We start from the raw sequence: 57,671 nt of genomic DNA, 5'->3' as shown, positions 1-57,671 counted from the left end.
AATTACGCACCGCAACGGTTTCCACCACCGGAATACCTAAACGTTCTGCCAATTTTTGTGTATTGATTTGCATGCCACGGCGACGTGCTTCATCCATCATGTTCAGTACAAGCAGAATCGGACGACCCAACGCGATCATTTCCAAAACCAAACCTAAATGCAGTTTCAGATTGGTGGCATCAACCACACACAAGAACGCATCTTGCTGCCCTTCTTCAGCAATTTTGCCTTGCACCACGTCGCGGGTAATCGCTTCATCCGGACTGGTCGCATCCAAGCTATAAGTTCCAGGTAAATCCAGAACACGAACCGGTTTACTCGACGGCAATGTGAACTGCCCGACCTTACGCTCAACTGTGACACCGGCATAGTTGGCGACTTTCTGACGTGTACCGGTCAGATGGTTAAATAATGATGTTTTACCGCAGTTTGGGTTACCTACCAGGGCAATACGCAGCGCATCACTCATGCAGGTGCTCCCTCAAGATTAATTTCAATTTTTTCAGCTTCAACTTTACGCAGTGCGAATCGGGTAAATCCAACTTGAATCAAAATCGGGTCTCCACCAAAAATACCTTTGGTAATGACCTGTACTTTTGTGCCGGGAACAAAACCTAGAGTCTCTAAACGGCTTGCGACCAAATCGTTTTGAGCAAGATTGCCATCTAAAGTTCTGTTGACTTTGCTGATGATGGCTGTTTGTTTCACTTTTAAATCAGATAAACGCACCGCATCTAATCCTAAAATATTTTCGACAGTATACAAACAAATGAGAATAATTACCAAGTAAGGTTTGATTCCAATTCTCATCTGCTCTCTCACATCGACATTCGCCAGGAATTGTTCTAAATTGATCCGAGCCAAGAAAAACTTGGATTTTTCATTCAATGTAGAACTGACATGCTTAATAAAAAACCTCGTATTCCCGCTCCTGTGAGCATTCCTGAACATTTAAGTTTTTTACAGGGTTTCCGAGATTATTTAATTGCACAAACCGTAAGTCCGCATACACGTAATGCCTATCTGTCTGATTTGGTTCAATGTAGTGAATGCAATTCCAAGTCCATGCCGGATTGGTCCAGCGACGATGTGGCCGATGTTCTGCTCGCATTAACCAAACAAGGTAAAAGCCCACGCTCGATTGCCCGCTCGCTTTCTGCACTGCGCTCTTTTTATAAATTTTTACGTGAACAAAAACTTCGCTCCGACAATCCTGTGGCGACCCATAAAACGCCTAAAATTGGGCGTTCACTCCCCAAAGATATTTCTGAACAAGAAGTTGAAGCCTTAATTCATGCACCCAATATTGAAACCGCTTTGGGTTTACGTGACCGTGCCATGCTTGAAGTGCTTTATGCTTGTGGATTACGGGTAACTGAATTACTTAATTTGCGCCTTGAACTGATTAATTTAAAACAGGGCTATTTACGTATTGTCGGCAAAGGCAATAAAGAACGCTTGGTGCCTTTAGGACAAGTGGCCTGTGAATGGATCGAAAAATATCTCAATCAAGCACGTCCCAGTTTATACAAATCTGCCACTGACTATGTGTTTTTAACCCAGCACGGCGGCATTATGAGCCGGCAAAATTTTTGGTATGCGATCAAACGCTATGCGCTACAAGCAGGCGTACAAGCCGAACTTTCTCCGCATACTTTACGGCATGCCTTTGCCACCCATTTACTCAATCATGGCGCAGACTTACGTGTCGTTCAGATGTTACTGGGTCATAGTGATTTATCCACCACCCAAATTTATACCCATGTTGCCCAAGTTAGAATGCAACAACTCCATGCTACCCATCACCCGCGTGCTTAGCCTGATCTTCATTCATCATCTAAGACCAAGAAGTGTTAACGAGCGTGGCTTTTTTTTTGTTATGCTAAGCCACCAATTTTTATCTATAGCTAAAAGAAAGGGTTATTTATGTCATTTACCCGCTCAAAATTTTTTATTGCATCCACCTTGGCAAGCAGCCTGATAATCACTGCTTGTTCCAACTCAAATAACGATGAAAAAAAGCAAGGCACGTTAACTGCTAGTGCACCCGCAACCGGACAGGCATCGAATATTTCCGAGCGCAATGCACAGCAGCGTTTGATTAACACCCTGCAACAGCACTTCAAAAAAGCCAATATCAACGCCAAAGTTCTCGATATTAAAGCCACTGAAGTACCGAATCTGTATTGGGTCAACCTTGAAGGCATGTCGTCTGTTTATGCAACCGCAGATGGTAAATACATTATTCAGGGCGACGTGCTTCGTTTAGGCGACAGTAAAATTCACAATGTCAGTGAAAACCTGCAATCCGCAGCCAACAAAAAGCTTCTGGCTGGCTTAAAAACTGAAGATCTTCTAGTTTATAAGGCGCAAGGCAAAACCAAACATATTGTGTATGTGTTTACCGATGCCAGCTGCCCGTATTGCCATAAACTACATGAACACATGAGCGAAATTAATGCCAAAGGCATTGAAGTGCGTTATATCGCATGGCCACGTGGCGAACAGTTTATGCCAGCCATGGAAAGCGTCTGGTGTAGTGAAGATCGTCAGGCTGCTTTCGATCAAGCCATTGCCGGTGCACCTCTTGCGCCAGCGACCTGTAAAAATCCTGTGAGAGATCAATACCAACTGGGTCTAAATATGGGCGTAAATGGTACGCCGGCAATTTACAATGAAGATGGAGTTTATTTAGGCGGATATCTTTCTCCTAGCGAATTGGTAGAACGTTTAAATAACTAATTTTTATTCGTTAAATTACTGTTTTTTATAGTTGAAGATAAAATTACTTCTTTCCTAGAGTCTCATGCTTTTTTTAGCTATGATCTAGGTTCGCTTAAAATTGATTAGATATTGGAGTGTGACGTGAAACCAGTTCGTCTGGCAATCCTCGGTCTTGGTACTGTAGGTGGTGGTGCCCTTAAACTTTTAAAAGAAAACGCTGCTGAGATTAGACGTCGCACCGGTCGAGAAATTGAAATTACCCATGTCGGTACACGTCGTCCGCGTCCTGATTTGGATCTTCCAGAATCTGTAAAACACAGTGCTGATCTGCTCGATATCGTTCGTCAGCCTGATGTCGATGTGGTGGTTGAAGTCATGGGCGGTATCCACCCTGCCTATGAAGTCATTATGGAAGCCATGAAACATGGCAAGCATATTGTGACTGCCAACAAAGCCTTATTGGCTGAACATGGCAATGAGTTATTTAAAGCGGCCGAAGACAATGCCGTGCAGATTGCCTATGAAGCAGCAGTTGCCGGCGGCATTCCAATTATCAAAGTGATTCGTGAAGGCTTGGCTGCCAATAAAATTGACTGGTTGGCAGGTATTATTAATGGCACAGGCAACTTCATTTTAAGTGAAATGCGTGAAAAAGGTCGTGCTTTTGAAGATGTGCTGACAGAAGCGCAAGAACTGGGTTATGCCGAAGCAGATCCTACCTTTGACGTAGAAGGGATTGATGCTGCACATAAACTGACGATTCTTGCTTCATGTGCATTTGGTATTCCGTTACAGTTTGATAAAGTGTTTACTGAAGGGATTGGCAAAGTCACTGCACAAGATGTGAAATATGCCGAAGACTTGGGTTTCCGCATCAAACACTTGGGTATTGCACGCCGTACCGATGCCGGAATTGAATTACGTGTGCATCCGACTTTAATTCCAGATGACCAGCTGATTGCCAATGTCAACGGTGTGAAAAATGCGGTCTTGGTACAGGCCAATGCTGTCGGCCCAACACTGTATTATGGTGCTGGCGCAGGTGCAGGTCCAACAGCTTCTGCTGTGGTGGCAGATGTAGTCGATATTGTCCGTGATATCATTTATACCGAAGATGGTGCCGGAACCATTCCGCAATTGGCCTTTGAAGCTTTAACGGATTTACCAATTTTAACGCGTGAACAAATGACCACGGGTTACTACATTCGTATTAATGCCGAAGATCAAATGGGCGTACTTGCCGATGTGACGACTATTTTAAGTCGTGCCGGAATCAGTATTGATGCCATCATGCAACAACCGCGCTTAAAAGACCTGATTCCGATCGTGATTTTAACCGATCCTATCGTTGAATCAAAAATGGATGAAGCGCTGCAACGAATTCAAGCATTGCCTTTCATTCATGGCGAAATTGTACGAATTCGTTTAGAATCGCTTGATAATTAATCGGGTTGAGGGGAGTATTATCCCTTGCCAAGCTCTACACACAATTGGAACATCATCATGTCGAATGCCAATCGTTATACTGGTTTAGTTGACCGTTATCGCGACCGTTTACCAGTATCTGCAACCACTCGTGCAATTTCTTTAGGTGAAGGTAATACACCACTGATTAAGCTTGAGAATATTCCACGCATTATTGGTAAAGACGTTGAAATCTATGTGAAGTACGAAGGCTTAAACCCGACTGGTTCATTTAAAGACCGTGGTATGACCATGGCAGTGACCAAAGCGGTTGAAGAAGGCTCTAAAGCCATTATTTGTGCCTCTACCGGCAACACCTCAGCTGCCGCTGCCGCTTATGCTGCACGCGCAGGCATCAAAGCATTCGTTTTAATCCCGGAAGGCAAAATTGCCATGGGTAAAATGGCACAGGCAATGATGTACGGTGCAATCACCATGCAAATTCGCGGAAACTTCGATGACGGCATGCGTCTGGTTAAAGAAGTAGCTGATCAAGCCCCAGTTACTATTGTTAACTCAATCAACCCTTACCGTTTGCAAGGTCAAAAAACCATTGCTTACGAGATCGTTGAAGCTTTAGGTCGTGCACCTGATTACCACTGCTTGCCAGTAGGTAACGCGGGTAACATCACTGCACACTGGATGGGTTATACCGAAGCGGTCGCTAACCAGCCTGCCGATCAATTTGAGCAAGTCATTTACGACGCTGAAACAGATGCTTTCACTGGTCCTAAACCTGCTGGTCTTCCAATCATGGCGGGTTATCAAGCGGCTGGCGCCGCACCGTTCTTGCGTGGCGGTCCTGTGGTTAGTCCTGAAACTGTAGCAACAGCGATTCGTATTGGTAACCCACAAAGCTGGAATCATGCTAAAGCAGTGGTACGTGATTCAAATGGCTGGTTTGATGAACTGACTGATACCGAGATTCTTGAAGCACAGCGTCTACTTTCAATGTACGAAGGCGTGTTCGTAGAACCTGCTTCTGCAGCATCTGTCGGTGGTGCCATCCGTGACATTAAAGCGGGTAAAATTAAAGAAGGTTCAGTGATTGTTTGTACAGTTACAGGTAATGGCTTAAAAGACCCGGATACTGCCATCAAACAATGTTCTGATGCTGTGATGTTATCTATTGATGCAACAATGAACGAAGTAAAAGATTCAATTCTTTCAAATATGTAATTCGTTCTTGTCATTAAAAAAGCCCTGCAAATGCAGGGCTTTTTTAATTGAAGATATTCAAAATAAAGTTTGAATATCTTTGACTTGTAAATTAAATACGTTTCGGAAGTTGACTGACCCAACTCATTAAGCGTGTCGCATCATTGGTTCGTGCAGCAGAAGTATCTGCACCTAAGAGTACCACCACCGCTGGACGATTGTTTAAGGTGGTATGCATGACTACACAACGTCCTGCTTCATTGATATAACCGGTTTTTGAAATATTGATATTCCAGCCCCCGTTACGTACCAAAGCATTGGTGTTGTTTGATTTCAACACTCGGTAACCCAAATTAAAGTCATAGCTTGGTGTGGTTGAGAATTGACGAATTAAACCGTATTGGGATGCTGTATTGACCAAAATCCCTAAATCACGCGCAGAAGCCACATTTCCTGGATGCAAACCGGTTGACTCTAAATAATGGGTTGAATTCATACCTAAGGCTTTGGCTTTTGCATTCATTGCAGAGATAAAGGCTGCGCGTCCACCTGGGAAAGTGCGTGCCAATGCAGAAGCTGCAGGATTCTCAGACTTCATCAACGCAAATAAAAGTGCTTCCGCACGATTCATACTATCGCCAGCGCGTAAAGTTGAACTTGAACTTTTACAGCCTGAACACGAAAAATCCGCTTGAGTTAAGGTAATTTTTTCCGACATATTTAAACGTGCATCGGCAATCACCACTGCAGTCATCAGCTTGGTAATCGATGCAATCGGAAAAGCAGTATTACTATTCTTACTATACAAAACCTCACCAGTCTGACCGTCCATGACTAAAGCAGCACGGGCATTAACTGAAGGTTGATTGCTATAACCTGAACTATCTAAAATTTGTACAGTTTTAGGCGCAGAATAACTTACTACACCATTAGAACTACGCACCGAAGTGGTAATTTTAGTTGAACCTTGTGGCGTTGGTTCCTCGCTCAATGCCGAACCATCGCCATTGAGTAATTGTTTGGCATCTTCAGAAGACCAATTTAAAGCAGCTTGACCTGTGCCTCCAGAAGCATTCATGACCAGTTCTGCAAAACTGGTTGAACTCATGCTAAGTAAGATAGAAATACCTAGCACATGCATTAAAGACTTGTTCGAATTTTTCACGATGGTTTACTCAACTCATGGAGGCAAGATACATTTGTGTATTACCTCAAATATGCCTTACATTTAGACACAAAGGTGAACATTTTTTTAGCTCACGACATTGTGTATAACATTTCACTTAAAGATTGATAATAGGATTGCTAATTTTGTCATTTCATTGCAAGCTTATTTTGCTTTATGTAACAAAAAACATGCTTTTTTTATATGAGGGGAGAAATAGGTGATCACAGTTTTAGTAGTAGATGATCATGAGTTAGTACGTACCGGGATTTGCCGAATGCTCGAAGACCATGCGGATGTGCAAGTGATTGGTCAGGCTGAATCTGGGGAAGAAGCGATTACCTTAGTCCGTCACCATCATCCGAATGTGGTTTTACTCGATGTCAATATGCCGGGCATTGGTGGGGTAGAAACGACTCGCCGTCTGTTGCAAACCGCACCTGAAACCAAAGTCGTTGCTGTTAGTGGTCTGGCTGAAGAACCTTATCCATCCTTGTTGCTCAAAGCAGGCGCGAAAGGTTATATCACCAAGGGCGCCCCTGTGACCGAAATGGTTCGTGCCATCAATAAAGTCATGCAAGGGGGTAAATATTTCAGTGCAGACATTGCCGAGCAACTGGCCAGTTCATATCTTTCAGATACCCAACAATCGCCATTTGATGCACTTTCTGAACGTGAAATGCAGGTCGCGATGATGGTGGTGAATTGTATTAGTGCGCAAGAAATTGCCGATAAACTTTTTGTCAGTGTAAAAACCGTGAATACCTATCGTTATCGTATCTTTGAAAAATTAAATTTAGATAGTGATGTGAAACTGACCCATTTAGCCATTCGTTATGGGCTGATTAAACCTTAATGCTTTTAATTTAGCTTCTAGAAGACATGCATGACGCAACACACCCCAAATTTTGAGTTTAATCAGTATCATTTAGGCATCTGGTATGGCGCTTACAGACTGATTATTGCGACTTGTCTTCTGCTCATTTTTTTACTCACATATCAACACTTAAATACAGAGTATCGCTATCCACAGCTCTATCTTTACGTGCTCATTTGCTTTGTAGCGATAGGCTGCATGCAACTGCTGAGTCTTAAGAAAATACGGACCAATATTCCCCAACAACTCACGCTGTTATTTGCTGTTGATGTGATTGCTTTGAGCTTGCTCACTTTAGCGCTGGATGGTCCGAATCTACATTTAAGTCTGCTATTCGTGATTACTATCTTTGCCGCTTCTTTATTATTAGATGCAAAAAAAGCCTTAATCACGACTCTTATTGCTGTCATTAGCGTTATTTATCAAACTTTTTTAGGCAGTATTTTTGATTTTTCTTCCTTAAATAATATTGGTAATAGCGCCTTATTGGCCTTTCTGTTTTTTGTGGTCTATGGCAGTGCTCAAATTGCTGTACGGCGTTTCCAATTACTGGAAAATTTAAATTTTTCTCAATCTTTGGAACTGAACCGGCTGCAAAATCTTAACCGTTATATTCTGGAACAGATTGAACTCGGTTATCTGGTTCTGGATGAAAACTGCCATATCGTGCTGAGTAATCCTGCGGCTTGTCTGATTTTGGGTATTCCCCCACTCTATGCCTATGACAAATATCCTTTATACAAAATACAACCTGATTTATTTGAATTAATTAAATTTGACCAGCTTCAAGATGGTGAAAGATTTCAATTCGAGTCACAGCTGAGCCGTTATCATATGCATATTGAAGTGCAGAAATTAATGGTTCCCCATCAGACCCTTACCCTATTGGTACTGCAAGATGCCGGTAAAATTAATCAAAGGGTACAACAATTAAAACTGGCAGCTTTAGGACAATTGTCTGCCAGTATTGCCCATGAAATTCGCAACCCTTTAGCTGCTATTGTTCAAGCCAACGAACTGTTGCTAGATAGTGATCCAAACCAACAAAATCTATTAAGTCAGATGATTGCAAAACAAGCACAGCGCATTGACCGTATTGTGCAAGACACCTTGAATATGGTGCGAAATAGAGAAACGCATCCTGTACAGATTCAACTGAATCAATTTATTCCACAAATGATCCAGGAAGATTTATCTGATATCATCAACCAGATTCGATACACCATACAAAATAAAATTTCGATTAATTTTGATGAAGCACAATTTCGCCAAGTTCTGATTAACCTGATACGTAATGCAATTCGGCACAATTCACCTGAGCATTCACATATTGAATTAAACATTTACTCACATGGATCCAATGTCCGAATTGAAGTCCGAGATTTTGGCTCAGGTGTGGCACCCAAAGATTTGACCTACCTATTTCAACCTTTTTTTAGTACCGAAATCACGGGAACTGGTTTAGGATTGTACTTATCACATAGTTTTTGTGAGGCGAATCAAGCAAAACTGGACTATGTAGAACAAAAACAAGGGGCATGCTTTCGAATAGAATGCCTAGATGTTGCTTTAAATTAATAGCGTTGGGGTGTAATTGTGGAACGACAACCACTTGTTTTATTGGTAGATGATGAGGAAGATTTGTGTACATTAATGCAAATGTCTTTGTCACGCATGGGGATTAAAACTCATATCGCACATCGTCTTGAACAGGCAAAAAAATGCTTATCTGAAAATAGTTATGATGCTTGTTTAACGGATTTAAATTTACCGGATGGCAATGGACTCCAATTGGTAGAATGGATTAGCCAGCATCTTCCAGCACTTCCTGTAGCTGTTCTCACTGCCTATGGCAATATGGAAATTGCAATTGCTGCATTAAAAGCCGGCGCTTTTGATTTTGTCAGCAAACCGATTAATCAGAAACACCTGGAACAACTCTTACAAAAAGCTTTGAACAAACCGGTCGAAAATTTTCAAAGTAAAGAAGATACGCTGGAACAAAAATTATTAATTGGCCAATCCCTGCCGATTCAGCAATTACGCATTACCTTAAATAAAATTGCACGTTCTCAAGCGCCTGTATTTATTACCGGTGAATCTGGAACTGGAAAAGAAGTTATTGCCAATCTGGTGCATCGACTTAGTAATCGCAATGAAGGCCCTTTTATTGCGATTAACTGTGGCGCTATTCCAACTGAACTGATGGAAAGTGAACTGTTTGGGCATAAAAAAGGCAGCTTTACAGGTGCAACTCAAGACAAACAAGGCCTAATTCAATCTGCACACGGTGGCAGTCTGTTTTTAGATGAAATTGCTGAATTGCCTTTAACCATGCAGGTCAAACTACTGCGTGCGGTACAGGAAAAACGGATTCGTCCCGTCGGTTCAGATGCTGAAATTGATGTGGATTTTCGTGTGATTAGTGCCAGCCATCAGGACTTGGAAGCATTGGTGCAACAAGGCAGATTTCGACAAGATTTATTCTTCCGTATTCATGTGATGGATCTGGTGCTTCCGCCACTGCGTGAACGGGGTGATGATATTATTTTATTGGCGCATCATTTTATTCAAAAAATTAGCCAAGAATGGGGTATTGCTCCAAAACAACTGACTGAACGCGCGAAAAACTTTTTGCTAAGCCAGTATTATCCGGGCAATGTCCGTGAGCTGCGTAATATTATGGAACGCGCCATCACACTAAGTGATGAGGATAAAATTGACTTGCAGCACTTACAAAGTGCCCCGTTGCGTTATCCAGCTGTTGCTCCCTTAGACAGTCAGGAAGAATCTAGCCCTGCTTTTCGTAGTGAGATTTTAGTCTCTGCCAAAAAGCTACCCGATGAAGGTTTAGAGCTTTATCTGGAAAATATTGAAAAAGATATTTTACTCAATGCGCTAAACCTAACCCATTGGAACAGAACGCTGGCAGCCAAAAAACTGGGCATGTCTTTTCGCTCTTTACGTTACCGTTTAAAGAAATTTGGTTTAGATACAGACGATGAATAAATCCTTATTTACGGTTTAGAATGATTTCTGCAACATGTTCAAGATAGTTTTCTTCTTTCATCTCATGTTGCAGCAGGTATTGTTGATTCGGCTGAATCCCGACGCCTTCAATCATCTGTCCTTTCGGGGTGTAATAATGCGATACCGTCATCTGTAAAGCGGCACCGTTGGAAAGCGGAAAAAGTTTTTGTACCACACCTTTTCCATAGCTCTTCTCACCGACGACCCAAGCACGGCCATGGTCTTTCATTGCCGCAGTAAAGACTTCAGCGGCTGAGGCAGAACGGTTATTGATTAAAATGCCCAGCTTTAAATTTTGAAATTCAAAACTCGGTAAGGCCTGAAACTGTTGATCACCTTCAGAACGGCTTTTGGTAGAAACAATCACCCCTTGATTCAAAAATAAGTCAGCAGATTCAACCGCAGCAGACAATAATCCGCCCGGATTATTTCTTAAATCAAGCAACACCGCTTTAAGACGCGAGGAAGAGTGCTCTTCAATTAAGCGTTTAATTTCATTGGCAGTATCTTGTTGAAAAACTTTGACTTTGATCACTAAGACCTGATTATGCAAAATGTTGGCTTGGATATCGGTTTCTATTTTCTTACTACGCACCAAACTCATTGGAGCGCTATTCGGTGCCAGTTGCAAAGTTAAGGTCGAACCAATCGAACCATTGAGCAGGTTATTGACCTGATCATGATTGAGTTTTTTGAGTTCTTGATCATCAATCTTAAATACCGTTACGCCATTGCGTAAACCTTGCTTGGTAGAATCGGCATTTTCCTTTAAACCCTGAATGACCCATTGATGTAACTGCTGATCATAAATCAGTTCAAAATCGACAGAGGCAATATCGCCTTCGGTATATTGTAAGAGTTGCTTATAATCTTCAGGACTTAAGTAGCGGGAATAACGGTCCAGGCCACTGACCAAGCCTTTAATCGCTTGCTGAAATAATGCATCATCATTTTTGGCATCAACATAATTTTCTTTGACAATGCTATAGATCTGAACAAATTGCTGAATCGATTCCACCGGAATTTCAGCATAATTTTGTTCGACTTCATCATCAAAATCTAAAACAGGCTGATCTTTCACAGCAGCAAGTGCAGAATGGCTCACACAGATGAATAATGTTGTTAAAGCGACAACCATCTTGCAGCGTTGTAAAGCCATCCTTTCACCTGTTTATCGGGTTAATTTTATGATTTTAAAGTAATCAAATTACGACCTTTCATTTCTTCAGGTACAGGAATTTGCATGAGGCTCAACAATGTCGGCGCAACATCTGCCAGCACACCGCCTTCAGCAATGGTCGCTGAAGTTGGTCCCACATAAATGAAGGGAACCAGTTCTGTCGTATGTTGAGTATGTACCTGACCACTTTTGTAGTCCTGCATTTGCTCGACATTACCATGGTCAGCAGTAATCAGCATATGGCCTTTTTGTGCCATCACTGCTTCATATACACGACCTAAACAGGTATCGACTGCTTCAACGGCTTTCACTGCAGCATCAAATACACCAGTATGGCCCACCATATCTCCATTGGCAAAGTTCACCACCAACAAGTCATATTCACCCGAGTTAATCGCAGCCACCAATTCGTCCGTGACTTCATAAGCACTCATTTCAGGCTTAAGATCATAAGTCGCCACATTTGGCGATGGAATCAGGATACGTTTTTCACCCGGATATTCATCTTCACGGCCCCCACTGAAGAAGAAAGTCACGTGCGCATATTTTTCTGTTTCAGCAATACGCAGTTGGGTTTTACCCAAATTCGACAAGTATTCGCCAATCGAGTTTTTCAACGCTTCCGGCATATAGGCCACAGGTGCATCAATGGTCGCTTGATAACGGGTGAGCATCACAAATTTAGACAGGTTTGGAACCACTTTACGTTCGAAACCAGCAAATTCTTTTTCGACAAATGCTTTGGTAATTTCACGCGCACGATCGGCACGGAAATTCATAAATACAACGCTGTCGCCATCCTGGATTTTAGCCAGCTCGCCAATACGCGTAGCTTTCACAAATTCATCCGACTCATTTGCCGCATAAGCCTGTTCCAGACCTTCAACTGCTGTTGCTACGGTACGTGCGGCCTCCCCTTCAGTCAATAGACGATACGCTTGTTCAACACGATCCCAACGATTGTCACGATCCATGGCAAAATAACGTCCAATCATGCTCGCAATACGACCTTGACCCGGATATTGTGCAAAGACTGCATCCAATTTTTCTAAAGACGGTTGCGCGCTTTTCGGTGGCGTATCACGACCATCCAGAAAGGCATGCAGATACACTTTCGCCCCACGTTTCAATGCCAATTCACACATGGCAACAATATGGTCTTCATGCGCATGCACGCCCCCTTGTGACAACAAGCCCAAGATATGTACTGCGCCATTTGAAGCTTTGGCTTTCTCTACCGCATCAATCAACACTTCATGCTCAAAAAAAGCACCAGTACGAATGTCCTTGGTAATGCGGGTGAAATCCTGATATAGCACACGACCTGCACCCAGGTTCATGTGACCCACTTCAGAGTTGCCCATTTGACCATCAGGCAGACCGACATCTTCGCCCGAACCTGAAATCAAACCATGTGGATGCTTTTGTTGCATAGCAGTTAAATTAGGTCGTTTTGCTGCCAGAAAAGCATTGTCTTCGACCGCTTCGCGATGACCCACACCATCCATAATTACCAATACGTGAGGGATTTTGCCAGCAGTTGCATCCGTCATAATGAACACTCTTTTGTTTACAATTTCATCAGTATATCTTACCGAATTTTCGGTTAAGACTCTATGTGCAGATCATGACCAAGGCTGATCATGCACATTGTTTTTATTACTCTCTATTCAACAGCTAACGTGCACGGCGCAGTAAATAACCGCCCACCAGCATCATCAGCACAATCGGTACAAATACGAACCAGGCCGGTGAAGGTGAATACACCAAACTTGCATAGCCCAAGAAGTCTTGCAGATAGAAGAATCCTAAGCCAATAAATAAGGCGATGACCAAACGGAAACCCATCGACTGTTGACGTAAAGGACCAAAAATAAAGGAACATGCAATCAGTACCAAGGCAATTAAAGCAAATGGCGAACCGACTTTTTGCCAAAATGCCAGCTTATAGGTTTTCGGCACTTGGCTGTATTCATGCATATAGCTCATAAAACTTATTAATTGGCTTGGTGATAAATCTTCAGGGTCAATGGTGACCATATGCACATATTTTGGCTGTAGGGCTAAAGCCAAGGGAAGCTGGTCGGTTTTGACCAAGGTTGAATTACCTTGCGGCAAAATATCCATTTGTGAAGCAGTCTTTAGATTCCAGGCACCATCTTTAACGAATTGACCTTGTTCGGCATTTAAAACCCCTTTCAGATGATAACTGTCATCAAAGTCTACCACTTGAACATGTTTCAATTGCCCTTGCGCATTGGCATAATCAATATAAATAAAACGCTGACCTTCACGGGTCCAGTAACCGCTGACTTCACCCAGCGAACTTACACTACGGTGATCTTTCACGCTTTTGGCTTGCTCATTGGTATAAGGAATCACCCACTCACTCAGTACAAAGGATAAAATCACCAGAATCAGAGCCGAACGAATCACCCAGCCAACAATACGCCATAGGCTCACCCCCACCGAACGCATTACCACCAGTTCACTATTAGACGCTAAAGTCCCTAAACCGAGTACAGCACCAATTAAGGCAGAAATAGGTAAAATTTCATATAGATAGCGGGGTGCGCTCCATAATACATAGAGGAATGCTTGCCAGGCACCATAGTTTTCGTTCAGTGAACCCAATTCACCCAAATAGGTAAACAGCACCTGTAAAACAGAGAGCACTGCTGTTGCCCCCAGCATGGCCAATGCCGTGGTTTTGGTCACATGTTTGGCAATTATTCGACGTGCTAACATTTTTAAGACCTCGCCTGCTGAATTCGTTTCTTGATTTTAGGGGCGAGTTTTTGTTTTCGGGAGAATAATGCTCCCGCAATGCAATACACAACCAATACCAAAGGATATGCCCAAATTCCTAATTCATCTTTACTGACCCGTGTTTTCACTGCCATCAGTGCCACAATCAAACTGGCGAAAATCAGCAAAGCGGGAAATAGTTTTAAATAACGTCCTTGACGAGGACTCACTTCTGAAAGTGCAATCGCCAGAATTAAAGCCGCAACCACTGAAAATGGCACGAAAATCCGCCAGCCCAACTCACTCGCCACGACAGGATCAGTACGGTTGTTCCAGAGCTTGCCAATCGGCAATGCTTCAACTTCTGCGCTTTCAAATTTGGCTTCAGCATCACTTTCTAAACGTAAACGATAGGATTGAAACTCTGCTTGGGTATATTTTGGCTTTCCCGGAAAAATTTCGTAACGGCGGCCTTCAGATAAATCGACAATACTGGCCGTTTCATTGGCCACTTCTACACGAGTGGCTTCTTTTGCCAAAATCATCACATCCGGTTTACCCGGTTTTTGGGCACGTTGATAGAAAAACACATCTTTGAGATTACGACGGTCTTCTGACAAGTCTCCGGCATAAATGGTATAGGGACCGGAGGAAATAAATTCTTTGGGACGCACCAAATCGAAACCGGTTCTGACCGCCTGATTGGTGGTCAACTCTTCAAACTGACGCAACCCCCAAGGAGACATCCATACCATCAGAACAGTTTGAACAGCCAGAAAAACCACAGTAAGCGGGATCAGCAAGCGACCCAACTGATGACGACTGACGCCACTGCCGTTCATGACTGCCATTTCATGGTCGACATACAAACGGCCAAACACTAGCATCAAACCAATAAAAAAGCCCAGTGGAAGAATCAGGGTTAAAAATTCCGGTAGCCGATAACCAATAATACTAAACAAAATACTGACATCTAAACGACCTTGTGCCGCAACGCCAAAATACTTGATCAGTCGACCACCCATCATGATCAAGGTAAGCAAGGCAATCACAACCAAGGATGTAGACACCACTTGCTTGACCAGATAACGCCGAATAATCAAATTAATTCTTCCAAAAAAGAGGCTAATAAAAACTAGCGCTAGTTTACCCGAATGTTGAAAATATAAAACCTATACTGTTGTTGCGCATTGAAACTCTATTCATAGAAATGTTTCAATGGTTTAATGATTTGCAAACTTTCAAAGGCATGAATACAGAACATGAAACTGACAATTAATACGTCATTCCAAGAGAATGCATCTAGCCCATATTTGTTAATATTAGTCGATTCTGAACAGCTTCAAAAGGCAGCGACTGCTTATGAAATCAATGATTTAAATGCTTTAGTAGAGGCTGCACAATTTAAAGCCAGCTTGGCTGAATCTTTACCCCTGATTGGGAAAGTGGCGGCATGTACCAATAGTGCCCTGATTGGTATTGATAAGGCTGTTGAGATTCAGCCGGCTAAATTAGCAAAAATCGCACAAACTATTATCAAAGCGTCACAAAAAAAATTCAAACAGATCAGCATTGATATTTCTGCTTTAGCACCAGAACAGCATTATTTATTTGCTTTGGCTTTAACTCAAGCCAGCTATGCTTTCGATGAATATAAATCCAAAAAAAATGAATTCATCCTTGAAGATATTCATCTTATCGCAAACAACAGTAGTTTAAATGCACAACAACTCAGCCTGATTCATGCGGTGCAATCAGGTCAAAACCTGGCACGTGATTTAGGCAATCGTCCAGGTAATATCTGTTTCCCTGAATATCTGGCGGAACAGGCGCAAGCCTTGGCGGCAGAATATCCGGATCTATTAAAAGTAACCGTTCTTGATGAACAGCAAATGGCTGATCTCGGCATGGGCGCTTTCCTGGCAGTCAGCAAAGGATCAGATCGTCCGGGACGCATCATTACGATGGAATACCAGGCCAATACCGAACAAGCACCGATCGTGCTCGTGGGTAAAGGTGTAACTTTTGATACCGGCGGTATTTCACTCAAACCTGGTGCGGGTATGGATGAAATGAAATTTGACATGTGTGGTGCTGCTTCTGTTTTGGGTACCATGCGCGCGCTGTGTGAATCAAAACTGCCAATTCATGTAGTGGGTACAATTGCGGCTGCTGAAAACATGCCGTCGGGTCATGCGACACGTCCGGGTGACATCGTGACCACCATGAGCGGTCAAACAGTCGAAATTTTAAATACCGATGCGGAAGGCCGTTTGGTGTTATGCGATACGCTGACCTATATCAAACGTTTTAATCCTGCGCTGGTGATTGATATTGCAACCTTGACCGGTGCATGTGTAGTGGCTTTAGGTTCAGTGCTGACCGGTATGTTCACGCCGGATGATGAACTGGCGGCTGAAATTACCGCTGCAGGTCAAATGACTTTTGACCGTGTATGGCGCATGCCGGTGATTGAAGACTATCAGGAACAACTGGATTCTCCATTTGCCGACATTGCCAACATTGGTGGGCCTAAAGCCGGCTCTGTAACTGCCGCATGTTTCTTGCAACGCTTCACCCGCGAATATCGCTGGGCACATTTAGATATTGCCGGAACGGCATGGAACTCAGGTACAGCCAAAGGTGCAACTGGTCGCCCTGTTCCGCTTTTAGTTCAATTCTTGGCGAACCGTGCGCAGTCGAATGGCTAAAGTTAGCTTTTACTTATTTGAAAAAAGTCCCGAGCGGCAAGTGGAAAGCACTTGCCGTTTGTGCCGCAAGATTCTGAAGCAACCGGAACGTATCTGGTTGTATTGTGCAGATCCAGATTTACAACAGCAGCTCGATGAACGATTGTGGAGTTTTGATCCCAGCAGCTTTATTCCGCATGGGATTGATCAGGAACACGCTACTATTTGTATTTCATCTCGACTGCCGGAACAATCTGACTGGATTGTGTTTAATTTTAACAATCAAGCGCTTGAACAGATTGATAAATTTAGTCACATTATAGAAATCATAGAAAATAATGAATCGGCAAAACAACGGGGTCGTGAGAAATTTAAACAATATCGACGTTTAGGTATTGAACCGCGAACCTTCAAGCTTTAGCCGGTCAATTGAAATAAGGAGATACGGGGTGGCATTAAATGTCGGTCAAGATTTTAAACAGCGCTGGTTAGATGTGCCTGAAGCTGTTCGTCAGGCATTTATTGATGACCTACACCGTGTCTGCAATGTGCTGAAACCTGAAACCAATATCCAAAAGTGGTTAGAAAAGGATAAAGAAGCACAACAACACTCTTTTGAGAGAATTGAGCGTGCATATGTAGAACGTAAGGCACAACTGATTGAAGAAGCACGCATTCGCAAGCAGCTTGCGCTAGAAAAGTCTTTGGAAAATAAACGTGCTGAACAAGCTGCCTATGCTCACGCCTTGCAGCTAGATGAAGCTCGACAGTTTGCCGAACAAACCCAAACCTTAGCCTTTATTCGTCAAACTTTAGAGCATGAAACCCATGTTTATACAGCACGTTATCATAAAAATCCTGAAGGCTCAGCACTGAATTTTTCTAAAGGTATGCGGTCGATTCCTGACACTGCAATGCTATCCGAACTGGAAAGCGTGCGTTTACGTCTCGAATTAGAAGCTGAGACCCTGATTGAACAGGCGGTTACGGTATTTCGTGCCAAGTTACATCAAGCCAGCCAAGACGAAATTGACTATATTTTAAAGCGCTCCAATCTGTCAGATGAGCCTCCTAAATCCTGATTTCTAATCATAATTAATCCAGACTATTTTTCTACTGTCATATAAATGACATGTTTATGTCACAAAATAGTCATGTTTTTAAATAGATTTAAAAACATGACTATTTAAATGCTTAAACATCATCTTATTCAGGAAGAAAAATGGATATCTTGAACCAAATTTCCACTCAAATTGCTGCACTGGATTCGGGTGAAAAATGGAGTGTATCTGCTCAAGATTTATGGATAAGCCATGCCGACTTCCATTCAGTTTCGATTTATATTGCCCGTGAAGCGGAAAAAGGCCAATTTTCTGTTTCTATTCCTGCTGCATTAAGCTCTTCAGTAGGAAGTACTGCTGTCACGATTACCAAACACTGAAACAGACCCTTCAAAACAGTCCACTCCGGTGGGCTATTGTTATTTTAATACATACATTAAATTTTTTTATTCAATTTCAACAAGTTCAAATACGATCTATACGCTTAAAACCTAAAATAAATCTACAGCAAGCCCCAGCATATTGCCGGCGCCATAGCCGATCCCCAATAGCAGACTAATCCAGATCAATCCGCCTACTACGTTATAAAGCATAAAACTGAAAATATTCATGTGCCCCGCCCCTGCAGCAAAAGGTGCAAATGAACGGACAAACGGGACAAAACGTGCAACCAGAATGGTTTTTCCACCATGTTTGGTAAAATAATGATTGGTTTTGACAATATATTCAGGCTTCAAAAAGCGTGAATGTTCATGAAAAAATTTAAATCCTAAAACCTGACCGGTATAATAATTGACGGTATAACCCAATACCGAAGCACTAAAAAGCAATAATCCCATGTAGTTTAAATGGATCACACCTGTAGTTGAACATAGTGCGCCAATCGCAATCAGCAAACTGTCCCCAGGCAAAAAGAACATGAACACAGAACCGGTTTCTGCAAAAATAATCAGAAATAAAATGGCATAAATCCACAGACCATAATTGTCCAGCAATGTAGGCAACCATTGTTCAATATGCATTAAATACTCAAGCATTTTCACAAATCCACTTTAGCCACATTATTCCCATAACCCACTAAAAAAACTAAATAAAAATAAAAAAAACAGTCTAATTCCTCAACCAGACTGTTTTCTATTCTATGGATTTTTACTTCAAGAAGCCATTTTCTGCAAGAAATGCCATACTTAATTTTGATGGTTCCGTGGTTTCAGCCGCTTTATCACCCAACATTAAACGCTCGATATAACGTGCTAACACATCGACTTCCAAGTTGACTTTGGCACCAGTTTTCCACGTTCCAATGTTAGTTCGTTCAGCCGTATGCGGAATCAAATTCAGGCTAATCACATTGCCACGTAAATGGTTGATGGTCAGACTAATACCATCCACAGTCACTGAACCTTTTTCAGCTAAATATTTTGCAATTTCAGCAGGTGCGCTAACTTCATAATAGATTGAACGGGCATCTTCACGAACAACAGTAATTTCACCCACAGCATCGACATGACCACTGACAATATGGCCGCCAAAACGTGTGGTTGGAAGCATGGCTTTTTCCACATTCACACGCTGACCGACTTTCCAGGTGCCTAATGTCGTGCGGTTTAAACTTTCACGCGATACATCGGCGGCGTACCAGTTTTCGCCCCATTCAATTACGGTGAGGCAAATCCCGTTGGTGGCAATGGAATCGCCCAAATGCACATCTGACATATCGAGACTGGTACCAATACGCAAACGGACATCACCGCCTACGCTTTGTAAACTTTCCACTTTGCCTAGACTTTCAATAATGCCTGTAAACATAATTTGTTCTCTAATTCTGTATTTGTTTTACCACAATGCCAGTTGCGTACTCACGCCTGTTGTATCGACTCCACCCAGTTCAGCAAAATGATACAGCTGACCCAAGAGTTGGCGCAGCGGCGGACCCGATTTGGCATGGGTATCGGTAATTACAATAAATTCTAATACACGTGCACGCTCTGACTGACGTTGCTTACTGACTCGATAACGCGGAACGTCTTGAGTAAGCAAGGTTACACGACCACGTTTCAGATTCGCCTGCAGCAAATCACCCGCTTCAATATTACCATCGGTCGAATAGCTGGTTAGAATATAACGCGCATTAATCGTTGCCAACAATTTCTCATACGCTTCTTTGGCATACTTGGAAGAGTTGTACTGACTTGGACGTTCTTTACGCCATGCACGGTCAATCCCGCTCTTATAGCCTTTGGTATCCGGACTTGGCAAATCAGCCTGATCCCACAAAGTTAAAGCATTCAGTACGTGATAATTACTACTATAAGCATGCTGATTATAGGGAGGATCCAGATATGCCACATCGACTTCAAAACCGCTCATTTGATTGGCAAGATGCTGCGCGTCGACACACCACATTTCTGCTGCCGGTTTTTTCGGTTCACCAATTGCGCAGAAACGGCTTGGCGTCAGCCAGAGTAATGATTCAATCCGTTCCAAAGCGGTTTGGGTTTTTCCACCCCAACCATGATGGAAACTTTTAAATACACCTGAAGTATTGCTGACAAAACTGGCCGAATAAAGCAGAGGTGCCAATAAAGCACTCATCTCGACATCGTCAATCGCCCCTTGTGCCTGCCAAGCGGCAATTTGCTGACGAATCGCATCAATACGCATACCGTTACGGCGTTTAAAGAACAAGCGATCACGAGCCGGATCATAAATTTCGTCATTACGCGGACACAGGTTATGCGTGACCCAACCTTTGACTTCCGGCAAACGGTTGAGGTAATCGATGGCTTTTTGATAGCCTCCTAGCTCTTTAAATGCCGGTGCTTCTGTACAGGATAGAATCGCACTATTTAAGGCATGACTGTAAGGTTCCCAGTCATTGGCAATCACACGATAACCATTTTGACGGGCCAAACGTGAAACTACGCCTGAGCCTGCAAAAAAGTCAGCAAAAATCGGGGCACGACCATTTTTGCTATTTAAGGTTCCCGTACTCTCAAGTGCTTCCAAAATCAGATGAAGTAAACGCCGTTTATTGCCTAAATACGGAACAAGCTGATTGAAAAGATATTCGTCTGTGGTACGTGCTGAATGACGACGTTTATGATAAACCGAAGACTCTGAATTCATACTGTCTCTTGAGAAGGGATTAACCTTAAGCGCACATCATTCCCCAATTGGGTAACGTCCATGAGCTTAAATCGAAGTTGCTCTGCCATACGGCTAAATTCCGCATTAAACATTGCACGTGCTGTTTGACCTAAAAATGTTGGTGCAACATAGCTGATCATTTCATCGACTAACTGTTGTTGTAAAAAGGCAGTCGATACTGTTGCCCCTGCTTCCACCAGCACATCATAAATTTGATGTTGTGCAGATAAGGCCTGTAGCAAGTCTTTTAAAGGCTGTACAGCAAATTGTAGCACGCCTAAATCAGCAAGTTCCTGACGCAGCGGTCCCATAACCATGACTGTATCGGGTTGCTGCAGTATTTTTGCGTTGAGGGGTAAACGTCCCTGACGATCGAGTACCAGACGTTTCGGCTGAACTATATTATTAATATCTTCTACGTCATTGAGCTGACGCACATTAAGCTGACAATCATCGACAAGTACCGTTTCAATACCGGTAATGACCACACCGGAAATCGCGCGCCAATGCTGTACATCCTGACGGGCTTCAGGGCCAGTAATCCATTTCGATTCACCCGATGCCATGGCCGTTCGACCATCAAGGCTGGAAGCCACTTTTAAACGCACATAGGGCATGCCTGTTGCCATGGCTTTAAGAAAGCCAAGATTAAGTTTTCCTGCTTCTGGTTCACAAATGCCCACTTCAACTTCAATGCCGGCATCTTTTAAAATTTGTACACCCTTGCCTGCCACCAAGGGATTCGGATCAGGACAAGCCACAATCACTTTAGCAATACCTGCTTCTACCAAACCCTTGGCACAAGGAGGTGTACGACCATAATGCGCACACGGTTCTAAAGTTACATAAGCGGTTGCGCCTTTGGCTTGATCTGCCGCCTGACGCATGGCAAAGACTTCCGCATGCGGTTGTCCCGCTTTGGGATGAAAGCCTTCTCCAACCAATTGACCATCTTTAACGATGACACAGCCAACATTGGGATTGGGTTTAGTGGAGTATTGTCCAAGTCGCGCTAATTCAATCGCACGTTGCATCCATACTTGATCTTGTTGAATGGAGTTTTGATTTAACTCGGACATTAAATTGCTCTTGGAAAATAAATCTTAGTGTTCACGCTGTTGCATTTGTTCAATTTGACGTCGAAAAGCTTCTACATCCTGAAAGTCTTGATACACCGAGGCAAAACGCACATAAGCCACATGATCGAGGGCAAATAAGGATTGCATGACAATTTCACCAATCATGCGTGATTTCACATCACGCTCGCCTAAGCGACGAATTTGTAGTTGGATATCGCTGAGGACTGTTTCAATCTGTTCTTGTGTGACTGGTCTTTTTTGTAAAGCATGCATCAATGAACGACGCATTTTCGCTTCATCAAAAGGTTCACTCTTGCCATCAGATTTAATTACCCGAGGCATCACCACTTCATAGGTTTCAAAAGTGGTAAATCGTTCTCCGCAACTGATACATTCACGACGTCGACGAATTTGACAGCCTTCAGCAGCCAAACGCGAATCGATAACTTTACTATCTGCGGCGTTGCAAAATGGACAATGCATAGCGGTTTAATTGAACAAATCAAATCGGATTTAGAGTGTAGCAAAAATTCTGCGTTTTGTAGAGGCTTACGCAAGATATGGAAAAAAAACAGCCCTTATGGGCTGTTTTACACAATATATTGATTATTGGCTTTTTTATTATTCGACACGTTCGCCATGTTGACTTAAGTCTAGGCCCATCCGTTCATCATCTGCTTCAACACGAATACCAATCACCAGATCAATCAATTTAAGAATGATGAAAGTCAGTACGGCAGAGTAAGCAATCGTTGCAAGCACACCTTCAATTTGCACCCATAATTGATGCATCATATCTGTAGGGACTTTATCACCCATGATGAATTCACTCGCAAATACTGCAGTCAGGATTGCACCGACAATACCGCCTACACCATGCAAACCGAAAGCATCTAAAGAGTCATCGGCTTTCAGTGCACGTTTAAGTGCAGTAATACCCCAGAAACACACGACACCGCCAATTAGGCCCATTGCCATGGCACCGCCTACAGTCACGAAACCAGCTGCAGGTGTAATCACCACCAGACCAGCAACCGCACCAGATGCACCACCCAATACAGAGGCTTTACCACGAACCACTTTTTCAGTAATTAACCATGCAATTGCTGCGGCTGCGGCTGCAACTTGAGTGACCACAAGCGCATAACCTGCTGAACCATTTGCACCCAACGCAGAACCGCCATTAAAGCCAAACCAGCCTACCCAAACCAGGCTGGCACCGATTACAGTTAAAGTCAGGTTATGTGGTGCCATTGATTCACGGCCCAAGCCCATACGTTTACCCAGCATGTATGCAGCAACCAGACCTGCAACACCGGAGTTAATGTGGACTACAGTACCACCGGCAAAGTCGAGTGCACCATCGTTAGCTAACCAGCCACCACCCCATACCCAGTGGGTAATTGGCGCATAAACCACAACACTCCAAATGGTAATAAATGCAACGAAAGCGCTGAATTTCATACGTTCTGCAATTGAACCGGTAATGATGGCTACGGTAATGATGGCAAAGGTCATTTGGAAAATAACAAACAGGATTTCTGGAATGGTTCCAGTTAAGGCATTTGTGGTAATGCCGGATAACATGATTTTATCCAGGCCACCAATAAACGCATTACCTTCTCCAAAAGCGAGTGTATAACCAATCACCACCCAAGTAATACTGACAACTGCTGCTGCAACAAAGCTGTGTGCCATTGTGCCGAGGACATTTTTCTTACGAACCATACCACCGTAGAATAATGCTAAACCTGGAATGGTCATCAATAAAACCAGTGCGGTAGACACTAAAATCCATGCGGTATCACCTGTATCTAATTTTACTTCTTCTGCAGGTGCGGCTGTTTGTTCAGCTGGAGCAGGTGTCGCAGCTAATTCAGAATTTGTTAACGATGTGTCAGCAGCTTCAACCACTGTGACACCTTGAGAAGCAGCGGGTGCTGTTACAGCTTCTTCAGCCCATGCAACAGAACCACCTAAGAGTGCGCCAGACAAACTCAGCGCAATGAGCATTTTTTTCATTCGTATCCCCCAACCTAGTATTTTTTGAGTTATTAGGTACTCAGCAAACATCGTGCCAAATTAGACAGCGTCTGCACCTGTTTCACCGGTACGAATACGGATGACTTGTTCTAAATTAGTTACGAAAATTTTACCGTCACCAATTTTTCCTGTGCTTGCAACACGCGTAATCGATTCAATCACTGAATCAACCATATCATCGCTAATTGCAATTTCAATTTTTACTTTAGGCAAGAAATCAACGACATATTCAGCGCCACGATAAAGTTCAGTATGACCTTTTTGACGACCAAAGCCTTTGACTTCAGTTACGGTGATCCCTTGAACACCAATGTCAGAGAGTGCTTCACGCACGTCATCTAATTTAAAGGGTTTTACAATTGCAGTTACGAGCTTCATGTTTGTTTTCCTTCGGCTTCTTTCACCAGTAAGGTTTTATGTTCAAATTTCGTGCCAAAATTTCTAAGGTTGGGGGAAAATAGAGAGTTTCGACACGAGTTTTCTTTATAACCTATTTTATACTTTTAAACGTAGTCTGATCTTTAAAAAACAGACATTTTTTCTATAAAATTTACGATTTTACTCATCGAACAAAACTATATCTGATCGATGGGGGCTATGGTCTAGGTTTGAGCAATGCTACACTGCTGGTACTTCTGCACTCTTAGGGAATCAACAATGATCGAAACATTATTACAAGCCATACTAGAACAAATAGATCAACCCAAAAAAGATATTGAACACAATTTGCGTGCCTTACTCAATGAAGCTGTTTCCAAGATGGATCTGGTTTCAAAAGATGAAATTGAACGTCAACGTACTGCGCTCAATAATGCCAACTTACGCTTAAATGAACTGCTTAAACAAGTTGAAGCATTAGAAATTAAAATCAATAACAAGAAATAAGCACTTTTTTGGTGCACTAAAAGACACAAAACGATTAAAAATAACGCACTATAACGGAACAATAATAATGTCTTTTGCTAAAATTTATACTCGAGGTCTGCTTGGACTTCATGCACCTTTAATTGAGGTCGAAGTTCATGTCAGTCAGGGTTTGCCTTCTTTAACCATTGTCGGGCTGCCTGAAGCGGCAGTTCGTGAAAGTAAAGACCGTGTGCGCTCTGCCATTATCAATAGTGGTTTTCAATTTCCGACTAAGCGCTTAACCATCAATTTAGCCCCAGCGGACTTGCCTAAAGATGGCTCACGTCTCGATTTACCCATCGCTTTAGGAATTCTTATCGCGTCTGGGCAAATCTCTGAAAACGTTACAGATAATCTAGAGTTTATAGGCGAACTGGCTTTGGATGGGCAACTTCGCCCCATCACTGGTATTTTAAGTATTGCAATTGCTTGCCAGCAGTCAGGACATCAACTGATTCTGCCAGAACAAAATGCTCAACAGGCCTCACAACTGCCTAATTTTGAAGTATTTGCTGCCAAGCATTTAAAGAATGTCTGTGAACATTTATCCAATCAACAGCCCATCCAGCAATATCAAGCCAGCCCCTCTGCTGCACCAGATCATTACAAATTTGATTTAGCCGATGTCAAAGGTCAACTCCGTCCACGACGTGCTTTGGAAATTGCCGCAGCAGGTGGGCATTCTTTATTGTTCAAAGGTCCGCCGGGTACAGGTAAAACCCTGTTAGCATCACGGCTTGCCAGTATTTTACCGCCTTTAGATAGCCAGGAAAATCTGGAAGTTGCCAGCATCTATTCGGTTTCCAATACCTCGCACCCCTTTGGACAGCGCCCTTTTCGGGCACCGCATCATACTGCTTCAGCGATCGCACTAGTGGGTGGCGGTTCACATCCCAAACCCGGTGAAATCACTTTGGCGCATTTAGGGGTTTTATTTTTAGATGAGTTGCCTGAATTTGATCGCAAGGTATTGGAAGTCTTAAGACAACCGATTGAAGCTAAAGAAATCGTGATTTCTCGTGCTTCACGACAAATCACCTTCCCGGCCAATTTTCAGCTGATTGCCGCAATGAATCCCTGCCCATGTGGCTATGCTTTTAATCAGGATATTCGTTGCCAATGTTCAGCAGATGCAATTAAGCGTTATCAGAGCCGTATTTCTGGTCCACTCCTCGATCGTATTGATCTGCATCTGGATGTTCCGCCATTACAAGCGCATGAATTGCAAAATACAGCGCCGGTCGAAAACTCACAGACTGTGCGTGAGCGCGTGATTCAAGCTTATAATTTGCAAATACAACGACAGCAATGTCTGAATCACGCTTTAAGCCCTAAACAGTTAGAGCAATTTGCCCCCCTGAATACGCAAGCACAAAAAATCATGGAAATGGCACAGCAGCGCTTAAATCTGTCTGCTCGTGCTTACCATCGGGTATTACGTGTCGCGCGAAGTATTGCGGATTTATCCCAGCATTCCGAGATTCAAAGTCAGCATTTAACCGAAGCGTTGTCTTATCGGGCACAACAGGGCTAATCTTAGATGCATAACTTACTCATTCGTAGTGAAAATCCTGCTGATCATGCGGTAATTAGCCAGGTGATTGAACAGGCATTTCAAAAGCAGCCATACTCCAGTCATAACGAACAATTCATGGTCACTGCCCTGCGCAAGGCCAATGCACTGACCATTTCTTTGGTCGCTGTTTTAAATCAGCACATTGTCGGACATATCGCTATTTCACCGGTACAAATTTCTTCCGGTGTGCAAGGCTGGTATGGCTTGGGGCCTGTCGCTGTTTTGCCAGAATGGCAACTGCAAGGTATCGGTTCAGCACTCATCCAGTCGGCTTTGGTTGAATTAAGAACTCATGCAGCCAAAGGCTGTGTGGTTTTAGGTGATCCAGATTTCTATGCGCAATTTGGTTTTAAAGCCGTTCCCGAATTAATCTTAGAGCATGTTCCGGCCCAATATTTTCAGGCTTTGTCTTTTGACGGGGATATGCCTCAAGGTCAGGTGAGTTATCATGCTGCATTTTCTGCCCTGTGAGCAGAAATAAAGCATTTATTTTTAGCGCAAAGGAAGGAAATGTCTGAAGCCCCTGAATCAATTCCATAACAAACCTCCAAAGCCAAACTTTGAAGGTTTTTTAATCATTTGAAATTAGAATGTTTTGGTTAAGGTAAATACCGCCCCAGTTTCTACTCCACGGCTCGCAACATGTGTCATACCATCAGTATCAATATCTGTACCTACCGCAGCCAATTCAGCAGTTAGACCATCAACAGAAGCAAATGAGTAAGTTACACCCGCTTTCCAATCGAAATAACTGTCATCACCACCAAAATAATCTTCATCTGCCAGCGTATAACCCAGTGCAGCGACACCGCCAAAACCAGTTGCAGCAAAAGGTACAGAATAAGTTGCATTTAGGTACCATGCATCAGTGTCTAAGCCCAAGAAATCATTAGTATAGTTAACCGCTGTCAACAGACTTGCACCTTGTACCAAAACATCATTAAATGTCAATTTACCGTATAATTCCAACCAGTTTAAGTCACTTTCACTTGGATAAGCGTAGTACCATAAACCTACATCTAATAACGGTTTATTTGCAAAGTTATCCAGAGTAGTGGCAAAACCGATGTAAGGATCAAGCTCAATGTGAGCTGTACCACCAAAATCAACATTTGAGCCCCATACACCCGCATATGCACCTGACTCATGTGACAATACAAAACCTGCTTGTACAGCGGGATCATTGAATGTTTGCGTCATACCACGGAAACGGTAATCTGAGGTTACTGCTGCAGTTCCACTCACGGATAAGCCTAATGGTGATGCAGGTGTTTCATCTGCAAAAGTGAACGTAGATGCCGTTGCAACTATGGCTAAAGATAATGCTTTAAGAGTAAATTTCATTATTGGATTCCCCCACATCGTAGTACGACGGTTTTTTGGTTATTTCGGTAAACTCAATGAGGTAATAGCAATTGCTATGCCAAAAGCAAAATGAGATCGCTACAAGTCGTATAGAATAAACAATATAAATCTCTATCATTTTGTTTTTATTTAATTTTACTTCATTACAATCAATTTAACTGAAATATAGCTTATTCGATACTATAGCCAATTTGTTCAGTATTAAAATTCACTTCAGCTTTAAAGCAAGATTTATATTTACTTACATCATGCCTCTTTTTGAGGCTATTTTTTAATCAAACTGTTTTATTATGCCTAAAAAAAGTGCATAAATTTAAAGCAATTTATGCACTTTAAAAATTCTTACAATTTTTAAGCTTAAAAATTAAAATTCAAACCGAATACAACTTGATCATCAAAATCTGTATCGAAGCGATCCTTACCACCGACTACATAATCAAAAGATGCTGTCGCACCCATATTTGCAATTTCTTTACTCATACCCATACGCGCTTCATTAAAAGCAACTTCATTTTTAGTTTCAATCATGCTGTCATCACGGCTACTGTTATAAATAGATGCACCAATTAATGTATTCAACATAAAGTTTTGCGGCAAAGCATAACTGTACGCTGCACTTAAATACACATCTCCCGCGTTAGCGAAAGAAGCATCAGTAAGCATTAGGGATGCACTTAAAGTTAAGTTTTTATAAGCCAATTTACCTAATACATCGAATGCTGTAGTTTTACGTTCATCGCCATCTTCAGCATAAACTGTACCGCCATCTTGATAGTAATAAGCAGTTCCTTGAACTTTATAACTCCAGTCTGGGTTAATGTCTTGCGCATACGCCACATAAAAATCATGTTCAAAACCATGATCTTTATCTTCACTGTCATCAGATGGATCATAACCGAGTGTTGAACCCCAATATCCTACGCTAACACCACTTTGATGTGCATACTCAACGCCAGCTTGTAGAGCAACATCATCATTTTCCACACCACCGCGGAAAATATATTTATTGACCACCGCAAAACTGCCTGTTAATGCTCCTACCGCTGGTAAAGTTGACTGTTCTTCAGCAAATGCAGGCATTGTGCTCATGGCAAGCAATAAAGATAACGCAATTTTGTGTGAATTTTGCAGCATTTTTACCCCGTGTAGAATCAGTTAAAGATTCTGTTCAACGATGAATTTGGCTGCGAATTTTAAAACTTTTTTATACTTCTTGGTCAATTATTTAGATCAATCTGGCTTACTTTCATTCAACTAATAATCAATAAGTCAGCTTAATATTGAATTAAATTAAATTTTTACATTAAAAATTTAAATGAAATTTGCAGAGAGATACAATTTTTTTAAAATTTCTGATTATTCACTCGCCTCTTTATGAACATTCCTAAATCAGCGCTTTTAATGCATACTAGACTAAAGTCTAAAAAAGCAAAATTTTATAAAATTTAGATTTAGTGATGAATTTCAGCTCTATATAAGTGTTCAAAACTACTTATCAAGTCACTTATAACTTAAATATATTATTGTTTTGTAAAATAATTTTAACAAATAGCAAAATTTGAATATTTTTGTTACCTCAAAGGTCCAAGATTATATTCAAAAAATGCATAACTTTAATGAAATAAAATGAATAAAAAAAGATTTTTTTGCTCTACATTACGTATACAATTCCTCCAATTTCTTCGTCCTATTTTGTATAAGGCCTTCTCCCAATGCAAAAAACACAAAAACTTACTTTAGCGATTTTAATTCAAGCTGCATTAATCTCAACGGCATATGCGAGCGAGCAAAGCGAAGCTAAAGGCTTTATAGAAGATGCTGAAGGCTCGGTTCTATTCCGTACTGGTTATTTATCTCGTGATAAGAAAGACGGTCTGACTAACGATACCAGTTCTGCCGCGCAAACCGCAATTGTAAAACTGGATTCAGGATTCACTCAGGGTGTGGTCGGCTTTGGTGCTGGGATTATCGGTGATGCCTCTTTTAAGCTGGGTGAAAATGCCCACTCTGGCAACCAGATGATTCCAACCCATAACGACGGTTCTGCCTATGACCACTGGCTACGTGGTGGTGCTTATGTAAAAGCACGGGTATCCAATACCACTGCGACCTACGGCACCCAGGTGCTCGATATTCCTGTCATGGCCACGAACACCGCACGTCTGGTCCCTGAATACTATACCGGTGTACTTGTTGAAAGTAATGAAATTGACAACTTAAGTCTGATTGCAGGTAAATTCACAAAAAACCAGTGGTCGGATGATATTAAATCTGATGGCCAGAAATTAGACCGTGCCGTCATCTGGGGTGCAAAATACAAGTTTAATGAGCAATTCAAATCATCCTATTACGGGCTGGAAATAAAAGACAAGTTAGACCGTCACTATGCCAATCTGAACTATACCCATCCTTTAAAAAATGATGCAGCGCTGACTTTGGATTTTTCGGGCTATCATACAGACTGGGAAACAGATGCACAGACCGTCTCACATACTACCAATGATCTTGACAATCGCCAGAACTCGATCTGGGGCATTTCTGCAAACTATAATAAAGACGTGCATAATATCATGCTCGCCTATCAGGACAATGCGGGTAATACTGGTTATGACTTTGCCTATAATGCTGATGGATTACAGAGTATTTATGTACCGAATTCCTATTTAGGTGATTATATCGGGAATGATGAAAAGTCAGTCGGTCTGCAATACAACTATAACTTTAAAAATCAGGGTTTCCCAGGTCTGAACTGGACCTCTGCTTTTGTTTATGGCTGGGATATTGATATTGCCGATGCACAGAACCGTACTAACGTCGTTGACCAGGCTGAAGAACATGAATTCTTTAACCAGGTGAAGTACACGGTTCAATCAGGTCCGATGAAAGATGCCAGCCTGCGCCTGCGTCATTCTTATCTGCGTAGCAGCGATACCTATAATAATGTCAGTGGAAACTACACCAGTAATGGGTATGGCTCTACCAACGAATGGCGAATCTGGCTCGACATTCCTGTAAAATTGTTCTAATTCACAGTAAGTTCAAGAAATAAAAAAACCTGCACATTGTGCAGGTTTTTTTTGTTTTTAGATTCTAAAAAATAAATCTAAAAACCAAAAATCAATTATGCATTTTTGTAAGCTTCAATTGAGCTAAGCACTTCTTGTTTCGCAACATCTGCACCTTCCCAACCACTTAACTTAACCCATTTTCCTGGTTCTAAGTCTTTGTAGTGTTGGAAGAAATGTTCGATTTGACTGATCAATAACGGAGGAAGATCAGTGTACTCCTGAACATCTTTGTAGATCGGTGTCAATTTTTCGTGCGGTACAGCAACCAGTTTCGCATCAATACCACCGTCATCTTCCATGTTCAATTTACCGACAGGGCGGCAACGAATCACTGAACCTGGTTCAACTGGATATGGTGTTACAACCAATACGTCTAATGGGTCGCCATCTAGAGACAAGGTATTTGGTACATAACCGTAGTTTGCTGGGTAGAACATTGCTGTACCCATGAAACGGTCTACGAATAAAGCATCTGAATCTTTGTCAATTTCGTATTTGATTGGTGCTGCATTTGCAGGAATTTCAATAATGACATAGATGTCGTTTGGTGCATCTTTACCCGCTGGGATATTGCTGTAGCTCATAGCATCACTCTTTAACAAGTTAAATCTTATTTAAACCGGCACGATTATAACGGTTTTTGAGAATTAAATAACTTTGTGATTATACATCCGCCACGCCAAAATATGTATTTCTGCCGACTGATAGGATCTTAAGTTAATTTAATCACCAGAAGTAATAAGCAAATTGGACAAAGTAAAGATAAGGTCCAAACAATGCTACGCAAAGTTGCCCAATTGGCTAAATAGCAAATGCCGTAAATAATACGTAGCACGATATACGCAATGCCAAAGGTCATGATCACGGTTTGGGGAACCACCATATATTCCGCCATTAAAATAGCAGCAATAAATAATGGTAAACTTTCAAAACTATTTTGCTGTGCTGCATTGGCACGTGCGGCCAAGCCGGTGGTTTTGGCTAAAAAATCGCGCGGATTTTGGTTATCTCGTCCTTTAAAGCCAGAGGTTTTTTTTGCAATCACTGTAAAGACGTAAGGCAATAAACATGCAATTAAGATGAGATAGATTATTCCGCTGATGTTTTGCATCTCATTTTTCTCATTAAGATTTTCTGCCAAGTATCATAGCATGGTGTTTCAGTAATAATTTTTGTTAAATTATAATGTTTTTATTAACGAGGAATAAGGATTCAGTATGGTCAACCCTGATCAACAACAAATGTTTGATGTCCTTGAAAAACAGCGCCTGCATCGACTCAAAGTGGATCGAGTACTCAAAATTGTACTGCCGATTGTGGGATTTTTACTTTCAGTCATGTGTGCCAATTTCAATAGGCTTTCTCTTATTTTCACCATTGTTATATCCATCGTCGCACTTTGGATGGTGGGGATTAAACGTCAAGCCCTTTGGATATGGACTACAGTCGTTGCACTCTACTGTTTGCTTGATAATTTATATAGCTTTGGTTCATTTGATTTAAAGCGATATATTTATCAGTTCGGTAGCATCACGACCTTTATATGGATTATGGGTATAGGGCGTCCTTATATTGATCGCTGGTTGATGAAAGATTAAAAGTTAAAATATAAAAAAGCGCCGAGAACGGCGCTTTTTTTATTGCATGGTTTATGCTGTTTTACGTAAATCTTTACGTAAGATTTTACCTACGTTTGATTTTGGCAATTCATCCATAAACTCAACATAACGCGGGCGTTTATAACCGGTTAAGTTTTCTTTAGCGAAAGCAAGTACTTCTTCAGTAGTTAAAGACTGATCCTTTTTCACCACGAACAACTTAGGTACTTCACCTGATTTTTCATCAGGCACGCCAATTGCTGCAACTTCCAATACTTTTGGATGTTTAGAAACCACGTCTTCAATTTCAGATGGATAAACATTAAAACCAGAAACCAAGATCATGTCTTTTTTACGGTCTACAATTTTAATATAACCGCGAGCATCCATAATACCGATGTCACCGGTACGGAAGAAACCATTGGTCATGACTTTTTCAGTTTCATCTGGACGGTTCCAATAGCCTTTCATGACTTGTGGACCACGAATCGAGATTTCACCCTGCTCGCCTAATGCAACTTCATTGCCATCATCATCAAGAATCGTAACTTCAGTCAGCGGCAACGGAATACCAATTGTGCCGCTAAATTCCATTGATGAAGGCGGGTTTGCTGTCGCAACAGGTGAAGTTTCTGATAATCCATAACCTTCAATGATGTTGGTACCAGTAATTTTTTTCCATGCTTCAGCTGTAGAAGCCAGAACAGCCATACCCCCACCCATCGCCATTTTAAGGTTGCTATGGTCAAGTTGCTTAAACTCTTCATTGTTCACCAATGCATTAAACAAGGTGTTTACTGCCGGGAAGAATGATGGACGGTATTTGCGCAATTCTTTCATTACCGCTGGCAAGTCACGCGGGTTTGGAATCAGAATGTTGGCTTGACCTTTATACATGCCGTACATGGCACACACCATGAATGCAAAAATGTGATAAAGCGGTAATGCACAGAAAATACGGTCATCTTTCGCACCGTCTTGTGCACCAAATTTACTTTGGAAAATACCGTCACACTGCAACATGTTCGCAACAAGATTGCGATGTGTCAGCTCTGCACCTTTAGAAACACCAGTCGTACCACCAGTGTATTGCAGTACAGCAGTATCACTTAAAGTCAAACTTGGACGCTTATAGTTGCTTGCGCTGACTTTAGACATTGCAGTATTAAATTTGATATGCCCTGGAATGTCCCAAGCTGGAATTTGCTTGCGTACTGAACGCAATACAAAATTCACTAATGTGCCTTTTAATGCACCTAACATATCGCCAACAGAAGCCACGACCACATGCTTCACAGGTGTTTTACCAATAATTGCTTGATAAACAGTCGCAAAGTTTTCAATGATCACCAATGCTTCCGCACCCGAATCATTCAGTTGGTGTTCAAGTTCACGCGAAGTATATAGTGGATTCACATTCACGAGTACCAAACCTGCACGGAATACACCTAGTGCAACCACTGGATATTGCAGCACGTTTGGCATCATCACTGCGACGCGAGAACCTTTTGCCAAACCTAAGCTTTGTAAATAGGTTGCAAATTTACGGCTTGCTTCTTCTAGTTCATTAAATGTTAAGACTTTATCCATAAAGATAAAGGCATCACGCGAACCAAATTTTTGAAAATTACGTTCAAAAACATCATTAAGTGAGGTATTTTCTGGTGGTAATTCTACTGTTTCCGGAATCCCTGTTTTGTGGTATTCAGCGAACCAAATCTTTTCCATAACGCCCTTCTCTCCAATCTGTAATCCTTAGTTTTCAACTGTTTTTCAATGTTATGCTGATTATTTAACTTGTTTATGCATAACATGACATCCATTTACACGAATACGCATCATATATAACGTATTTTGATCAATGGATGCTAGTTTTATCTTTGAATGAACAGTTTATTTGCTTTTTGATATCCCCGTGGCAACAGTTGACCTTTAGTCGCTCTTTTACCAATATACTTCTGAAGATCATCACCCTTTAATTTTAATTGTTGCTGTCCTGCAACCACTTGAATTATTTCATTTAAACCAAGCAATGTCATGGACAAAATTTGTTCTTTCGCTTCAAGTTGTATCAACTTGTTTCCTTTGCCTTTATTTAGCACTGGTAATTCTAACAAATCAATCACCAATAACCGACCAGCGGTACTCAGGATGGCTAAATGCGTATGGGCATCCACCGTTTGCAATGGCAATGCTTTGGCATCATCAGATACAGTTAAGAAGGCTTTACCCGCTTTCGCATTGGTATCGAGCTGTTTTGCATTGGATTTAAAGCCGTAGCCTTTAGAACTTACTGCAATAATTTCCTGTTCATCTTCCGCAATCAGCACTTGAATAAAGCCAACTCCATTTGCAGGAGCAAGTTTGGAGCTTAACGGCTCACCTAAACCACGTGCCGATGGCAAACTGTTAATCGCTAACGCATAACTGCGCCCGGTTTCATCCAGGACGTAAGTGCGCTGATTCGACTTACCGGTTGCATGACTTAAGTACTGATCACCTGCCCGGAAATTCAGATTTTCTGCATCGACTTCATGACCTTTGGCACAGCGAACCCAACCCGCTTCTGACAATACCACAGTCACTGGGTCAGCGGGCATCAGGTCTTGTTCGCTAATTGCCGCAGCTTCTGCCCGCTGTACGATTGGCGAACGTCGGTCATCACCAAATTTCTTGGCATCTTCTTTCAGTTCAGTAATGATGAGATTTTTCAATAATTCCGGGTTGGCTAATTGTTCACGAATAATGGCAGCGCGTGCTTCCAATTCTTCCTGTTCACGGCGAATTTCCATTTCTTCAAGTTTTGCCAAATGACGTAACTTAAGTTCCAAGATGGCTTCGGCCTGAATTTCATCAATCCCGAAATGTGCAATCAGTTCGGCTTTGGGATGATCTTCTTCGCGAATAATACGAATGACTGTATCCAGATCTAGATACGCAATCAAAAGACCGGCCAAAATATGCAGGCGTTTTTCAATTTTATTTAAATGATATTGCAAACGACGGGTGACCGTATTCTTACGGATTTCAATCCATTCCAGCAAAATACGGCGAATCGATTTCACTTGCGGACGCCCGTCAGCACCAATCATGTTCATATTGACACGATAGCTTGACTCTAGATCGGTCGTTGCAAACAAGTGACTCATCACTGCTTCGGCATCAATACGGTTGGAACGTAGCACAATCACCAAACGGGTCGGATTTTTATGATCCGATTCATCTCGAACATCGCTCACCAAAGGCAGTTTCTTCGCCTGCATTTGATCGGCAATTTGGGTGATAAGTTTTGAACCTGAAACCTGATAGGGTAGCTCTGTAATCACGATTTCATTTTTTTCAACGGTATACACCGCACGCATGCGATAACTGCCACGACCGGTGGTCTGAATTTTTAACAAATCCTCAGCCGAGGTAATGATTTCCGCTTTGGTCGGCAAATCCGGTGCCGGAATATATTCCGCAACTTTTTCATCAGTTAAGTTAGGATTACGAATCAGGGCGATAGTGCCTTTAATCACTTCACGCAAGTTATGTGGCGGAATATCGGTTGCCATACCCACCGCAATCCCGGTGGTACCATTCAACAAAATATTCGGAACACGTGCAGGTAAATTCACCGGTTCTTTCATCGAGCCATCAAAGTTGTCCTGCCAATCACACGTGCCTTGACCCAATTCAGACAACAGCACTTCACTGTAGAGCGAGAGTTTGGCTTCGGTATAACGCATCGCCGCGAAGGATTTCGGATCATCGGGTGAACCCCAGTTGCCCTGACCTTCAATAAATGGATAGCGATAACTAAAGGGCTGTGCCATCAACACCATTGCTTCATAACAGGCAGAGTCACCATGCGGATGGTACTTACCGAGTACATCACCGACTGTACGGGCAGATTTTTTCGGCTTGCCACTATGCTTTAAACCCAGCTCACTCATCGCATAAACAATACGGCGCTGTACGGGTTTTAAGCCATCACTGATATGCGGCAATGCACGATCCATAATCACGTACATGGCATAGTTAAGGTAAGCTTGTTCAGTAAATTCTGCTACGGAACGATTTTCTGTCGCATGATGCACAAGGCTGGTCATAAAAGCGTGAAATCCTAAATAATTCGTTTTTGTATCTACGTGGCTATGCTAAGTCGCGGGTGTCGACTACACAAGAGCAGTCAATGACACTGCGCGACAAATTGTGTCTTATGACGTAAAAATATTCATTTTATGATTACAAAGCAACTAAAAACCATCAACCGCATAAAAGTACAAATTCTATTAAACTTTAAGTATAAATATGATTTTAATTGGCTATAATAGATAATATTGCGATATGAATCACATTAATATGCATTTTGATTTAACCATGAAACATTCTTTGGAAGCGTATGACTCATCCTATGCAAATGTATATTCCCTATCAGCTTCGGGTAAAATTAAAACAGATTGATCCTATCTTAGATCACCAGTGGCAACAGCGTCTTAGTCTCCTGTTGGCTTCCACACCTGAACATCTGCATTCCAAGATAGAAGATGAATATTTAAAGCCCAAGAATATTCATTGGAATTATTTATCGCAAATTTTTGAGTTTAAAGGTCATATTGGTCTCCATGAACTTCATAGTTATATCCAGCATTTAGGTCTGTTACAGCTTGCGCAAAAAATTCGTGCTACCTTTCAGTATTTAGAAAAATATCAAACTGATGTCCAAATTGCTGATTATTTAGAAACCATTACTTATGAAATTAACAGTCTAGAGCTACAAGATCACAAAGATATTCAGGCCCAACAGCTATTAAAAAACGCATTTTTATATGATGCTGCGCAGAGTATTAAGCAGATAAATTTTTCAGTCACCCAAAATTATCGTGGCTTAACATCCGATCAAGTGCGCTGTTTTATCTTTGAAGTTTTCATGAAAAGTGAAATTTTGGGAAGCTGGTTTGCCCATATTTTACCCAGTGAATATGGGCAGCAGGAACTGCCTATTTTTCAAGATTATTTTAGTCATGAACAGCGTGTGCGTGACTTTGAAATTATTCAAACCTTGGATTATTACTTTATCATTGGCAGTTCTTGCGACAGCCGAATATCCTCTTATTCTATTCGACGCTTTTTAACCGAAGAAAATTTTGGCGTGGCAAATAAATTTTATATGAGTGGCTTGGTTCTTGATCCTAAACAGATTGATATTGCAGACTACCTTGAAAACTTTAAACAACAGATGGGACAAATGATTGGCTTACAACGCCAAATGAACCCACATATTGTCGAGCTGATGGAGTCATTACACCATTACAATCAACATCAACTTCGGCAAAAAATCATGCAAATGCTGGAGATTAAGGGTTTTTCAGTTGATCATCTGATCAATGAGCATTTAAATGAAATTGAAAAAGACTTATGTGTATACATTCTCGAACCCTTTCAAAACGGTCTCAGAAATAGTATTCAGCAACCCGACGAGCTAGAATTTTGCTTCTTAAATATTCGACGCTTAATGACCGAATTGTTGCACAGTTTTGAAATGTTCTCTCAGGAACCTGCTATTCAATTTAATCCGCATGCACGTCAATTCAAGTACCGGTTGATTGCTTATCTAAATTTATTAAAGCAGCGTCGTGCTTATATTTTTGTTCAGTTTGAAGACCAAGATCACTATCAACACCATCTCGATTTAGTGACGACTCCTCTGGAACAACTGCGAGATCAGGTAAATGGTGCTATTGAACAAAGCCGTCTCCTGCAACAGCAGCTGCGTCAATTGGAACGCGATGCCAAACAATCGGCAAATACCAATTTTATCAAACGTCTAATGAGTAAATCACAAAATAATTCTAATAAAATAAATGAATTAAAAACATCACTTATTGAAGTTTATCATCGCTGTTATTTAGAGATCATTCGTATTCAAAAACAATTCTCTCAGCACAGTCTTTATTTAGAGTCGAAAAACTTAATCTCTGCGGATGATCCCAAAGTACGCCATTATGCCTTTGCAGATGGTGAAAATGGCATAACACGATTACCCCTTTTACTGCAATTACCTGAGAACCGAGACAGCTTTAACTTGCAAAGCATAGCCTTGATTTTAAATCAAGATGTGGTGCATTCTGCCAAACATTGGGTAATCGACTAGTTCCCCATGTTTGACGTTCAGCACTTTGATTGGAGTTATAGAGTTATAGCCCCATCGATTCTAAAGTCTTGCCTTTGGTTTCTTCGCCCAGGACTAGAATCACCAAAGCCACGGCCAACAATACTACGGTAAACATGATGAAAACATGACTGAAACCATTGTTCATCACCATCATATGCGTGACCACCATGGGCGCCACAATCCCGCCCATACGTCCCACCGCAGAGGCCCAACCTGAACCAAAAGCACGAATATTGGTCGGATACTGTTCCGGCGTATAGGTATACAGCACGCCCCATGCACCCAAGTTAAAGAACGACATCAGGCAGCCCCAGAACATAATCATGTTCACGGTATCGGCCTGACCAAAGAAATAAGCCGAAACGGCGCACATGCCAATAAAGCCGGCCAGTGTCGCTTTACGCCCCAGTTTTTCCACCAGCCAGGCCGCCGCGACATAACCCGGAAGCTGTGCCAAAATCATGATCAGCACATATTCAAACGACTGCACAATGGTATAACCCTGTTTGACCAGCAAACTTGGCAACCAGGTAAAAATACCATAATAAGAATAGACAATACCGAACCAAATCAGCCACAGCATCAAGGTACGACGGGCAAACGGTCCTGTCCAAAGCTGTTTAAAAGAAATATTCTGTTTTTCAGCGACGGGCTTCACTTCAATGTGTTGAATCACCTCCACGCCACATTGACGTTCCAGTTTCTGAACCAAAGCATGTGCTTCTTCAATCCGTCCCCGGTTAATCAAGTAAGGAACCGATTCCGGCACTTTTTTAAGAATCATAAACACATAAATGGCAGGCAAACCGCCAATTAAAAATGCGATATGCCAGCCATAATTCGGAATCACGAAATAAGATACCAAAGCGGCAACCAGCCAGCCCAAGCCCCAAAAACTTTCCAGTAAAACAATAAAACGTCCGCGTACATGAGCAGGAATATATTCGCTGACCAAAGTCACAGCTACCGGAAGTTGTCCACCTAGTCCCAAACCGACAATGAAACGAAACACCAATAACCAAGTTAAATTGGGCGCAAAGGCACATAAAGCGGTGGCAATACTATAGGTCACCAAAGTAATGGCAAATACGCTACGACGCCCAATCCGGTCGGCCAATCCCCCGGAGAAAACTGCGCCAATCGCCATACCGACAAAGCCAATCGACACCACCCAGCCTTTTTCAGTCGGAGTCATGTTCCATTCTTCGGCCATAGTGGTCAAGATAAAAGCAATCAGACCAGTATCCATTGCATCGAACATCCAGCCGAGTCCGATTACCCATAGCAAAGTATAGTGAAACTTACCGATGGGTAAGCGTTGTACACGCGAGACTAAATCCATAACAAGAGCTCTGATTTGGTGACAGGATGCATACTGCTTTCCCAACAGGATTTATAATTGTGCTAATTTTTATACGCTAATTTGAAGATGATGACCGCTCATTCATCGGTCATTTCTCGTTTTTTGTGCACATTCTTATGAAGCATCTTTGGAGGATGCCGATTGATCATCATCATCTTTATAAATGAATTTTGGCATTTCCAGACCGAAGTAAATGGCGATACAACGTAAAGAGAAACCGAAAATCAGGGTCGAAATCACGGTGACTTCTAACGAGAAACCGATCTCCTGGCAAACCCAGTAACAGATGACTGAAACAAAGGAAATACTGGCATACAGCTCACGGCGGAACACCAGAGGTACATCGTTACAGAGGATATCACGCAGAATACCACCTGACACACCGGTCAAAACCCCAGCGACAGCCGAAACGACAAAACCATGCCCCATTTCAAGCGCAATCTGACAACCAATTACGGTGAAGCCAATCAACCCCATGGCATCTAGGATCAAGAAAATCGAGCGTAAATGGCGCATCCATTTGGCAATCAGAATCGTGACAAAAGCGGCAGCGCAAGTCAGCACGAGATATTCAGGATGTTTGACCCAAGTCAGTGGATAGTGTCCGAGCAGTACATCTCGAACTGAACCACCACCAAGTGCAGTCACACAAGCAATCAGCGTTACCCCAAACCAATCCATACTACGCCGACCAGCCGATAAAGCCCCGGTCATGGCTTCGGCCGTAATCGCAATAATATAAATCACTAATAGCAACATTGCCCTTCTTCCACTGAGGGTAATCGATGCGCGTTATTCTAAGGCAAATTCAGATGAAATTTATAGATATTGGGCACAACATTGTTTAAATTTTTTCCCTGATCCACAAATACAGGCTTGCTTCATGCTGGTTTGCATCTCTGTGGTCGGATCAAGAAAATACCAGGCGCCCTCATGTAGCACAAAATGTGAAATTTCATGGTGTACCTGTGCCTGTTTACCATCGTGATAATGTGCCTTAAATTCTACCTGTGCATGGTTTTTATCTATTTTTTCTTTGGCTTGTACTACTTCAAGCGTGAGCCATTGATTAGATTTACTCCAGTCAGCAATGGCAGCAACATCCAAGGCCTGTCGCTGTCCAATCGCTGTGGTTTTGACAATATAATCAATTTCATACTTGGCAAATGCGCTATAACGCGAACGCATCAACTGTTCTGCAGTTTGTGCTTTCGCTTGCCCCAAATGCAGCGGTTGGCAACAGCTCAGATACTCACCTACGCCACAGGGACATTTTGTTTCTGACATACATCTTTTCCATAAAAATAGCCCGACAATACAGGCTATTTTAATCAATTATCTTGGTTTAAAGATCATCTGCCGTAATTTAGTTAATCATCGGTATTATTTTCAATTTGCGGAATGATATGGACTTTATCAATCTTATGACCGTCCATCGTCACCACCTCAAAGATATAACCATCGGCTTCAAGTTTGGCCCCACTTTCCGGTAAATGACCCAAATGATGCAAAATATATCCCGACAAGGTGGAATACTGTTCAGAATCGTCAACCAAATCACGACCTAAAAGTAGCGACACATGACGAATATCGGTGGAACCTTCAAGCATCAAAGTGCCGTCTTCCAGACTTTCGGCAGCCGTTTCAAACTCGTCTTCATCCGGGAATTCACCTGCAATTGCTTCAAGTACATCAATTGGTGTCGCAATCCCTTCAATTGAACCGTATTCATTCAAAACAATTGCCAATTGTAACGGTGCCTGACGCAACTGCTCCATCACCATCAGCACTTGCGCATTTTCATGCACAATCACCGGTTCACGTAAGTGACCTTTAAAATTGAGTACACCGGTTTCAATGTATTCATTCATCACCTTATGCGTCAGGACCACACCAGCAATATTGTCCAACTCACCATGCGCCACAATTAAACGTGAATGCGTCATGCTCAATAGCTGTTCTTTAATCGCAGTTTCATCTTCGTCTAAATCAATCCATTCCAATTCAGGGCGCGGTGTCATCACCGATTTCACGGGTCGTTCAGACAGTCCAAGTACGCCTTGCACCATCACACTGTGATAGGCCCCATTTTGTTCATTAAAGACTTCATCAGCAAATGCACGGGTTGCCAGTACATCTTCTGGCTCATTATTTTGCGATTCCGACTTCCCACCGAGCATACGCATCACTGCAGAAGCGGTACGGTAACGTAAGTCCGTCGTCGTCACCATTTTCTCCTGGTTACGGCGCATGGTTTGATTCACAAACTCAACCACCACAGAGAAACCAATTGCAGCGTATAAATAGCCTTTTGGAATATGGTAACCAAAACCTTCAACAATGAGCGAGAAACCAATCATCATCAAGAAGCCCAAACAGAGAATCACCACGGTTGGATGCTTATTGACGAAATCCATCAGCGGTTTCGATGCCCAAAGCATAATACCGACTGCAATCACCACCGCGATCATCATCACAGAAAGGTCTTTCACCATTCCGACTGCGGTAATCACACTGTCTAGAGAAAAAACTGCATCCAGCACCACAATTTGAACAATGACCATCCAGAAAGCGGCATGCACCGGATTTTCTTCTTTCTGTGATTGAACTCCTTCAATACGCTCATGCAGCTCCATGGTGCCTTTAAATAAAAGGAACACACCACCAAACAATAGAATCAAGTCGCGGCCTGAGAAAGGATGCTCCAAAATATGAAACAGTGGCTGGGTTAAGGTCACAACCCAGGCAATAGAAGCCAGCAGAACTAAACGCATACCCAAGGCGAGCAGCAACCCGACAATACGACCGGTATTACGTTGTTCCGGTGGAAGCTTTTCTGCCAAAATGGCAATAAAGACCAGATTGTCGATACCGAGAACAATTTCTAAGACCACTAAAGTGGCCAGTCCAATCCATGCAGATGGATCTGACATCCATTCAAAGATCATTGGATGTTCTCCTGCAAGGGATTAAGGACTGATTTTAGAAGCTGCATATTAAAATCGGTGAATATGCCATGAACAACATTCTGTATAATTTTTGCGGACAAATTGAGATGTTCAGAGCGAGGACAACCACTACTCATGTTGATTCATTTATTGGAAAACAGATTTTTAGTATAGCAAGGTGAACTAGAAATTCATCTTTTTTCAGTACTCCCCCGGTTTTCTCGCAGCAATTTTAACAAATCTTTGCAAACTCTGTTCATGAGCTCACATGCTTTGTCATATTTCCAGCTTAAGCTAGAGCAAGAAAAAATAAAGTGCTATGGTAAAAATATAATGATGAACAGTGTATTAAAAATGACTCCCAAACATAAAAATCCATCTCCTAAAACCACTCAACCTTTAATTGCGCTGTACTGCGGTTCACGTTCAGGCAATAAACCGATTTATCAAGAAAAAGCGATTGCACTGGCTCAAGCGCTAGCAGACCTAGATTTTGGACTGGTCTATGGCGGGGCCAGTATTGGCCTGATGGGACAAGTCGCTGACGCGGTCAGACAACGCGGCGGTCAAACGGTCGGGGTAATTCCTGAATTTATGCTGGATTATGAAATTGCACATAGTCAGCTGACGGAATTGCATATTGTAGACAGCATGCATGAACGCAAAGCCATGATGGCAGAGCGTGCCAGTGCTTTTGTTGCGCTGCCCGGTGGCTTGGGAACATTTGAAGAAATTCTGGAAATTGCCACTTGGGGGCAGTTGAATCAGCATCAAAAACCCATGATGCTGTATAACGTGAATGGCTTTTACGATGCCTTAATTGCCCAGCTTGATCATGCGGTCAGTGAAGGCTTTTTACCGCCACAGCATCGGGCGAAACTGATTGTTTGTAATCATGCAGATCAAATTATCAATGCGATTAAAAATCTGGGTGCTCCAAAACACTTTGCCATTTAAAGCGAGCACTTAAAGCCAAAATCTGAATATTAAAAAAGCGAGCCCAGAGTTCGCTTTTTTAATTGCCCTGTCTACGTTATAAATTTGAAATAAAATTATAGAACCAAGGCAAAGTGGTGGCGAGAACTATACTGATGATTAAACCGCCCATCAGCTTCATCGCATCTTTACTGACGTTACGTGAAGTTCGATATTTATTCACTTCAGCCAGATGCATCGACATCGCAAATTCGCGACCCGCCAGCAGCCCCAGGAACACCCAAGTGGTACTCATTGGAATATTGCTCCACTCTTTGAAGACCAGCAAAATAATGGCGTAGATAAAGTCAATGATAGTCGCGGAACGGATATCGGCAACACCGGTTTTAGTGTCGATAATTTTTTGGATCGCACCGCCACGTTGGTAGAAAATCATGCCCAATAAAATGACAAAAACCAAAATCGCAAAAATCAAAAATTCCAGCGGAACCTGACGCGGTACATAAACAAAGATATTGGCCAGATCCTGAATCAGCCATTGGCTCCACAGAAATGCCGTAGATACCCATTGCAGTCCAATCCAGATATGCGAAGGTTTATGCTCTCGGGTTTTACTGAAATAAACCGAAATGCCTTTAATCACAAAGCGATAAACAATGATTGCCACTACAAAGGCGACAGCATAGCCCATCATCGATTTGGTCAGCATTGACCCCAAACTGCTCGGTGAAAAAATGGTCAAGACTAAAAAGGTGGTACTGACCGGAATCCCGTATTTGGTCAAAAAAATCAGCAATATAGGCGGAACAATATACAGCCAGGTAATTCCACCCTCGGGAAAAGGAATGGTTTCTAGACGACCGTAAGAGGCATCACCAACACCAGAAGCCCACCAGCCATAAAGCAACACCACGCTTAAAATACTGCTGGTATAGAGCCACAGTATCCACCACGGACGATGGGCATTGGATGAAATAAAGGTACCTAAAGTCTGTGGCACATCATTTCCGACAATTGAATACGCGGCCAGACAGAAGCCAACAATCATCAAAATTTCGATTGTCATAACAACAAAACCTTTTTCACCAATTAAAAGACCCATCCAGCACAACTGAAGGGTGCGCCAGATTATGACATAACCGTGACAAGATTGAACGAAAGTCGTAAAAAAAGCACCGTAGTGCTTTTTTTTAAATTATATTTTTTTATTTTAAACGAACCTGATAAATTGCAGTCGAACCACTCACTTCATTACCCACAACCAACAAAGGCTGACCATTCGGCGAGTCTTTTGCGGCAATGAAAATTAGACCTTCAGGACCTAAATCTCCCTGTTTGGTAATATCCGTTTGACTAACATCTCGGTCATTAAAATACTGTACAAATTTGGCTTGCTGCGGTTGGCTAATGTCATACACCATAATACCGCTGGCACGCTCCAGTCCAATAAATGCAAAAGTCTTTTTACCAATTTGACCAATTGTAATGCCTTCAGGCTCTGGTCCTTTATTGTCACTACGGTCATCAAATTTAAAGGCTTCGTGGTTGCTATTAAATTGGTTCGGGAACAATTCCGCAATTTTACGTTCAAATTCACTGCCAGAGTCCCAGATAATTTGACGACTTTCAGGATCGACAATACTGAATGAACGACCACCATAGGTATACAGTTTGTCATACACCAACTTGCCGTCTTCAAGCACGGGTTGTCCCGAAGCATCACGTTTAAAGCCTTGCGTCCAGCTAATGGTCAAGCGCCCAATCTGCGAGTCTTTAATTAAGTTATCCGCACAGACCTCGGTCGCATTGTCAGTGACACACGGCTTAAATACCGTTGGATCTAATTTCGCACCGCTCACACCTGGTACCAAATGGCGTAAATGCGCTGCATAATCACCTTTTAAATCAAAACCCGCCTTTTTAAATAAATGCTTCACGCGAATTTCTTCGGCATAACCTTGGGTTAAATCATCGCCATTGAAGTAAAGAGCTTCATCTTTCAGCCATTCACGCGCATCGCCTTCATTGGCGGTAACCAAATAGCTTTTACCCTTCACCTGATAATGTGCAATCGCATCTGGCATATACATGCCATACAACCCAGGCCATGACTTGATGTTGATTATGCCGTCATCTTTGGCACAGCTCGCTATTAACTGCCCTTGGCTATCTGTCGCACCCACCACGCAGTCTCGGTCGCTGCCATCCAAAGCATTTTCAGGCAAGCCATAATCTTTACTGCCCATTGGAAAAATATTGACAAATTCATCTTTGACCAAATCTAAAACCGCAATGGCATTATTTTCCTGCAAGCTGACCCATGCTGTTTTGCCATCTTGACTCACCGCAATATATTCGGGCTCTAAGTCTTTTGCTACGCTTGTGATTTGCAGACCTTTGCTTGCGACTTCTGCATAATGCTCGGTTGCAGGACCAAAAATTCTTACGCCTGCATCAAGCAGACTTTGTTTCTGGGTATTCCACGCTTGGAAATTGGCTGATTTTACTGTCGGCTTGGTGATATCTTTGATATTAATAATACTCACAGAACCTTCAGGATCCACTGCATAGCCTTCATTCGGCTCACCTTCATTTGCCACCAAAACCTTCTTGCTGTCTGGCGTAAACACCAACATATCCGGCAATGCCCCAACCTCAACCTGACTAATAAAAGTTAAATCTTTGGCATTAAAAAAAGCGACGATACCATTGTCCGTTTTATTCTTGGCTTGAACGGCTAAAGCGACAATGCCCTGATACACTGCAACGCTATTCACTTCTGATTCTGCCAAATATGCACGTGCAGATAATTCCCCAATATGCACAGGGTTTTCAGGCTGTGTCATATCTAGCACATCGACCATACCCTTTTTGGCATTCACTACAAATAGACGTTTGCTCGCAGCATCATAGGCCGGAATTTCTGCCGCGCTTGCACCAAAGATGCCTGATTCATAACGACCAATTTTGACTAATTCAATACTTTCGGGGGTAGTTTCTTCCACTACTGGCGGTACAGTCACCTGCGTCTCGTCCTGACTATCGTTACACGCCACCAACCCCACTGAAAGCATGGCCAACACCAATGCTGAAAACTGTATTTTCATTTTTTAATTCATCATTTATAAGAATGTGACCAATTTATAAACATGCTGTTGCAGTGGCATGAATCTTTGATTGCAGTTTGATTGCAATCCCTCCCCCGTAATTGTGAAAAGCTTTTACTACATCAGCGTTGAATTATTGCTTTAAACTGTATAAAAATCTCAGCCTTACAAAAATTATGAACGCCACGCCATCGCATCAAGCCTTACAACCTGAATTTAGACTGTTGGTCTTTTTAGTGTCTATTGGTTTTTTTATGCAAGGTTTGGACACCACCATCGTCAATACTGCTCTTCCCGCTATGGCAGTAAGTTTAGGTGAAGATCCCCTCCAGATGCATAGTGTCGTGGTGGCTTATGTACTTTCCGTGGCTGCCTGTATTCCACTCAGTGGCTGGCTCGCAGACCGATTTGGTGTACGCAATACCTACTTTAGCGCAATTATTATCTTTACCTTGGCATCATTAGGGTGTGGACTTGCCAACAGCTTAAATGAACTACTGGCATATCGGATTATTCAAGGGATTGGCGGGGCGTTATTGTTACCTGTCGGTCGTCTGGCTATGCTCAAGGTCATTCCGCGTACCCAATTTTTATCGGCCATGAGCTTAATGAGCCTTGCCGGACTGATGGGCCCACTCATCGGCCCAACGCTGGGTGGATGGATGGTAGAAGTGGCGACCTGGCACTGGATCTTTTTAATTAATATCCCCATGGGTCTTTTAGGTTGTTTAATCACAGTTAAAGCTATGCCGAATGTGACTGAACCGAGTGTTAAATCATTCGACTTTTCCGGTTTTATACTGTTGGTGATCGCCATGGTTGGCGTTTCAATGGGGATCGAAAAATTTTCTAGTCCACATCACCCCCTCTGGTGGAGTGGTGGATTAATCACTGCGGGTTTAATGGCAGCGGCCATTTACGCTTATCATGCCCATAGTCATCAAAATGCACTATTCCGCAGTAAATTATTTAGTAATCAAATTTATGCGATTGGGATTGTGGGTAATTTCTTTGCCCGCTTGGGTGGCAATGCCATGCCTTTTTTAATTCCCTTGATGTTGCAAGTCGCATTCGGTTTTGAGCCATTTATAACTGGTCTGTTGATGATTCCGACCGTGCTGGGTTCTTTAGCCTCTAAACCGGTTATCCGGCAAATTATTCAGCGCTTTGGCTACCGTAAAGTGTTGCTGGTCAATACCTTATTGGTCGGCGCTTGTATTGCCAGCTTCGCCCTCACTACGGCGGACACGCCTATCTGGTTGCGCGCTTTGCACTTTTTTATCTTTGGTATGCTGAATTCGCTGCAATTTGTATCCATGAATACCCTAACTTTGAAGGATTTACCGCAACAGGATGCCAGTAGTGGCAACAGTTTCTTATCGATGATCATGATGGTATCGATGAGTATTGGCGTGGCTTTGGCAGGAACCTTGGTTAATGTTTTCACAGCCTATTATGGCGCCGACCATATTACTACGGCGTTCCATAGCACCTTAATTTTACTGGGCTGTATTAACATCATTACTGCCTGCATTTTTTGGCGTATTCCGCGTAATACGCCTGTTTAACTGGATTGAAGAAACAACGTGATCTGAAGCTTCAGATCGCGTTATCATGTGCTCGATCAATCATCCCATAAATTATGTATGCCTAAAAAACGATTAGCCCAGAACAGCCATAAAAAGCTTTACGCCTCTTGCGCAGGCTTGGTGCTGATTTTTGTCGCAATCGTCATTTACGTTTTTGTGTTGCACCATAATCCTGCTTCGGCACAAGAATATCCGGTCAAAGGTTTTGATGTGTCACATCATCAAGGCGATATTCAATGGAAACAGATTTCCCCGAAAAGCTATCAATTTGTTTATCTGAAAGCTACAGAAGGTGGTGATTTTAAAGATCGAAAATTTCAGGACTATTGGTTGCAAGCACGTGAAAATGGCCTGATGGTGGGTGCCTATCATTTTTATCGTTTATGCCGTGATGGCGAAATTCAGGCGCAAAATTTTATTGAAACCGTGCCCAATAAAGCCGATGCCTTGCCGCCGGTAATTGATCTGGAATATGACAGCAATTGCATCAATACCTACACCAAGGAACAACTACTGAAAGAAATTCAGGTCATGCATGATCGACTGTATCAGCATTATGGCAAACAACCGATTTTCTATATTTCCAAGTCATTTTATAATATTATTTTGGCTGGGGAATTTTCTAAAACGCCGCTATGGGTACGTGAATATCAAGGGAAACCAGACTTAAAAGGCAAGCCGAAATGGCTGTTCTGGCAGCATACCAATCAGGGCACCATTAAGGGCATTCCCAGAGTTGTCGACTTAAATGTGTTTAATGGTGATGAGTCAGACTGGATCAACTTTTTACAACGAAATGGCATCCATCCATTAAAAAATGTTGAAAATTTACCGAAAAAAATAACAAGATAAGTCCACATCATTCATCAGAATAAAAATAATAAGCCACTACCAATCGGGAAAATTATATCGATTAAAAAAGGACTGTGGGTTTCATTGGAACTGGTCATTCTGTGTTTGGTGGCTGGCATGGTTTTTTTACTGCAACCTTCCGGTCAAATGTCTAATTTTCAAAAGTGGCAATATCAGCCATCTGAAAAATCTTCTGCACCTCCAACGCTTGAGGTTAAATTTTTTGGTGTTTCGACGCTGCTTTTTGAGGATGGCCAAACTCAGATTTTGATTGATGGATTCTTTAGTCATCCTTACTATCTCAAGTCCTGTTTCAGAAAATTAAAAGTCAGCCTGAAGTGATCCAGCGGATAATTCAGCAACAGCACTTACAGCGCACACAGGCGATTTTAATGACTCATTCACATTATGATCATGCGCTGGATATTTATTGCCGAGCTTGGCGGACGACTTCCAAATACGAAAATTCTCGGTTCAAGCAGTACTTTAAATATTGCCCGGGACAGGTTGCAGAGCAGTAACTCATCTAGGTTCAACCCTTACAGCCCATGTTCTTCGGTCAGTTCAAAGTCACGGCCATTGCTTCGCAACATACCCCGGCGACGGTGGTGAATAATGATTTGGGGGAGGAAATTTCCCGACCACTGCCACAACCCGCCCGCTTTTCTGAATTTAAAGAAGGTCATAGCTTTGATTATTTAATTGAACATCAAGGTCATAAAATTTTAATTAAAGCCAGTACCGGTGCTGTTCCTGATCAATTCAGACATTTAAAGGTCGATACTTTATTTTTAGGCATTGCCCAACTGTCACGCCAGTCGCCTGAATTTCAGCGAAACTATCTGGATCAAACCCTTAAAACCTTAAAACCCAAAGTGGTGGTGCCTCTCCATTGGGATGACTTTTTCAAACCTGTGGATCAGCCTTTAGAATTTCTGCCTTATCTGGCTGATAATACAAACAAAAGCTTAAAAATTCTGATTCAAGCAGCTGAACAACAAAAAATTCAACTGGTTTTACTCATTCAGCCTGTGTCGTATCCACTTGATACTGCGCTACAATCTCAGCCATGAAGATGAGATACTGAACACCTCAGCGTATTAAGCGCACAATGTATAGCTGCATGAGAAAAATCATTCACATCGACATGGATGCCTTTTATGCATCCGTAGAACTCAAAGACCGACCCGATTTAAAGCATTTACCTGTGGTGGTTTCCTCGCACCATCCACGCGCTGTGGTTTATGCTGCCTCCTATCCCGCACGTGAGTTTGGTCTGCGCTCTGCCATGTCGATGTCACAAGCCAAAAAACGCTGTCCTCAAGTGATCGTAATTGAGCCGAATTTTGAAAAATATCGTACGATCTCGGTTCAGATTCATCAGATTTTTCAGCGCTATACACCGCTTATTGAACCGCTTTCTTTAGATGAAGCCTATTTGGATGTCACAGACAATTTACAGAACATTCCCAGTGCCACAGAAATTGCCATGCGGATACGAGAAGATATTTTTCAATCCACTGGCTTAACAGCATCGGCCGGTGTCGCTCCAAATAAGTTTTTAGCTAAAATTGCTTCAGACTGGAATAAACCGAATGGCATCTGTGTGATTAAACCCTCACAGGTGCAAACTTTTATTCAACATTTGCCGCTGAAAAAAATTCCGGGTGTCGGTAAAGTGACCCAAGAAAAACTCAAAATTTTGCAATTGGAAACTTTGGGCGATTTACAGAAAATTGAAGAAACGGTGCTAATTCAGCATTTTGGAAAATACGGCAGGCAGCTTTTCCTCTATGCCCAAGGGATTGATGAGCGACCGGTGCAAGCTGAACGGGAACGCCAGCAAATTTCTAAAGAAACCACCTTTGATAATGATCTGACTTTAACCCAATGCCAGAACTATTGGTTCAAACTGATGGATCAAGTCTGGCAAAGTTTAGAGAAAAAACAACTCTGTGCACGTGGTGTTTCTGCCAAACTAAAACTTAAAAATTTCCAGGTTTTACAACACAGCAAAAGTTTTAAACAGCCCTTGGAAAATCAAAAGCAACTTGAAGATGTGCTTCAGCAATTGCTAATCGAAATGCAGATTCCTGAACATTTTCAATTCCGCTTAATTGGCGTGGGGGTTTACCAACTTTCAGACCAACTAGATCAGCCTCAGCTTTCACTCTGGTAACCAATTGAGTATTTTTCAATCAAAAGAATAAAATTAGACCAATTGATTACACACGAATTGTATTTTTGCGGTACTCTATTGGCGCGATGCATTTATCCATGTAGCCGCTGAGATGCTAGAAATCACCTTTACTTTTAGCATGCTGTCCTGTGATTGGCGTGACGATCAAATCCGAATATTACAGGGCAACTCTGTTGTAAACCATGGAATCCCCTCCTGCATATTTTCTGCGAATATCCCGATAAATCTTCAAGTATAATACCTCGGTTAAGCCACTCTAAATAATTTCATTGGTACGGTTATCGATGGGTAGAATTTTCTACTGTATGGCATTATTACTCTACTCATTTTTAAAAACCATTTTCCCCGTATTGATTGCAATATAAATATCTTGTTTATCGTCCTTTTATACCCAAAATTTAGGATTAATCTCATGACTGTTCAACGTTTACATGTTTCCAAACGCTTTTCTGAAATTGCGATTTCAGGCAATCTGGTTCATCTTGCAGGTCAGCTTGCTTCGGACTTTAATTTAGATATTAAAGGACAAACTCAACAAACTCTGGATATTATTGATCAATTTCTTGAAGATGCCGGTACGGACAAAAGCCAGATCCTGTCAGTCACCATTTATTTGAAAGATATTGAAAAAGATTATGCTGCTTTTAATGAGGTCTGGGATACTTGGGTTGCAGATATTGAAGCTCTTCCCCGCACCTGTGTTGAAGCCAAGCTGTATGACCCACGTGTTCTGGTTGAGCTGACTGTCACTGCTGTTCGTGCGGCGAATTAAAGCAAAAATAAACAAGCATGAAAGTATAGACATTCATGCTTGTTGTTATTAACCCAAGATGCGAATTTTTTTCCGTTCCAACTCAGGATAAAAACTATACTTTTTTGGGGTAATTTCAGCCTGTATATCTAATAAATTATGAGTAGATTTTTCAAGCAGGAAATCTTGTCTCAACTGATAATATTCAGGTACATCTTCATAACGAATCACACGATATCCCGCCATAGCCAATAACGCATCCTGATATTGGGAATTCTGCTGACGTTTTAATATCATGGGATCATCTAGTGCAATAATGGCGGTCACTTGATGATGTTCATCAAGCACAACAAAATCTGCCACCATATTACGATATTTATAGCGGGTACGAGAGTATTTGGTCGTCAATAACGCATCAAATGAGACATGAGCTAACACCGTACTCTGTGGCAATATTCCCTTGAGTCGGGTATAGGTTAGTTGTTCACTAATATTAAAAATAGCCCTTTGCTTTAAAGCACTATCTTGCTGTCTGGTGCCGGTTTCCAGACTTTTCCAAGCCATCATCAGCACACACAATAGGAGTAAACTCCCGATCAAAATGTAAATCATCATCCTCTTAGTCCTTTAAATTTTTTTATAATCTGTCCGGTGTCACACCGATTGTTGTAAAAGTTAGTATACCGCTAGTATTTTTATAAATATTTTAAGCAAACAAACTTCATTTAATGATGACAAAATCATTATAAAAACTGACAAAAAATTGCAGTTCTTTTATTTGTATCATAGATGTCTAAATGAATCCTTCATTAGACACTGAAATAGGGTATATCAAGGTTTAGCACCGATGCAACTATACTTTTAGCTATTGTCCTACAATTCCGATGAGCAACTTAATTACTGTTATTTTTTAATGAATTATAAAAAAGAACGCTTAAGCGTTCTTTTTCATTTTTTAAATCAAGCTTTCGATTTCGGCTTAGACTTACCTTTTACTTTAGGCCCACCAAACGGTTTTTTAGCATCACCTGTTTCGCGGGGAGGCAAACCGGTATGCTGAGTCAAAATCTGACCTTTCTCAGGACGTTTTTTGGTATTTGACGGACGTGATGGATTCGCTGCCGAATGATTACGAGCAACATGATCACCGCTACGTTTTTGCGAATCACCAGCAACAGTCGAATTTTTCTTACGAGCCGATTGATACTGACCTTCGGTACCGGCAGGCTGATAAGTGGGAATCAAATGCTGTTTCGAGTTACCAATCAGGTCTGAACGACCCATTTCTCTTAATGCTTCACGCAACAATGGCCAGTTATTCGAATCATGGTAACGCAAGAATGCTTTATGCAAACGACGACGCTTGTCCCCTTTCACAATGTCCACATTTTCAGTATAACGGGCCACTTTCGCCAACGGGTTTTTACCCGTGTGGTACATGGTGGTTGCTGTTGCCATCGGTGAAGGATAGAACGTCTGTACCTGATCGGCACGGAAACCATTTTTCTTCAACCAAACCGCTAAGTTCATCATGTCGTAATCGGTGGTACCCGGATGCGCCGCAATGAAGTAAGGAATGAGGTACTGTTCTTTGCCTGCTTCCTTGCTAAAACGGTCAAACATCTGTTTGAAGCGATCATAGGTACCCATACCCGGCTTCATCATCTTCGACAATGGACCTTTTTCGGTATGTTCCGGCGCAATTTTCAGATAACCACCGACGTGATGCTGAACCAGTTCTTTCACATATTCAGGGTTCAACACAGCTAGGTCATAACGTAAACCTGAACCAATCAAAATCTTTTTAATGCCTTTTAATTCACGTGCTTTACGATACAACTGCGTCAATGGTGCATGGTCGGTATGCAAGTTTTGACAAACGCCTGGGAATACACAGGATGGTTTACGACAGTTTTTCTCAATTTCAGGATCTTTACACTGCAAACGATACATGTTCGCAGTCGGTCCACCTAAATCCGAAATAATGCCGGTAAATCCAGGAGCCGTATCACGAATTTTTTCCACTTCACGTAAAATCGATTCTTCAGAACGGTTTTGAATAATACGACCTTCATGCTCGGTAATTGAACAGAAAGTACAGCCGCCGAAACAGCCACGCATGATATTTACAGAGAATTTAATCATGTCAAAAGCAGGAAAACGTGCCTCACCATAAGCTGGATGTGGCAGACGTGCATAAGGCAAGTCAAACACATAATCCATTTCTTCCGTAGTCAACGGAATTGGTGGCGCATTTAACCAGACATCACGCTCACCATGTTTTTGTACCATGGCACGCGCATTTCCGGGATTGGTTTCCAAATGCAAAATACGGTTGGCATGGGCATATAAAACTGGATCACTGGCAACTTCTTCAAATGCCGGTAAACGAATCACAGCCAGTTCACGTGGCGGTAATTTATGTTTAATGGCTTTTGATGGTGCAGCTTGAAGCTGAACAATTTGCGTATCGGCATCCAGATTATCCCCTTCTCGGATAATTGGATTGGCAACCAGTTCTTTTTGGAAATTTTGATATTGAGTTAAAGAATTACCTTTATCTTTTTCTATTTCACATCCGTCTAAATCTTCAGTCATCACATACGGATTGATGATTGGATCAACACGTCCAATGCTATCCACATCATTGGATGCAATTTCTACAAACTTGGCTTTAGAGGCGCGGTTATGTTTATTCACAATAAATGCAGTACCACGAACATCGGTAATTTCGTGGATTTTTTCACCTTTGGCCAAACGGTGCATCACTTCAGTAATAGAGCGTTCGCCATTACCATACATCAATAAATCGGCTTTTGAATCCATCAACACCGAGCGACGGACTTTGTCTGACCAGTAATCATAATGGGCAATACGACGCAATGATGCTTCAATACCACCTAACAGTACGGGTACGTCAGGAAATGCTTCACGGCAACGCTGACAATAAACAGTTGCTGCACGGTCTGGACGTTTATTCGGCTGATTATCTGGCGAATAAGCATCATCGGAACGAATTTTACGGTCAGCCGTATAACGGTTGATCATGGAATCCATATTGCCTGCGGTCACGCCCCAAGCAATGGTCGGCTTACCCAATACGCGGAATGCTTCAGGATCAGTCCAATCTGGCTGGGCGATAATCCCCACACGGAAGCCTTGCGCTTCAAGGGTACGTCCAATAATGCCTGAACAGAAAGATGGGTGGTCGATATAGGCATCGCCACAAACTAAAATAAAGTCACAGGCATCCCAGCCGAGTAGATCCATTTCCTCGCGCGACATCGGCAAAAATGGTGCGGGTTCAAAACAAGACGCCCAATATTTGTCGTAATCAAACAACGCGGTCGGCGCTGTCTGTGCGGTATAAGCTGTAGACATGGCTAGCAAATTCTCGGCTGGCAGATGGAAGATCTTAAAATGAGATCAAAGATGAAAGCCGATCATTTTACCATGAATTCTACTCACTTTCCTGATTAAAAAATATACAAAAACAGTGATTTAAATTTTTAATTTTTGAGGCTTACAAAGATAATCGACGGTAGAGTTTTAGGGTAAAAAATAATCTCCGCATCAGTACACTGCTAATACCCCCATTAAACTACTCTAACCATAGCTTTCCCATGCTAAAACACTACCACTACCTAAAATACTGGATCCCATTTAGTAACTAAACAGATAAAGTGAGGAACCCACTGCACGATATTGCAAGGATTGCACCGATACCCAACTACTTGAGGTGGAATGTGCCGCAAAAAATGAAATGGTGAATAATACTCGTCCCCAATGAGACTACTTCAATCGAAGGAATCAGCATCAGCCATAAACCTACGAGCATGCTCGTACACATTGCATGAAGTACTTTATCTCGACCAAACTTACTCCACCAACTCACTGCACGAGGTGAACTATAAATCCCGGCAATATAAGCAATTGGACCCAAGCCAATCCAAGTTTGTGATAGTTCCAAGGGCTTCTCCAAAAGGTGATAACTTATATAGCTAAACACTGTGACAAAGTATCCCAGCAAAAATAAAAGCTTCGGCAAAAAGTAAGCGAAGCTTCGAGTCAGCCAAATTTTTAACAAAGGACTCTTTAAAACGAGAAAATCGAATCAGATAGGATTTAAAGTTTTTAGACGTTGGTAATACCTTATAAAAAGTCACAGCAATAATTAAATTGAGTCAACCAATAATCAGAGTTGCCGTTTGCCAGGAAATAAAGTCAACAAAACTCCTGCAATGACACACCCACCCATTCCGCCAATTGAGGTACCTGAAATATATAGGCCTAGGGCAAAACCTTCTTTCTTTGCGATCTCTTCACTGATATAAGTCATTGCAACAGCAGCCACCCCACTACTGAATTTCCAATCAATACTCGTGTGCCTAAAAACAATTCTCAAACACGAAATATTGAACTCAAGATTAATAAGCTTGCAGCTAAAAACACTGCCTAAACCATAATTGGTTTACGACCAAACCGATCTGAAATTAAACCGATAAACAATAATCCAATCACAAGTGCAACCGTAGAAAAGGATAAAGGGAAACTACTATACGTAGGAGAAACAGCAAAGGATTTTACAAAAATAGGCATCATCGGTTGCACACAATACAACGATGAGAAAGAGGCAAATCCTGCTAAAAATAATGACCATAAAACAGCAAGAAATGGCTTTAAATCATACTCAATATACGTACGCTCAGAATTTGAATCAGACCTAAGAACTTCCATATGCCTGATACCTCTATTTTTCAATCTATCTAGCCCAAAATGAACTAATGCTTGTAGTATTAATTCTTAGCATAAAAAAAGCCCCTGCATAGCAGGGGCTTTTGGAATAATGAGCTGGCGATGACTTACTCTCACATGGGTAACCC

General features: G+C 42.0%; 50 protein-coding genes and 2 pseudogenes (1 of these 52 running past the window's edge). 23 read left to right on the top strand and 29 right to left on the bottom strand.

The genetic code is table 11. The features are described 5' to 3' along the window. On the bottom strand, positions 1 to 469 hold the 5' end (the start) of the coding sequence (gene feoB / locus ACP69Y_RS11370) for a ferrous iron transporter B (protein ID WP_425918496.1). The gene continues 1,388 nt to the left of window position 1, outside the view; the window shows 469 of its 1,857 coding nt (coding positions 1–469); it begins with the start codon at positions 467 to 469; the stop codon falls past the left edge of the window. After that, positions 466 to 729 (bottom strand): FeoA family protein, encoded by a 264-nt coding sequence (locus ACP69Y_RS11365; protein WP_425918560.1) that lies wholly within the window; start codon positions 727 to 729, stop codon positions 466 to 468. Before ACP69Y_RS11365 ends, feoB begins: the two co-directional genes overlap by 4 nt. Before the next feature lie 171 nt (positions 730 to 900). On the opposite strand from ACP69Y_RS11365, the gene xerD reads away from it, so the two are divergent. From xerD to thrC, 4 genes are all read left to right on the top strand, one after another. Then, entirely contained in the window at positions 901 to 1,818 is a 918-nt protein-coding gene (xerD, locus tag ACP69Y_RS11360; protein ID WP_425918495.1) for a site-specific tyrosine recombinase XerD, read from the top strand. Positions 1,819 to 1,926: 108 nt separating this feature from the next. Next, the gene (locus tag ACP69Y_RS11355) at positions 1,927 to 2,742 is read left to right on the top strand and encodes a DsbC family protein (protein WP_425918494.1); all 816 of its coding nucleotides are present in this window, start codon (positions 1,927 to 1,929) and stop codon (positions 2,740 to 2,742) included. A gap of 123 nt (positions 2,743 to 2,865) precedes the next feature. Continuing rightward, positions 2,866 to 4,170, top strand: a complete 1,305-nt coding sequence (locus ACP69Y_RS11350; RefSeq protein WP_425918493.1) for a homoserine dehydrogenase — start codon at positions 2,866 to 2,868, stop codon at positions 4,168 to 4,170. A gap of 57 nt (positions 4,171 to 4,227) precedes the next feature. Then, complete coding sequence (gene thrC, locus ACP69Y_RS11345; RefSeq protein WP_425918492.1) at positions 4,228 to 5,367, top strand: threonine synthase; 1,140 nt, start codon at positions 4,228 to 4,230, stop codon at positions 5,365 to 5,367. 91 nt (positions 5,368 to 5,458) lie between these two features. Here the strand turns inward: thrC and pbpG are convergent, their stop codons facing one another. Continuing rightward, the gene (pbpG, locus tag ACP69Y_RS11340; protein WP_425918491.1) at positions 5,459 to 6,511 is read right to left on the bottom strand and encodes a D-alanyl-D-alanine endopeptidase PBP7/8; all 1,053 of its coding nucleotides are present in this window, start codon (positions 6,509 to 6,511) and stop codon (positions 5,459 to 5,461) included. 220 nt (positions 6,512 to 6,731) lie between these two features. Between pbpG and gacA the strand changes: the two genes are divergently transcribed. The 3 genes from gacA to ACP69Y_RS11325 are packed head-to-tail and all read left to right on the top strand — an operon-like array spanning position 6,732 to position 10,397. Then, on the top strand, positions 6,732 to 7,367 hold the full coding sequence (gacA, locus tag ACP69Y_RS11335) for a response regulator transcription factor GacA (RefSeq protein ID WP_067722434.1): 636 nt from the start codon (positions 6,732 to 6,734) through the stop codon (positions 7,365 to 7,367). A 30-nt stretch (positions 7,368 to 7,397) separates the two neighbouring features. Beyond that, the gene (locus tag ACP69Y_RS11330) at positions 7,398 to 8,966 is read left to right on the top strand and encodes a sensor histidine kinase (RefSeq protein ID WP_425918490.1); all 1,569 of its coding nucleotides are present in this window, start codon (positions 7,398 to 7,400) and stop codon (positions 8,964 to 8,966) included. A 15-nt stretch (positions 8,967 to 8,981) separates the two neighbouring features. Continuing rightward, the gene (locus ACP69Y_RS11325; RefSeq protein WP_425918559.1) at positions 8,982 to 10,397 is read left to right on the top strand and encodes a sigma-54-dependent transcriptional regulator; all 1,416 of its coding nucleotides are present in this window, start codon (positions 8,982 to 8,984) and stop codon (positions 10,395 to 10,397) included. A gap of 4 nt (positions 10,398 to 10,401) precedes the next feature. Here ACP69Y_RS11325 and ACP69Y_RS11320 read toward each other — a convergent pair whose 3' ends face one another. From ACP69Y_RS11320 to lptF, 4 genes are all read right to left on the bottom strand, one after another. After that, a complete protein-coding gene (locus ACP69Y_RS11320) occupies positions 10,402 to 11,577 on the bottom strand; it encodes a S41 family peptidase (RefSeq protein WP_425918489.1) in 1,176 nt (391 codons plus the stop codon). A 26-nt stretch (positions 11,578 to 11,603) separates the two neighbouring features. Next, positions 11,604 to 13,151 carry a 2,3-bisphosphoglycerate-independent phosphoglycerate mutase gene (gene gpmI, locus ACP69Y_RS11315; protein ID WP_425918488.1) on the bottom strand — a complete coding sequence of 516 codons (1,548 nt, stop codon included), beginning with the start codon at positions 13,149 to 13,151 and terminating at the stop codon, positions 11,604 to 11,606. Positions 13,152 to 13,275: 124 nt separating this feature from the next. Further along, on the bottom strand, positions 13,276 to 14,346 hold the full coding sequence (gene lptG, locus ACP69Y_RS11310) for an LPS export ABC transporter permease LptG (protein WP_425918487.1): 1,071 nt from the start codon (positions 14,344 to 14,346) through the stop codon (positions 13,276 to 13,278). 2 nt (positions 14,347 to 14,348) lie between these two features. Beyond that, entirely contained in the window at positions 14,349 to 15,449 is a 1,101-nt protein-coding gene (gene lptF, locus ACP69Y_RS11305) for an LPS export ABC transporter permease LptF (protein WP_425918486.1), read from the bottom strand. A 159-nt stretch (positions 15,450 to 15,608) separates the two neighbouring features. On the opposite strand from lptF, the gene ACP69Y_RS11300 reads away from it, so the two are divergent. From ACP69Y_RS11300 to ACP69Y_RS11285, 4 genes are all read left to right on the top strand, one after another. Beyond that, on the top strand, positions 15,609 to 17,057 hold the full coding sequence (locus ACP69Y_RS11300; protein ID WP_425918485.1) for a leucyl aminopeptidase: 1,449 nt from the start codon (positions 15,609 to 15,611) through the stop codon (positions 17,055 to 17,057). Next, positions 17,050 to 17,457: a DNA polymerase III subunit chi gene (locus ACP69Y_RS11295; protein ID WP_425918484.1), complete on the top strand. Its 408-nt coding sequence runs from the start codon at positions 17,050 to 17,052 to the stop codon at positions 17,455 to 17,457. Before ACP69Y_RS11300 ends, ACP69Y_RS11295 begins: the two co-directional genes overlap by 8 nt. Positions 17,458 to 17,485: 28 nt before the next feature. Next, entirely contained in the window at positions 17,486 to 18,118 is a 633-nt protein-coding gene (gene blhA, locus ACP69Y_RS11290) for a cell division protein BlhA (RefSeq protein WP_425918483.1), read from the top strand. A gap of 140 nt (positions 18,119 to 18,258) precedes the next feature. Next, positions 18,259 to 18,477 (top strand): hypothetical protein, encoded by a 219-nt coding sequence (locus ACP69Y_RS11285; RefSeq protein WP_425918482.1) that lies wholly within the window; start codon positions 18,259 to 18,261, stop codon positions 18,475 to 18,477. Between the two features lie 111 nt (positions 18,478 to 18,588). On the opposite strand, the gene ACP69Y_RS11280 is transcribed toward ACP69Y_RS11285, so the two are convergent. The 7 genes from ACP69Y_RS11280 to glnK form a co-directional block, all read right to left on the bottom strand. Then, on the bottom strand, positions 18,589 to 19,134 hold the full coding sequence (locus ACP69Y_RS11280) for a VTT domain-containing protein (RefSeq protein ID WP_425918481.1): 546 nt from the start codon (positions 19,132 to 19,134) through the stop codon (positions 18,589 to 18,591). Positions 19,135 to 19,246: 112 nt separating this feature from the next. After that, positions 19,247 to 19,906, bottom strand: coding sequence for a riboflavin synthase (locus ACP69Y_RS11275; RefSeq protein ID WP_425918480.1), 660 nt, complete (start codon positions 19,904 to 19,906; stop codon positions 19,247 to 19,249). A gap of 27 nt (positions 19,907 to 19,933) precedes the next feature. Next, a complete protein-coding gene (locus tag ACP69Y_RS11270; RefSeq protein ID WP_425918479.1) occupies positions 19,934 to 21,226 on the bottom strand; it encodes a DNA adenine methylase in 1,293 nt (430 codons plus the stop codon). Continuing rightward, entirely contained in the window at positions 21,223 to 22,326 is a 1,104-nt protein-coding gene (gene ribD / locus ACP69Y_RS11265; RefSeq protein ID WP_425918478.1) for a bifunctional diaminohydroxyphosphoribosylaminopyrimidine deaminase/5-amino-6-(5-phosphoribosylamino)uracil reductase RibD, read from the bottom strand. Before ribD ends, ACP69Y_RS11270 begins: the two co-directional genes overlap by 4 nt. A gap of 24 nt (positions 22,327 to 22,350) precedes the next feature. Next, a complete protein-coding gene (gene nrdR / locus ACP69Y_RS11260; RefSeq protein ID WP_067865992.1) occupies positions 22,351 to 22,809 on the bottom strand; it encodes a transcriptional regulator NrdR in 459 nt (152 codons plus the stop codon). A gap of 138 nt (positions 22,810 to 22,947) precedes the next feature. Further along, a complete protein-coding gene (locus tag ACP69Y_RS11255; protein WP_425918477.1) occupies positions 22,948 to 24,348 on the bottom strand; it encodes an ammonium transporter in 1,401 nt (466 codons plus the stop codon). Between the two features lie 60 nt (positions 24,349 to 24,408). Beyond that, positions 24,409 to 24,747 (bottom strand): P-II family nitrogen regulator, encoded by a 339-nt coding sequence (glnK, locus tag ACP69Y_RS11250; RefSeq protein ID WP_067722465.1) that lies wholly within the window; start codon positions 24,745 to 24,747, stop codon positions 24,409 to 24,411. 279 nt (positions 24,748 to 25,026) lie between these two features. Here glnK and ACP69Y_RS11245 point away from each other — a divergent pair, with 279 nt between their 5' ends. From ACP69Y_RS11245 to ACP69Y_RS11235, 3 genes are all read left to right on the top strand, one after another. After that, positions 25,027 to 25,254 (top strand): accessory factor UbiK family protein, encoded by a 228-nt coding sequence (locus ACP69Y_RS11245; RefSeq protein WP_131216088.1) that lies wholly within the window; start codon positions 25,027 to 25,029, stop codon positions 25,252 to 25,254. Positions 25,255 to 25,321: 67 nt separating this feature from the next. Continuing rightward, positions 25,322 to 26,809, top strand: coding sequence for a YifB family Mg chelatase-like AAA ATPase (locus ACP69Y_RS11240; RefSeq protein WP_425918476.1), 1,488 nt, complete (start codon positions 25,322 to 25,324; stop codon positions 26,807 to 26,809). 6 nt (positions 26,810 to 26,815) lie between these two features. Beyond that, positions 26,816 to 27,322, top strand: coding sequence for a GNAT family N-acetyltransferase (locus ACP69Y_RS11235; RefSeq protein WP_425918475.1), 507 nt, complete (start codon positions 26,816 to 26,818; stop codon positions 27,320 to 27,322). A 114-nt stretch (positions 27,323 to 27,436) separates the two neighbouring features. On the opposite strand, the gene ACP69Y_RS11230 is transcribed toward ACP69Y_RS11235, so the two are convergent. Together ACP69Y_RS11230 and ACP69Y_RS11225 are read right to left on the bottom strand one after the other, a co-directional pair. Continuing rightward, complete coding sequence (locus ACP69Y_RS11230) at positions 27,437 to 28,195, bottom strand: TorF family putative porin (RefSeq protein WP_425918474.1); 759 nt, start codon at positions 28,193 to 28,195, stop codon at positions 27,437 to 27,439. Between the two features lie 378 nt (positions 28,196 to 28,573). Further along, a complete protein-coding gene (locus ACP69Y_RS11225; protein ID WP_425918473.1) occupies positions 28,574 to 29,350 on the bottom strand; it encodes a TorF family putative porin in 777 nt (258 codons plus the stop codon). Positions 29,351 to 29,928: 578 nt separating this feature from the next. On the opposite strand from ACP69Y_RS11225, the gene ACP69Y_RS11220 reads away from it, so the two are divergent. After that, on the top strand, positions 29,929 to 31,242 hold the full coding sequence (locus ACP69Y_RS11220; protein ID WP_425918472.1) for an OprD family outer membrane porin: 1,314 nt from the start codon (positions 29,929 to 29,931) through the stop codon (positions 31,240 to 31,242). Positions 31,243 to 31,337: 95 nt separating this feature from the next. On the opposite strand, the gene ppa is transcribed toward ACP69Y_RS11220, so the two are convergent. Beyond that, the gene (gene ppa, locus ACP69Y_RS11215; RefSeq protein WP_131363554.1) at positions 31,338 to 31,868 is read right to left on the bottom strand and encodes an inorganic diphosphatase; all 531 of its coding nucleotides are present in this window, start codon (positions 31,866 to 31,868) and stop codon (positions 31,338 to 31,340) included. A 128-nt stretch (positions 31,869 to 31,996) separates the two neighbouring features. Then, the gene (locus tag ACP69Y_RS11210; protein ID WP_425918471.1) at positions 31,997 to 32,395 is read right to left on the bottom strand and encodes an MAPEG family protein; all 399 of its coding nucleotides are present in this window, start codon (positions 32,393 to 32,395) and stop codon (positions 31,997 to 31,999) included. A 106-nt stretch (positions 32,396 to 32,501) separates the two neighbouring features. On the opposite strand from ACP69Y_RS11210, the gene ACP69Y_RS11205 reads away from it, so the two are divergent. Beyond that, positions 32,502 to 32,882: a hypothetical protein gene (locus ACP69Y_RS11205; RefSeq protein WP_425918470.1), complete on the top strand. Its 381-nt coding sequence runs from the start codon at positions 32,502 to 32,504 to the stop codon at positions 32,880 to 32,882. A 51-nt stretch (positions 32,883 to 32,933) separates the two neighbouring features. On the opposite strand, the gene ACP69Y_RS11200 is transcribed toward ACP69Y_RS11205, so the two are convergent. Further along, positions 32,934 to 34,610 (bottom strand): AMP-binding protein, encoded by a 1,677-nt coding sequence (locus tag ACP69Y_RS11200; RefSeq protein ID WP_425918469.1) that lies wholly within the window; start codon positions 34,608 to 34,610, stop codon positions 32,934 to 32,936. 146 nt (positions 34,611 to 34,756) lie between these two features. After that, the gene (gene parC / locus ACP69Y_RS11195; RefSeq protein WP_425918468.1) at positions 34,757 to 36,976 is read right to left on the bottom strand and encodes a DNA topoisomerase IV subunit A; all 2,220 of its coding nucleotides are present in this window, start codon (positions 36,974 to 36,976) and stop codon (positions 34,757 to 34,759) included. A gap of 293 nt (positions 36,977 to 37,269) precedes the next feature. Here parC and ACP69Y_RS11190 point away from each other — a divergent pair, with 293 nt between their 5' ends. Next, positions 37,270 to 39,021: a hypothetical protein gene (locus tag ACP69Y_RS11190; RefSeq protein ID WP_425918467.1), complete on the top strand. Its 1,752-nt coding sequence runs from the start codon at positions 37,270 to 37,272 to the stop codon at positions 39,019 to 39,021. A gap of 43 nt (positions 39,022 to 39,064) precedes the next feature. Here ACP69Y_RS11190 and niaP read toward each other — a convergent pair whose 3' ends face one another. The 4 genes from niaP to ACP69Y_RS11170 form a co-directional block, all read right to left on the bottom strand. Further along, the gene (niaP, locus tag ACP69Y_RS11185) at positions 39,065 to 40,384 is read right to left on the bottom strand and encodes a niacin transporter NiaP (protein WP_131216099.1); all 1,320 of its coding nucleotides are present in this window, start codon (positions 40,382 to 40,384) and stop codon (positions 39,065 to 39,067) included. Between the two features lie 135 nt (positions 40,385 to 40,519). Next, on the bottom strand, positions 40,520 to 41,164 hold the full coding sequence (locus ACP69Y_RS11180; protein WP_086193105.1) for a trimeric intracellular cation channel family protein: 645 nt from the start codon (positions 41,162 to 41,164) through the stop codon (positions 40,520 to 40,522). Positions 41,165 to 41,224: 60 nt separating this feature from the next. Further along, complete coding sequence (locus tag ACP69Y_RS11175; protein WP_425918466.1) at positions 41,225 to 41,692, bottom strand: YchJ family protein; 468 nt, start codon at positions 41,690 to 41,692, stop codon at positions 41,225 to 41,227. An 83-nt stretch (positions 41,693 to 41,775) separates the two neighbouring features. Continuing rightward, positions 41,776 to 43,353: a TerC family protein gene (locus ACP69Y_RS11170; RefSeq protein ID WP_425918465.1), complete on the bottom strand. Its 1,578-nt coding sequence runs from the start codon at positions 43,351 to 43,353 to the stop codon at positions 41,776 to 41,778. A gap of 336 nt (positions 43,354 to 43,689) precedes the next feature. Here ACP69Y_RS11170 and ACP69Y_RS11165 point away from each other — a divergent pair, with 336 nt between their 5' ends. Continuing rightward, a complete protein-coding gene (locus tag ACP69Y_RS11165; protein ID WP_425918558.1) occupies positions 43,690 to 44,310 on the top strand; it encodes a TIGR00730 family Rossman fold protein in 621 nt (206 codons plus the stop codon). A 76-nt stretch (positions 44,311 to 44,386) separates the two neighbouring features. Here the strand turns inward: ACP69Y_RS11165 and ACP69Y_RS11160 are convergent, their stop codons facing one another. Both ACP69Y_RS11160 and ACP69Y_RS11155 read right to left on the bottom strand, forming a co-directional pair. Then, positions 44,387 to 45,355: a hypothetical protein gene (locus tag ACP69Y_RS11160; RefSeq protein ID WP_425918464.1), complete on the bottom strand. Its 969-nt coding sequence runs from the start codon at positions 45,353 to 45,355 to the stop codon at positions 44,387 to 44,389. A 139-nt stretch (positions 45,356 to 45,494) separates the two neighbouring features. Continuing rightward, complete coding sequence (locus tag ACP69Y_RS11155; RefSeq protein WP_425918463.1) at positions 45,495 to 47,396, bottom strand: choice-of-anchor I family protein; 1,902 nt, start codon at positions 47,394 to 47,396, stop codon at positions 45,495 to 45,497. 176 nt (positions 47,397 to 47,572) lie between these two features. Here ACP69Y_RS11155 and mdtD point away from each other — a divergent pair, with 176 nt between their 5' ends. The 5 genes and pseudogenes from mdtD (at position 47,573) to ACP69Y_RS11130 (ending at position 52,809) form a co-directional block, all read left to right on the top strand. After that, positions 47,573 to 48,964 carry a multidrug transporter subunit MdtD gene (gene mdtD, locus ACP69Y_RS11150; protein WP_425918462.1) on the top strand — a complete coding sequence of 464 codons (1,392 nt, stop codon included), beginning with the start codon at positions 47,573 to 47,575 and terminating at the stop codon, positions 48,962 to 48,964. Positions 48,965 to 49,042: 78 nt separating this feature from the next. After that, on the top strand, positions 49,043 to 49,837 hold the full coding sequence (locus ACP69Y_RS11145; RefSeq protein WP_425918461.1) for a glycoside hydrolase family 25 protein: 795 nt from the start codon (positions 49,043 to 49,045) through the stop codon (positions 49,835 to 49,837). 54 nt (positions 49,838 to 49,891) lie between these two features. Continuing rightward, a pseudogene (locus tag ACP69Y_RS11140) lies at positions 49,892 to 50,910 on the top strand (MBL fold metallo-hydrolase). A gap of 50 nt (positions 50,911 to 50,960) precedes the next feature. Next, entirely contained in the window at positions 50,961 to 52,016 is a 1,056-nt protein-coding gene (dinB, locus tag ACP69Y_RS11135; protein ID WP_425918460.1) for a DNA polymerase IV, read from the top strand. Between the two features lie 433 nt (positions 52,017 to 52,449). Next, positions 52,450 to 52,809 (top strand): RidA family protein, encoded by a 360-nt coding sequence (locus tag ACP69Y_RS11130; protein ID WP_425918459.1) that lies wholly within the window; start codon positions 52,450 to 52,452, stop codon positions 52,807 to 52,809. A gap of 48 nt (positions 52,810 to 52,857) precedes the next feature. On the opposite strand, the gene ACP69Y_RS11125 is transcribed toward ACP69Y_RS11130, so the two are convergent. The 3 genes and pseudogenes from ACP69Y_RS11125 to ACP69Y_RS11115 form a co-directional block, all read right to left on the bottom strand. Further along, complete coding sequence (locus tag ACP69Y_RS11125) at positions 52,858 to 53,403, bottom strand: DUF2726 domain-containing protein (protein ID WP_425918458.1); 546 nt, start codon at positions 53,401 to 53,403, stop codon at positions 52,858 to 52,860. Between the two features lie 345 nt (positions 53,404 to 53,748). Next, on the bottom strand, positions 53,749 to 56,169 hold the full coding sequence (locus ACP69Y_RS11120) for a YgiQ family radical SAM protein (protein ID WP_425918457.1): 2,421 nt from the start codon (positions 56,167 to 56,169) through the stop codon (positions 53,749 to 53,751). A gap of 285 nt (positions 56,170 to 56,454) precedes the next feature. After that, positions 56,455 to 57,525: pseudogene (locus tag ACP69Y_RS11115) on the bottom strand (MFS transporter); the annotation flags it as partial. Between the last annotated feature and the right edge of the window lie 146 nt (positions 57,526 to 57,671).

Origin of the sequence: Acinetobacter sp. TSRC1-2, from assembly GCF_049895885.1 — a bacterium.
In the GTDB taxonomy this organism is placed as follows: Bacteria; Pseudomonadota; Gammaproteobacteria; order Pseudomonadales; family Moraxellaceae; genus Acinetobacter.
Note: the sequence above shows the minus strand (reverse complement) of the source record. Positions and strands in the feature narration are given on the sequence as shown.

Bases quoted from the DNA above. Each gene is read 5' to 3' on its own strand.
- xerD (WP_425918495.1), top strand. From the start codon at position 901: ATGCTTAATAAAAAACCTCGTATTCCCGCTCCTGTGAGCATTCCTGAA.
- ACP69Y_RS11355 (WP_425918494.1), top strand. From the start codon at position 1,927: ATGTCATTTACCCGCTCAAAATTTTTTATTGCATCCACCTTGGCAAGC.
- thrC (WP_425918492.1), top strand. From the start codon at position 4,228: ATGTCGAATGCCAATCGTTATACTGGTTTAGTTGACCGTTATCGCGAC.
- ACP69Y_RS11330 (WP_425918490.1), top strand. From the start codon at position 7,398: ATGACGCAACACACCCCAAATTTTGAGTTTAATCAGTATCATTTAGGC.
- ACP69Y_RS11320 (WP_425918489.1), bottom strand. From the start codon at position 11,577: ATGGCTTTACAACGCTGCAAGATGGTTGTCGCTTTAACAACATTATTC.
- gpmI (WP_425918488.1), bottom strand. From the start codon at position 13,151: ATGACGGATGCAACTGCTGGCAAAATCCCTCACGTATTGGTAATTATG.
- lptG (WP_425918487.1), bottom strand. From the start codon at position 14,346: ATGTTAGCACGTCGAATAATTGCCAAACATGTGACCAAAACCACGGCA.
- ACP69Y_RS11300 (WP_425918485.1), top strand. From the start codon at position 15,609: ATGAAACTGACAATTAATACGTCATTCCAAGAGAATGCATCTAGCCCA.
- ACP69Y_RS11295 (WP_425918484.1), top strand. From the start codon at position 17,050: ATGGCTAAAGTTAGCTTTTACTTATTTGAAAAAAGTCCCGAGCGGCAA.
- ACP69Y_RS11285 (WP_425918482.1), top strand. From the start codon at position 18,259: ATGGATATCTTGAACCAAATTTCCACTCAAATTGCTGCACTGGATTCG.
- ACP69Y_RS11280 (WP_425918481.1), bottom strand. From the start codon at position 19,134: ATGCTTGAGTATTTAATGCATATTGAACAATGGTTGCCTACATTGCTG.
- ACP69Y_RS11275 (WP_425918480.1), bottom strand. From the start codon at position 19,906: ATGTTTACAGGCATTATTGAAAGTCTAGGCAAAGTGGAAAGTTTACAA.
- ACP69Y_RS11270 (WP_425918479.1), bottom strand. From the start codon at position 21,226: ATGAATTCAGAGTCTTCGGTTTATCATAAACGTCGTCATTCAGCACGT.
- ribD (WP_425918478.1), bottom strand. From the start codon at position 22,326: ATGTCCGAGTTAAATCAAAACTCCATTCAACAAGATCAAGTATGGATG.
- nrdR (WP_067865992.1), bottom strand. From the start codon at position 22,809: ATGCATTGTCCATTTTGCAACGCCGCAGATAGTAAAGTTATCGATTCG.
- ACP69Y_RS11255 (WP_425918477.1), bottom strand. From the start codon at position 24,348: ATGAAAAAAATGCTCATTGCGCTGAGTTTGTCTGGCGCACTCTTAGGT.
- glnK (WP_067722465.1), bottom strand. From the start codon at position 24,747: ATGAAGCTCGTAACTGCAATTGTAAAACCCTTTAAATTAGATGACGTG.
- ACP69Y_RS11245 (WP_131216088.1), top strand. From the start codon at position 25,027: ATGATCGAAACATTATTACAAGCCATACTAGAACAAATAGATCAACCC.
- ACP69Y_RS11240 (WP_425918476.1), top strand. From the start codon at position 25,322: ATGTCTTTTGCTAAAATTTATACTCGAGGTCTGCTTGGACTTCATGCA.
- ACP69Y_RS11235 (WP_425918475.1), top strand. From the start codon at position 26,816: ATGCATAACTTACTCATTCGTAGTGAAAATCCTGCTGATCATGCGGTA.
- ACP69Y_RS11230 (WP_425918474.1), bottom strand. From the start codon at position 28,195: ATGAAATTTACTCTTAAAGCATTATCTTTAGCCATAGTTGCAACGGCA.
- ACP69Y_RS11225 (WP_425918473.1), bottom strand. From the start codon at position 29,350: ATGCTGCAAAATTCACACAAAATTGCGTTATCTTTATTGCTTGCCATG.
- ACP69Y_RS11220 (WP_425918472.1), top strand. From the start codon at position 29,929: ATGCAAAAAACACAAAAACTTACTTTAGCGATTTTAATTCAAGCTGCA.
- ppa (WP_131363554.1), bottom strand. From the start codon at position 31,868: ATGAGCTACAGCAATATCCCAGCGGGTAAAGATGCACCAAACGACATC.
- ACP69Y_RS11210 (WP_425918471.1), bottom strand. From the start codon at position 32,395: ATGCAAAACATCAGCGGAATAATCTATCTCATCTTAATTGCATGTTTA.
- ACP69Y_RS11205 (WP_425918470.1), top strand. From the start codon at position 32,502: ATGGTCAACCCTGATCAACAACAAATGTTTGATGTCCTTGAAAAACAG.
- ACP69Y_RS11200 (WP_425918469.1), bottom strand. From the start codon at position 34,610: ATGGAAAAGATTTGGTTCGCTGAATACCACAAAACAGGGATTCCGGAA.
- parC (WP_425918468.1), bottom strand. From the start codon at position 36,976: ATGACCAGCCTTGTGCATCATGCGACAGAAAATCGTTCCGTAGCAGAA.
- ACP69Y_RS11190 (WP_425918467.1), top strand. From the start codon at position 37,270: ATGACTCATCCTATGCAAATGTATATTCCCTATCAGCTTCGGGTAAAA.
- niaP (WP_131216099.1), bottom strand. From the start codon at position 40,384: ATGGATTTAGTCTCGCGTGTACAACGCTTACCCATCGGTAAGTTTCAC.
- ACP69Y_RS11180 (WP_086193105.1), bottom strand. From the start codon at position 41,164: ATGTTGCTATTAGTGATTTATATTATTGCGATTACGGCCGAAGCCATG.
- ACP69Y_RS11175 (WP_425918466.1), bottom strand. From the start codon at position 41,692: ATGTCAGAAACAAAATGTCCCTGTGGCGTAGGTGAGTATCTGAGCTGT.
- ACP69Y_RS11170 (WP_425918465.1), bottom strand. From the start codon at position 43,353: ATGATCTTTGAATGGATGTCAGATCCATCTGCATGGATTGGACTGGCC.
- ACP69Y_RS11165 (WP_425918558.1), top strand. From the start codon at position 43,690: ATGAACAGTGTATTAAAAATGACTCCCAAACATAAAAATCCATCTCCT.
- ACP69Y_RS11160 (WP_425918464.1), bottom strand. From the start codon at position 45,355: ATGACAATCGAAATTTTGATGATTGTTGGCTTCTGTCTGGCCGCGTAT.
- ACP69Y_RS11155 (WP_425918463.1), bottom strand. From the start codon at position 47,396: ATGAAAATACAGTTTTCAGCATTGGTGTTGGCCATGCTTTCAGTGGGG.
- mdtD (WP_425918462.1), top strand. From the start codon at position 47,573: ATGAACGCCACGCCATCGCATCAAGCCTTACAACCTGAATTTAGACTG.
- ACP69Y_RS11145 (WP_425918461.1), top strand. From the start codon at position 49,043: ATGCCTAAAAAACGATTAGCCCAGAACAGCCATAAAAAGCTTTACGCC.
- dinB (WP_425918460.1), top strand. From the start codon at position 50,961: ATGAGAAAAATCATTCACATCGACATGGATGCCTTTTATGCATCCGTA.
- ACP69Y_RS11130 (WP_425918459.1), top strand. From the start codon at position 52,450: ATGACTGTTCAACGTTTACATGTTTCCAAACGCTTTTCTGAAATTGCG.
- ACP69Y_RS11125 (WP_425918458.1), bottom strand. From the start codon at position 53,403: ATGATGATTTACATTTTGATCGGGAGTTTACTCCTATTGTGTGTGCTG.
- ACP69Y_RS11120 (WP_425918457.1), bottom strand. From the start codon at position 56,169: ATGTCTACAGCTTATACCGCACAGACAGCGCCGACCGCGTTGTTTGAT.